Source organism: Spiroplasma poulsonii, from assembly GCF_009866525.1.
Lineage (GTDB): Bacteria > Bacillota_I > Bacilli_A > Mycoplasmatales > Mycoplasmataceae > Spiroplasma > Spiroplasma poulsonii.
In genome coordinates this window covers 941417-991352 of sequence record NZ_CM020866.1, presented here as the reverse complement: position 1 = coordinate 991352, position 49936 = coordinate 941417, and the positions used below count along the sequence as shown (strand labels likewise).

The following is a 49936-nucleotide window of genomic DNA, read 5'->3' as shown; positions in this document are numbered from 1 at the left end:
GGTTAATTCATAAATCAATATTGCCATCACTAGTTTCTAATAAACCAAAGATAGTTTTACCCATTAAACTGGCTGTTAATTCATTTTTATCTAATTTTTCTTTTATTTTATAAGTTTCATATCATCAATTTAATTTTTCTAAAATGTCTTTACGATGAGACTTAAATAAAATATCTTTACCATTTACTAGTCGCATTTGATGGCGAGCAATAATATTTGCTAAATTAATAGTTCAATCATAATTATAAAATTTTAAAACACTATTAATATCATTTAAGTTTGGTAAACTAGGGAAAGTATTATTCATTGTTATTTTGCTCCTTTAATTTTAAAATAAGTGCATAATTAATAATATTTACTGTTAATAAATTTGGTTCATTTGATAAAACTTGTACACATACTTTAATTTTTGATATTTCTTAATATATTCGTTATATAAATTTAATTTACATATTGCTATATTATCTTTTTTAATTCTTGACAAAGTCTTTTTTTAACTTGTCCACAAACAGACATATAAGGTCTTTTTGCATTTATTACACGTTCATCATGTATTACATAAATATCTTTTTTCATTAAGTTAATCACTCCCTTTGTTGTCATAATTTATAATCGGATGAACTATTATGTTTAACCATTGGTATTAATTCAAAGTGTAAAGCATAAAAATCACTATCAAATGTATCATCATATAAATCTAACATTCGTTCTTCTCTTACATCGGGTTTATCTTCTCATTGAATTAATTCATATTGGGTTTTACTTACAGGACATTTTTCTCATAATCATTTTAATTGATTAGTATTTATTAACATTGTAAATGCTTCTACACGATGTTTTATTTTAAACTTCTGCTTTTGTGCTGGTTTAAAATTCATGTATTGACCAAAAGTATAATTATATTTTTCTCTATTTAAACTTTCTAATGTTGCATAAGCACTATCATCAACATTAATTGATATTCCTTGTTGTATTAAATTAAAATATTGGTTTAATTGATTGTTGTAAAACTCTAAAATATCTTTTACTTGTTCTAATGGTCCTTTAAATTGTTGCGTAGCATTTGAGTGTGTATATTCAGCAACTTTATAGGCTTTTTTATCAAATGAATTATATATTCAAAAGCTCGATGCTGTTGTATGTCCTTTGGGACTAGTAGAGTTTGCTAAGTCAACACCACCTAATAATTTCGTTGGTTGAATAATATCTGTTGCTTGCATAATATCAATATATCTTGCAAAGATTGAACCACTAGTATTACCGGGCAATCCTCAACTTCATACTCTTGCTCTTTCAATATCTAATTGTTCTAATCTTAATTGTTCATTAACTTTATCTTGTGGTAATTCGTAATTAAGTCTTCAACTAGAATAATGAATAATAATCTTCATATTTCATTTTTCAATATATTTAATTTGTTCATATTTACTACGCATTATTTGTTCATCAAAAGGCATTAATTCATTACAATAACCAACAATATATCTTTTTAAACTCTCAGGATTACATGTATTAATTGTTATTTTATTTTGATAACCACGAATAGCAAACTCTAAATCACTTAAATCTTTTTGTTGAAATTGGTCACATTCTTCTCTTCAATCAATAACTAATTTATATTTATTCAAATCAGCAAAAGCTTTTAATTTTTCTTTCCGACTTGGTGAATGTAAACCTTTACAATATATTTTGCTCCCATTTGATAAAGTAAAAGTAAAATTAGATAAATTAATAGTATAAGGAATATTATTTTCATCTAACATATTTCATATATTTTGAAATACACTATCTTTTAAATCTTTACTCCAATACATACTAGCAATGATACAAATTGGTTCTTTAATCAATAAACTAATTTTTAATAATTCACCAAACATTTTAATATTTGAAATAGTCTTACCACTATATCGTGTCCCAATTTGATTAATTTCATTAACTAACTCATATTTCTTTGCAAAGGGATATTTATTACCAACATTACTATTTTGTAATAACCAATAAGGTGTTTCTAACAAATAAGTAAAATGATTAAGCATTATTATCACTTTCTTTTTTAATATCTCTAATATCCGTTTGTAAATTAACAATTATTGGCTGTTGATTATTTAAGTTTAATTCTTGTTCTAACTGTTTTTCTTGCAGTGAATATTTATAATTAAATGCTCGTTGTCAATATAATTTAGCACCATCAGGTGATTTCATCATAAAATTAATTATTTCACTTTCAATTCTATCAACTTGTTTTTCAAGCAAAGGAACTATCTTTTCGCTCGCATAAGTATCATATCTTCACTTGCGAGAAAGATTGAATTCATTGGTTAAATCATTCAAAGTATATGGTTTATTAGGTGATTTATTTTCTCAAAATTGCTCTATTTTACGATAAAAAGTCGCCAAACTTGCTGTTTTTGGATTAAATTCTTTCATTTTTACTCCTTTTATATGGTTAAATATAAGTAGAGAAAAACATGTACAGAAGAACTTAACAGGGTTCTTTTTTTTTATTATCTATATTTTACATCAAAATAAAAAAAGTAAATTACTTTACTTTTTTCAGTTAAATTAATTTGCTAATAATTAACACTTAAATTATAACATAATAAATAAAAAATAATATCTTTTTTTGCATTTTTATTATTTTTGTGTTAATGTGTAGAACTAAGGAAAGAGGGTAAAAAATGATGAATGTTGATAACAATTTTTTTAATAATTTTATTAATTTATTATATATACAGAGTATTGAAATTATTCAACAAAGTTCAGAAGATTATGATGAATGAATTTTTAAAAATTACAAAATTGATAAAACTTTAAAAGAATTTAAATATTATAAAGTAAAAGATAAAATTGAAAGAACATTAGTAATTTTAAATGGAAAAATAACTTTTAAAAGAAGAAGATATTATAAAATTAATCCAGAAACAGGTAAAGAAGAATATATTTTTCCTTTGGATAAACTTTTAGGAATTGAAAAATGACAAAGAATAGATAATTCTGTTAAAGAAAAAATATTATCATTTATTACTGAGAACAAAAGATATAAAGATATTTTAGATACTATGGAGCATGTAAAAATTAGTTTAATGACAGTATCTAATATTATGAAAAATGCAAAAACTGACGAAGAATATTACTTTAATAAAAGTAATAAAAAAATAGATATTCCACACACTTTATATATTCAAATGGATGGTACTTATTTGAAAATGTTAGATTCAACAAAGCAAGGAAGAAAAAAGATAAAAAAACATACGATAGCATGTACTGTACATACTGGGTATGATGAAGAAAAATATACTGTAAAAAGACCTGTAATCGCAAATAAATTAGGTGTTTTTGAAATGGATAATATTCCAGATTATCTTAAAAAAGAAGCAAATTTAAAACCAGTTCTTATAAAATTATTTACTTTAATTGAAACTCATTTCAAATTGACACCTAATATTGAAATTATGATTTTAGGTGATGGTGCATTATGGATTAAAAATACTAAAAATTTTATGCGTCAATATTTTCCTAAAAATAAAATTCACTATACAATAGATAAATTTCATCTTACAAGTAGATTTAAAAAACTATATCCATATCAAAGTAAAAACAAAGAAAATAGAGAAATATATCATAAAGCAGTTGATAATTTTTATAATGGTAAATATGAGGGATTATTACAGTGTTTAGAAGATAGTAAATCTTTTATAAGCGATGCTAAATTAATTTTTTTGAATAAAACTATTAGATTAATTAAAAATAATAAAGAAGGAATTGAAAACCAAACACTATGGAATAATATTGGTTGTGATATTGAAGGTGATATTTCTCATTATTGAAAAGGCACTATAATTAAAAAAGCTATTTATAGTGAAAAAACTATTAGAAATAAATTAAATGCTAGTATGATGGGATTAAAAAATAAAATTAATTTATTTAATACTAATGAACAATTGTTAGAAGAAAATAAATTTAATTATTCAGTTAATAATTTTGTAAATAATAATTTACAAAAAAACTTATATTTTTATTAGTTTTATCTAAGAAATTAAATAACTTTAATAAAAATGTATTTTTTTTGTGGAAAAATTTAAAAAAATAGAAAAATATATTGACAATAAAATTAAAAGTAATACAATCTAAATAAGTAAGTGGTATATTATTCCACAATTTCTAAGATATTAATTTAAGACCCCAAAATAATTTATACGACCTCTGGCCTTGTTGAAATTGAAGTTATTGCCTTTAAATAACATATGGAAAATCAAACTCAAGTAGAAAAAATTATTAAGAATGAGAATGATTTACTTCATCACACAGAAAAAATTTATCAATGAACTGATCGGCAAGGGGAATTAAAAGCTTTTTATAAACAACAACTTTCGTTTTTAAAACAAGCACTTAAAAAAAATAATCTTACCAAAGCTGATTTTGAATTAAAAGAAAAATATATTAAAGAAGCTTATCATGAATATTGCCAAAAGATTCAAGAATATTTAAATTTAAATTATTCATTGGCAATGTGAGAATATCAAGAAACAAATAAATTAAAAAGTGATTTAGACCATCAAGCATTACACCAAGAATTTAAAACAAAAATTGCTAGTGTTTTGCACGATGAAACTGAAACAAGTCAAGTTAAAAAACAACAATTAAAAAATATTAAAACAGAACATAATATGATGAAACGAAGTTTAAGTGGGCGCACAATTGCTATAATTGCCGTGACCTTAACATTATTGTTATTATTAGCTAGTTTATTAGTAAATTACTTATTTTATTTTAAAATTGCTAATGATGGCCAAAACTTCACTTTTACTAATAAAAACCATTTAACAGCCTTTATTTTTATGTGTGTTGGTATTATTTTAATTTTAGGATTTTTAGTTTTTATTATTTATAATACAACAAAACGAATTTTTTTAGATAAACAAGAAAACCTTTTCAAAATTTCAACAATTGGTTTTCTGGGTAGTTTTACTGATACGATTGGGGTTGGTAGCTTTGTGGTAAAGGTTGCTGCTTTGAATGCAACAAATAGTGTTCCAGATGTTAAAAAGTTACCAGGAACATTAAATGTTGGTTTAACAATTCCAAATTTATTAGCTGGAACCTTGTTTGTTAGTGCAACTCAAGTTGAACTAGTAACCTTAGTAACTTTAGTGATTGTCGCTATGATTGGGGCTTTTTGTGCCGCAAAGATTGTTAATAAAGTTAATAAAAAATTTGTCGCTTTATTCGTGGCAGTGTCCTTAGCGGCGGCTGGAATTTTAATGATTTTAGGCCAAGTTGGACTATTTAATACTGTTGGAACAAAAGGACTTAGTGGTTGAAAATTAGCTGTTGGGATTATTGCGTTCTTTATCATTGGAGGATTACAAAGTTTTGGCGTTGGATTGTATGCGCCAGCTTTAGCGATCGTGTCATTATTAGGAATGGAAACAATTATTGCTTTTCCAATTATGACGTGTGCTGCTGGTTTTGCCTTGCCAACAACCGCATGAACATTTCATCGTGATAATAATTATAGTCCTAAAGTGACCTATGGTCTTTTAATCGGTGGTGTTGTGGGAACTGTTACTGCTTTCTTTGTTGTTTTTGTTGGAATTCAAGGTGGACTAGGGGTTAAAATAGACTTCTTGCGATACCCTTTTTTATTAAAATATTATTATAAAATATAATTTATGAGGACATAAAAATATGAACAATAATAAATTTAATACTATTAATGATAGAGAATGGTTAAGATTAACAGGAATAAAAAAATCCACTTTTAATAAAATGTTAGATATTTTAAAAGTTGCTGAAATAGAAAAATTTAAAAAAGGTGGTAAAACTAATAAATTATCATTAGAAAATAGATTATTGATGACTTTATTATATTGACGAGAATATCAGACTTATTTTCATCTTGGTAAAATTTTTGATATTAGTGAGGCTAATTGTTATCGTAATATTAAGTGAATTGAAGATATTTTAATTAAAAACTCTGATTTTCAACAACTTGCTGGTAAAAAAGCACTAATAAATGATTATTTTAATGATAAAACTATTATTATTGATGTTACCGAAACTCCAATCCAACGCCCAAAAAAAGACAAAAACAATCTTATTCTGGTAAAAAGAAAAAACACACGATCAAAACACAAGTAATTATCGAACAAGAAACCAAAAAAATTATTGCAACAAGTTTTTCGCTCGGAAAAAAACATGATTATGCTTTATTTAAAGAATCAAAAATCCCAATTTTAAAAAATACCAAATTAATAGTTGATAGTGGTTATCAAGGAATACAAAAAAATCACAATAATGTTCTAATACCTACAAAGAAAACAAAGAAAAACCCTTTAAACAAAGAACAAAAGCAATATAATAGACTAGTTTCAAAAATGAGAATTATTATTGAAAATATTTTTGCTATTCTTAAAAAATTTAAAATTATTACAGAAAAATATCGTAATCGAAGAAAAAGATTTGGTTTAAGATTTAATTTAATTGCCTCAATTTATAATTTACAATTATTATATTTAACATAAAATATTTATTTAAAATTAAATAATTTAAATAATAAATTAATTTTTCGTTGTGGAAAAATATTAAATTTTTAAATAAAAAACATAATTAATTAAAATTATATTTTTCTATTAGTATCTTTTTTACAAATATTTGCAATTTTTTAACAAGTAATGCAAGAAGTCTAATGAATGATTTTACCTATTACTTAAAATGATTTGCCGTTGGGGTAATGTACTATGCGGCATTTATGTTATTTAAGAAATACTTAGCTTTACGGAAAGAAAATGTTAACGTAAGTAAGGCGCAAACCGAAAATTATTATCAGAAATATAAAGAGCAATTTAATGAAATGCTTCTCGAAAAAATGGTCAGTATTAGTTGAATGCATACTGATGATATCTTAAAAGAACAGTCAAAAATGAAGATATGTAATGTTAAATCATTAATATTAACTTAAAAACCAACTTTTAAGAATTATGGATTAGCTTTTTAATTATAAATTTAGTTTTAAAAGCCTTACTTGTAATAGCAAGGCTTTTTCTTTTTAAAAAAAAATTAGACAGTAAAGAAAATAATTAGGGAAGAAATTAATAAGATGGCGCCAATAATTAGTAAAATATTACGAATTTTTTTAATGTTTGCTTCTTCATCAGTTAACGTTGGTTGATAACGGCGACGGTAATCATTAAAATAAGCAGCAGCCGTTTTATTTTTATATCATCCCAAGATAAATCAAATTAATAGAATAACAACTAAAAAACTAACAACAATTCATTCGGTTTTTTTAATGTCTTTAAATGCAAAAATACCGAGCAAAAAACTAAAACCAATAATAATTGCAGTAATTAACACCGCAATCAAACAATGAAATCAAGTAATTTTTTTTAGTTTTTGATAAGTTTCTAATTTTAAAGTGTGATTTTGATATGTCTCATCAACAATTTCTGCCACCTCTTTTTGGTGGGTTTTTTTTTGCTCTTGTTTTAATTCATGTAATTGTTTAAAAACATTCTTCTTTTTTGCCATTGGATCCCTTTTATTAATATTTTTAAATTTATTATTAAATTATATTGTATTTTTTACAAAAGTAAAATATAATAACATAATATAAAATTATATTTTGTATCAAGCACATTATTTGAACGAATTATTTTAAGTACATTATTTTATTAAAAATTTAAAAAAGGGACATTTTATTTTTCCTTAATATAAGGAGGGGAAAAAATATATGAAAGGGATTAACAAGAGGAAAAATATTTCCGAAAACAATATTTTAGTTGCAAAAGAGTATGACCAAAAGTTTAATAATGTTGAGTTAGATTATCAAGGGGCAGCAGATAAACGAACATCATGACTGGCGGAGATGAAATATCGAACTAGTATCTTTAATCATCATCGTCGTGAATTTTTTGATCGTTTTCCATTATTAGGTTATTCGTTAAAACGAATCTTTTTTGCCATAATTACATTATTATTAGCAATTTGTGTTATTTTTATTTTATTACGATTAGTAACATCAGATGATATTTATATTTCTGATATTGATATTAATAAATTAAATATTCTTCCTGGAACACCAGAATATAATAATTTATTAGAACAAAGAATGAAAATCTTTGGTGTATATGGTTCAATTTGAACCCAATTAGGGACATATTTATATAATATTATACCGTTTTTTAAAAAGACAATTATTGTTAACAGTGCTTTTGATCCCGTAACGGGACAATTAGTTGGAGATAAAATTACAACATTCTTTTATTTAGGGGTTGTTTTTTCAACGGCTGTTGCCCAACCAGGGGAATTAGTATCAGAAATTTTTGCCAAAGCAATTCCGTATTCATTTGCTTTTGGTTCAGTTGCTGTGTTATTAGCTTATTTAATTGGTGTTCCCCTAGGAATTATTTCTGCTAAAAATAAAGAACGTAGTGTTGATAATACGATTAATGCCGCTTCAATTATCTTTTTAGCAATTCCTCCCGTTGTTTTAGTGGTGGGCGTTTATTTGATTTCAATTAATGCTTTTTATGCTCATGGGTTATTTAGTTCTGGAACCTTTTATACTAAGTTTTGGCCAGTTTTTGCGATTTTTCTAATGATTACCCCGCCAATTGTGATTAACACAAGACGGTATGTTATTGATGAAATGACCGCTGACTATAATAATTTTGCCTTATCAAAAGGGATGACTAATCGTTACATTTTTTATATTCATATTTTCCGTAATGCTGGAATTCAAATTTTTCGATTATTGCCAACTGCTTTTGTCACAACTATTTTTGGGGCCAGTATTTTTGCCGAACAAAACTGATCAATTCCGGGGATGAGTAAATTTATTGTTTCTGGAGTTGGAAATAAAGACTCTTTTGTTGTAATGGGATATATTCTCTTAACAGCAACTTCTGGAATTATTACTAGTTTATTAGCAGATATTATTATGGCGGTCTTAGACCCCCGTGTTAAATTAACAAAATAAAGGAGGAACAAGATGATGAAAAGAATTACAGATGAAGAGTTATTTGATTTTCAAAACTATGATGTTGATAATTTAGATCCAAGTTTATTTGAAATTGTCGGTCCTCAAATCGAAGAAAATGAACGAATTTCAACAAAATCATATAGTTATTGAAAAGTTGTCGGGAGAATTTTAATTGCTAAAAAAACATTTATTATTTGTTTACTATTATTAGTTGCAATTGTGTTATTAACCGCAATTGTTCCAATTGGAAAAGTTTCTAATCCATTACCAGCTAATTTACCAATTCCGAATTATCAACAACCGTTAGCACCAAATGCAACTTATTTATTTGGATTAGGAATGAATGGGGAAAATTATTGAGATAAAATTTGGATTGGAATGCGGACTACATTATTATTTACTTTAATTATTGCCGTAATTCAAATTTTATTAGGAGTTATTATTGGTTCAATTTGAGGATTTTATAAAAAATTTGATATTTTATTTATTGAAATTACTAGATTTTTAAATTTGGTACCAACTTTAATTTTATGATTAATTATTATCTTTTCTTTAGGGAAATCGATTATTGTAATTATCTTTGCTGTATCCTTGACGAGTTGGATTACTTTAGCGGAAGTTATTCGTGTTCAAATTATTCTAGTTCGTAATACAGAATACAATCTTGCGTCAAAAATGTTAGGAACATCAGGACCAAAAATTGTTACAAAAAATATTATGCCTCGTATTTTGCCATTAATTATTCAAACTGCATCATTTGCCGTACCAATGGCGATTGCAATTGATTCAACTTTAAATTACTTTAATTTTGGCTTTATTCAAGGACGAGAAAATACAACATTAGGATTTATTTTAAATGAAGTGTTAGGGTCAAGTAAATGACAAGATTTTCCACATTTATTAATTATTCCCGTTTGTTTCATTGCCGGAACATCTGTTTTATTTTTCCTATTTGGGAAAGTATTTGCTGATTCCCTAGATCCAAAAAACCATTATAAATAAAAAAGTATTAAAGGAGACATCGTGTTATGAGGAAAGAAATTGTAATTTCAATTAAAAAATTAGTTATAAAGTTTAAAACGAGGTCGAATGTTTTAACAGCAATTCGGAATATTTCATTTGATATTTATGATGGTGAAACATTAGCGATTGTTGGTGAATCAGGGAGCGGAAAGTCAGTAATGACAAAAACTTTTACAAATATGTTAGAAAATAATGGGTGAATTAGTAATGGCTCAATTGTTTATTCACCATCAACTAATATTTTAGCGGATGAGCTAGCGTACTTTAAAAAACCAGTGCACTTAGTTGATTTCCATAAAATTTTATTAGATAGTAGTTTACGAAAAAGTATTATGAAATATAATAAAAAATTAATTACAAAAACAGAACAAAAAATTAAGATAATTAATAGTTTACAATTAGAACCAGTTAAAGCAGAAATTACCCAATTAAAGGCAAAAGAACAAGAATTAAAAAAACAAATTAGTTTTACGCATTCAAATCGCCTAAATAATAAGTTAGTAAAAGTTAGTACTTTAATTAAAAAAATGGAAAAAAACGAAGCAATGTTATTAGATGATAATCTTAAAGCAAAAAACATTGAATTATTACAAAACCAAATTATTGATTATACTAATGAAATTAGTAAGATAAAAAATTTAACATGACCAGAAAAGCATTTATTAAATAAAAATATGTTGTTTTTAAAAAAATATTTTGATGAACAAATCGTTCCAACCGTTGAAGAATTTAAAAAGATTACAACTTATTTTAATAAAAAAACTTTTACTGATGGAGTTCGTTATCGGATTAATAAAATGAATCTTTTAATGTTGAAAAAAGAGACATTAAATGTTCGTGATTTTAATAATTTGTGAGAAGAATGAAATTTAATTAAAAATTTTGGTTTTATTAATAAACTAAAAGCAGCAAAACAAATTAGTAAACTACGTGGACAAACAATTGCAACGATTTTTCAAGATCCCATGACATCATTGAATCCATTATTATCCGTTGGATTTCAAATTTCAGAAGTATTACGAAAACATCGTAAGTTTTCTCGTTCAGCAGCAAAAAAAATGGCAATTGAATTATTAGAAAAAGTTGGAATTCCAAAGGCAAAAAAACGTTATCATGATATTCCTGGGATGTATTCTGGCGGAATGCGCCAACGGGTGGTTATTGCAATTGCGTTAGCTTGTCAACCAAAAGTATTAATTTGTGATGAACCAACAACCGCTTTGGATGTAACAATTCAAGCTCAAATTTTAGATTTAATTAAAGAATTGCAAAAAGAATACAAATTTACAATTATTTTTATTACTCACGACTTAGGAGTTGTTGCAAATATTGCGGATCGAGTAGCTGTAATGTATGCTGGTCAAATTATTGAATATGGAACAGTTAATGAAATCTTTTTTAACCCAAAACATCCATATACATGAGCATTATTATCTTCGTTACCACAATTTGGTGAAAAAGGTGAAGAACTTTATTCAATTCCTGGTTCACCACCATCATTATATGCTAAAGTTTATGGGGATCCGTTTGCTCCTCGAAATCAATATGCAATGAAAATTGATTATTTGTTAGAACCACCAATGTTTAAAGTAACAGAAACACATTATTCGAAAACATGATTATTAGATCCACGTGCAGCAAAAGTGGAAAAACCAAAACAATTACGACAGTTGGCAAAACTTGAAAATGATGCAAAGGTAGGTGAATAAGATGAACAAGAACGAACAAGAACAATTTATTATGGTTCGCGATTTGTTAATTCAATTTCGCCAAAAAAATAAAAAAGTAAATGCGGTTAAAAGAGCAAATTTTGATATTTATCGGGGAGAAATTTTTAGTATCGTGGGAGAATCTGGTAGTGGTAAAACAACAATTGGTCGTGCCATTGCGGGAGTGCAAGCAATTAAAGATGGAACTGTTTATATGGACCGTCGGGTACTACGTGGAAAACCACCACAATTATATAAAATTAATTTACATATTAATGAACAATTTCGCCTTTTAAAAAATAATAATATGTTACTAAATAAAAACTTAAGTAATTATATTAATAATTTAAAAATTAGTTATTATCGTTATTTTGAAAATAAAAACTATGTGATTAGTACAAAGGAATTACTTTCATATGGAACAGAGCGTTATTTAATTACTAGTGATGTTGCTTTAAACAAAGTTGATTTGTTAAACTTCAATCATAGTAAAAATAATTTTGCGTTAGTAAAAGAAATGTATGAAAATAATTTAATTTTATTAAAGGAAATTTTAAAAAATTACCAACGGATTTATCGTTTTGCTCATAATTTACACGAATGAATTCCAACTTTATCGTTAGAGTTAGAAGCAGAAATTACAATGCGGGTACAAGAAAATATTGCCATTATTGAAGGATGTATTTTATTGGGTCATCGAATTTATAAGACTTTATTAAAATTAGAACAAATTCGCAATGAATTAAAAGATAACTTTGTTCTAATGCAAGCAAAAAAATATTATGATCAATCTTTTTCAGAATTAGAAAAATTATTACCAGTTCATAATGAGTTATTAGATAAGGTTAAAAATATTACAAAAAACCAACGAAAAGCTTTTATTCTTTTTGTACCAATATCAAAACGAATGAAATATATTTCTGCTTATAACAAACGTTATAATGTCTTTAAAAAAGATTTTGAAAAAGAATATTTTAAACAGTTAAAGAAGTTACAATTAGAGCCAGTTGCAAATGCGCAAGCAATTAGTAATTTACAAGAAAAATATGCTAATTCTTTGCTAAAAACATCAATTTCACCAACTGCTAGTGGTAATTTATTAACAACAACTGATTTTACAGCAACATTAGCGGCGTTATCTGCTGATGAGTGTAGTAGTAATTCATTAAAAGATATTTTAGCGGCGATAAAAGATAAGGACCAGTTACAAGTAACATTAAGAGACTTATCTTACTTAGCAAGACATGGGGTTTTTCGCGACCAAGAAACAATTAAATTATATTATTCATGAATTCACAAGGAATACAAGTATTCAAGAGCTGAAATTAACGATTCAAATCGGTTGTTAGATTTATTAGATTTACCATTAATTGATGAAATTGTAAAGGAATCGGCACTTTTTAAATTACCAACGCATCGGGAAAATCGTGCCCAAAAGAAAAAGATTCAAATGATTTTTCAAGATCCATCTTCGTCACTAAATGACCGTATTTCTGTTGCAGAAATTGTTGGCGAAGGGTTAAATAATTTTCCCGAGTTATATAAAAATGATGAAGCCCGAAAATTATATTTAGATTATTATAATAATAATTTAGGTACAAATGAAAAACAACTAACATTGGAGGCTGTTAATGACAAGAATGTGAAGAATTTTTTAATTCTAAATATTTTAAAAGAAGTTGGTTTACTACCAGAACATTTATCACGTTATTCACATGAGTTTTCAGGTGGTCAACGCCAACGAATTGGGATTGCCCGCGCTTTAATTATGAAACCACAATTTATTATTGCCGATGAACCAATTTCAGCGTTAGATGTTTCAATTCGTGCGCAAGTTTTAAATTTATTAAAAAAATTTCAACAAAAATATAATTTAACTTATATTTTTGTTGCCCATGATTTGTCGGTTGTGCGCTTTATTGCGGATCGAATTGCTGTAATTTATCATGGTCAGGTTGTTGAATTAGCACCTGCCGAAGAATTATTTGCATATCCGTTGCATCCTTATACGCGGGCATTATTATCAGCAATTCCATTACCGAACCCAAATTATGAAAAGGAAAAAGTTCATTTTATTTATGAACCAGAGAAAGAACATTGAGATTATTTATTTGATTTACCAGAGTTTACTGAAATTAAAACTGGACATTATTTATTTGGTAATTCCCGCGAAATTGTGGCAGCACAAACTAAAATTGCTGGCCCAAAAGGTAAGGAGGCATAACGATGTTAAAGAAGAAATTAGCGCTTTTTGCAAGTTTAACGACCATTACAACGGTGACGCCCTTGGTAGTATCGTGCGGAATTAGTTTAGAGCGATTAGCTAACCGTTTAAATTATGATAATGTTTTTCGTTCAATGTTTAAATATCCGTTAACATCATGATCAAGCGGAACAACAATGCAAGTAGAGGATAATAAGATTTTAGCGGACTTAGTTGGAACATTAGTGGCAACCGATAAATATAATCGTAGTTTTGGTGATCTTGCGGTGCAAGCCGATAAAACATCAAAATATGTTGGGCAACCAAATTCTGATGCAAGTGAATGAAAATATAAAATTTCTTCAGCAGCAAAATGATTTAATTATCAAGGTACCTTTCAACGACAAATTAAAGCAAGTGATATGATTAACACGGCTAAGTTTGTGTTATTTCCAAAAAACTTATCAGCAACCGCTGGGATTTGACGAACTTTTATTGCTGGAGCACAAGAAATTTGAGAGTATTTTCAAGCTGGTAAATATCAATCGGATTATTATAATAACCCAATTTGAACAAAATTAGGAATGAGTGTTAACGCGGCAGATGATGAAATTACAATTAAATTAGCAAAGCCAGCAGAGTATTTTGATACCTTAATGACTTATTTAGCGTTTGCACCAATGCCAGAAAAAGCAGTATTACAAGGTTATAATTATGGGACAAATTATAAAAATATTTGGTATTCGGGGGCATATTTAGTTGAAAAATATAGTTCAACCTCGCAAGTTTTATTACGAAAAAATGCTGCCTATCGTCATGCTAAATTAACTTATATTGATAAATTGAATTATACCTATTTAGCAAACAATGATGTTTCGCGGGAACGAGTATTATTTGAATCGGGGGATGTTAATGACTTTGTTGTTCAACCAACTGATACCAATGGTTGGGGGAAATATGTTGGGCCTAATCCTGCCAATCCCGTTTTTAGTGGGGCCTCAAGTATTATTAATCCTGATCCAACCACTTATACGCTAATGCTTAATTATGCTAATGCAAATATTTTAAGTAGTAACAGTAGTTTGGCTCAAAAAAGTTTAAATGCGAGCAAGGCACTACAATATGATAAAATTCGAAAATACTTAGCAACTCATTTAGATCGTAGTAAGTTTGTAAAATATTATTCAGAAGCCTTAGATGATTCACAAACATCAAAATTTTTACGAAATGTTTATACTGCTCGTGATTTTATTAATAATGCGGAGGTTGATTATCCGTACTATGTTGAAGTAGAATATGCGGCGAAATTTCGAAACAATGATGTGCAAGCAAGCAGTCAGTTATTAAAAGATGGTAGTGATGCCTTGTATCTGAATGAAGATTTATTAAAAAACGATAAAGATATTTTGAATGATATTCGAACTTGGTTACAACAAAACACAGGTTCATCAAATGTTAAAATTATCTTTTTAATGAATGGGGCATCAACATTAATAAGTAATCGCTTCTTATTAAATATGATTGATTCGTTTAATGCGGAAAATAATGTTATTAAAATTATTCCAGACATTACTGTTGATGCAACAGAATATACTAGTCGTACGAAAAAAGCTGATTGAGATCTGTTGGTTAGTGGATGATCACCAGATTATGCTGACCCATATACTTATTTACATACCTTTTCCCTTGGTGGTGATTTACAATATTATTCAGGAACATCACGCATTTTTAGTGATTTAAAATTAGTAAATAATCGTGCTCCTGATTTTGCTGATATTGAAAATAAATTGAATAATCCATATTGAAATCGGTTAAAAGAAACTTCGGCAATTGAAAATTTCTATAATGTTTTTAAAAATTATACTAATCAAGTTACTGATGCTGATCATATTACTGATCCAAAATTATTAACTAATCGTTATAAAGGTTTTGCTAAAGCAGAATTTAATTCAATTTATACTGATTTTATTTTTATTCCAATTTATGTTCCCAATGGTTCATATCAAATTCGAATTTCATATTTTACCCCTCGAACACAAATTACCGTTGGTTATGGAAGTTCAAAATATAAACACTGAGGAATGGAATTAAATCCGTACTTATTAACTGCTAGTGAACGTCAAATTATTGAGGCTCGTTATCAACAACAATTAGGAATTATTCAAACTGATTATGCGGCTTTTAGGGAGGATTATTAAAATGAAAAGACTATTGACAATGTTTAGTGCTTTGACCGTATTTAGTGCTCCCGTAACAGCTGTTAGTTGTAATAATTTTGCAACACGTGATCGTAGTAAAATTTCCTTAGCGTTATTTAAAACCCAATTAGCATTAGTTCCTGTTTTTGATCACCAAAACACAATTGCCACTGTAACGGAATCAATTTTTCAAAATGCAATTTATGAGGCACTAGAAACCAATCAATATCGCGGTGAAGTTGCTAGTAATGAACTGGAGTTCACGTATTATCAGCAAGGAACAACTCCAACTAGTTGAACTGATTTAACTTGACAGCAAATCCCTAGTGGGAACGAAAAGACAACTTTTATTAATGTAAAAATTAAGGCAAATGCGACGAGTGTTCATTTTGCTGATACAACAGAAATTATTGCAATCGCATTGTACCGAACACAACAAGCTGATTTAGAAACAATTAAGTTTAATTATGAAACAAAGGTTTTAGCAACGTTACTAGTTAGTGAAATGATGGAATATTTTGCGGTTTTAAATCCAACCTTTTATTTTACACCGCGTCATTTTGAAATTCAAAAGACGGCAACTGAGGTTGAAATTATCGCAGCGAAAAATTCAGAACGTTATATTGGTAAAAATGTTATTACTTGGAGTTAACAGAACCGGGGTGTAGTTCAAAAGAAGAATTAGCGCATTTTTCTTTTTTAAAACATTAAGAGGCAAAAAAAGCGCAAAAAATTTAACAAGTTTTCTTTGTGTCTTTATTTATTATTAAAATTAGGTTATAATCATAAAAAAGATAAGATAGAAAAGGAAGAAGAAAATGATTAGTGTAAATGATTTCCGTCCGGGATTAACATTTCAATATGAAGGTAATATTTATGCTGTAGTTGAAGCACAACACTCAAAGTCGGGGCGGGGGCAAGCTCACGTTAAGACAAAAGTAAAAAATCTTCGTAGCAACGCGACAACATCAATTACTTTTACTGGCGGTGATAAAGTTGAAAAAGCAATGATTGATAAGGTTGAAATGCAATATTTATATGATGATGGGGCGAATGTTATTTTTATGGATACCCAAAGTTATGAACAATTAGAAGTTCCGTCAAGTAGATTAATATGAGAAAAAAACTTTTTGAAAGAAGGAGTAATGGCTTCGGTAACAAAATATGAAGGTGAAGTTTTGGGTATCATTTTACCAGATAAAGTTGATTTAACAATTACCACAGCGGAAGCGGCTGTTAAAGGTGATGCTAGTTCTGGCGCGATGAAAAAGGCAGTTTTAGAAACTGGGTTAGAATTACAAGTACCATTATTTATTAAAGAAGGGGAATTAATTACGGTCTCAACAAGTGATGGTAAATATTCTGGCCGTGCATAAAAAATAAAATAAATGTAAGGGGTGATCGAAAATGGCTAATAATTTTACTGAGTTAACAATTGATAGTAATCACCGTGGTAGTATTATTGTGAGTTTATTAACAATTAAAAAAATTATTTTATATGCAATTCGTGATATTACTCACCAATATTTTATTGATAAAATTGAATGCCGTATGATTGATAATTCAATTTTACATATTTATATTAGTGGAAAGATCTTACGTGAAGAAGAATTAACTGAGTTAACAGAAGAAATTAATGAAGCAATCATGAAGGAACTAAGTTACTCATTACAAATTAAACCAAAAAATATTAGTATTGCTTATCGTCATTAACATAAAGTAATTAATGATGGAATTCTGAATAAAAAAATAACAAATTAACAAAATAATAGCATTATTTATGAAAATCTTTGGATTTTCTTTTTTATTGGTAAAACAATCTTTTCACAGGAACCTAAAAGGTCTAGTTTTTTTCTTTTTCGTGCTTGCTTTTTCACTTCAGATTGTTATAATTATAAATAAATTATTTAGAAAAAATTTAAATAATTTGAATGTTATAATTTAATTTTTATGTAAATATCATCAATTAAATATTAACACTGTTTTTTAACTAGGAAGGAAAAAACTATTTTATGCTTAAAAAAGAACAGAACAAAAAATTTAGTTTGGCGGATTTTGTTTGATTAGGCTTTAATTATACTGTTGGAATTAGTTTTATCGGTAATTTTGCTATTTTAGCAAATATTTCAGAATCTAACTCAATTGGAATTCATACTGTGTGGTTATTTGCAGTGGAAGGACTAATTGCTGGAATATGTGCATGAGCATTTGCTAAAATGGCACGAGTTCACCATTCAAACAATAATGGAGCTTCATATATTTATGTGCGAACAACTTTCGGAAAGTTTTGAGGAATTTTTGTTGCTTTTATGCAATATGTCTCATTACCATTCTTAATTACGATTCAAGTAATGATGTTAATTCGTGGTTCATTTGGAGCTGATTGAATCTCACAAGTTAATCCTGATGGAAGCGTTACCGTTCCGTGGTATGCTGCTGATTGAGGCTCATTTGGGGATTTATGGTTAGATTTTATTGGAATTGCCATTTATATGTCAGCTGCAGCAATCATCTTTGGGGGGATTAAATTATATAAAAAATTAGCAAATGGAACAGGAATTATTAAATGAGTTACCGCTGGTTTTTTAATTCTTGCCGGGTTAGTTTTAGCGGTTCAATATGGTGGGGAAAATTTAAGTTATTGGGGGCACAATACTAAATTTTCATTACCAGGATTTATTAAAGCTTTTAACTCTTGCTTTTTCTTCTTTGCTGGTTTTGAAGTATTCTCAACCGCGGGGAGAAATATTAGTAATCCAGAAAAAAATATTGGCCGTGGAATTATTTTAATTATGTTAATTAGTACCATTTTCTATATTGTTATTTCAATTATTTTCTTTGCAGCTTTTAATCACTTTGTTCAAAATATGAACATGGGGACATGGAGTTAGGGTTTAACAATAACCTTATTTTATATGGTGGTCCGATTATTATGATTATTAGTGCGTTGTCCTTAAAGGTTAATGTTGCAATGCAAAATGCGCTGTATGGTGGAACTTCGTTACAACCATTATCAACTGAAGGATATTTACCTGATCGTTTACGAAAACTAAACAAAGATGGTTTACCAGCGCGTGCTTCGATTTTAAACTTGGTAATTACTAGTTTAATGATTTTTATTTGATTAGCAATTCCCGATATTATTAAAGGAGTTAGTTTAACAAAAGAATTTGGGTTTATGGCAACTCCAGCGCAAGCAATGACATATCAACAACCGTTTGATATTTGATCTTTAACAGAAGCGTCATCAGCAATTACAATTTTTATTTATGCGATGGTCATTGCCGTTACATTAAAACTAGGGTATCAACGTAAAATTAAAATGCTGTTATGAGAACATATTGCCTTTTCAATTGTATTTATTATTTTATGCTTTGTTTTTGTGTGACATTATTATAGTTTAATTGATAATATTGTTTCAACAACAGGAACTAAACATCAAAGTGCAATTATTGGAACAGCAATTGAATTAGCCTTTGTTGGATTCTCAGTTAGTTTTGCTACAATTTGATATTTTACTTATTATCGTCAAAAATATTTACGTCGGATGAAAGAATGTCCCGAATTACAAGCAAAATTAGATGCTGAATTTGAAATAACAGATGATTGAAAATACGTTTCATTAGAAATTCGTAACGAAATCAAGTATTATTTAAAACGGAATCAAGCGTTATATCGGGATCAAACGAATGCTAACTATCATGATGCTAAGCATATGCTTAGTGAATTAGACCTTGTTTTTGACAAATATAAGCAACTTGAAGTTGATGAGGACGCCGAAGAACATGATCAATAAAACAATTTAACAACAGTTAAGTTGTTTTTCTTTGTGATATACTAACATTAGAGCACCAGTGGAGGGTTTACATAATGAAGTTAAAAAAGGAAAATAACGTTCAGTTAGTAACAATTGCCGGAGGCACAGCAAGTGGGAAGACGACAGTTGCAACTAAAATTGCAAAAATCTTGCAAGGTAAAAAAATTGTTTACTTAAAAATGGATCATTACTATAAAAAGTTAGATCATTTAACATTAGCAGAACGCAAGCAAATTAACTTTGATCACCCTAATGCGCTTGATTTAGACTTATTAGTAGAACATTTGACATTATTAAAACAAGGCCAAGCAATTGAAACTCCAATTTATGATTTTACGGTTTATAATCGGTCAGAAACAACAAATCACGTTATGGCTGGTGATGTTATTATTTTAGATGGGATTTTAGGGTTGGCATTAGAAGAAATTCGCCAATTATCAGATATTAAGATTTTTATTAAAACCGAAGATGACATTCGTTTTATTCGCCGCTTAAACCGCGATTTAAATGAACGAGGGCGAACAATTGATAGTATTGTTAGTCAATACTTAACGACGGTTAAACCAATGTATGAATATTTTGTTGAACCAAGTATTAAGTATGCTGATATTATTGTCCCATATTATGAAGGCAACGAAATTGCAATTGATATGATTGCCACTAAAATTAAAACGCTATTAACAGAGCAAGGCAATAAAAACTAAAAAAAGTTAAAAAAATCTTAACTATCTTATTTTTTAAGGTATAATAATCATTGTTGTAATTAAAAATGGAGAGGAACGGGAATATTAAATGAATGAAGAAATTTTATTGACCAAAGAGGGAATTAAGGATTTACAAGAGGAATTAGATAATTTAATTAACGTCATTCGACCAGAAGTTATTGAAGAATTAAAAGAAGCCCGTGCACAAGGGGACTTATCAGAAAACGCGGATTATGATGCGGCACGAAATCGTCAAGCGGAAGTTGAAGGTCGCATTAAAGAAATTGAATCGTTGTTAACAAAAGCAAAAGAAATTAAAGAAGTAAAATCAAAAACGGGAATTATTAAATTAGGAAGTAAAGTTACTTTTACTAATTTATTAATTAACAAAAATTTTGAAATTAAAATTGTGGGGGCTGTTGAAGCAAATCCCTTTGAAAATACGATTTCAAATGAATCTCCAATTGCTAAAGCTATTATTGGTCAAAAAATGGGCGATTTAGTTGAAATTAAAGGAATTCAAGTTCCATATAAAGTTAAAATTGTAAGTGTTGAATAAATAATAGAAAGTAATTAAATAATTACTTTTTTTTCAAGGAATTTATAAAAGAAAAGGTTAAATAATTAACAAGGGGGGAAAAATAAAGTGACAAAATTAACAATAGAACAGACAAAGCAACTATCTGGGGGAAAAATGTCGGGGGTTTTTTTAACTGGGATTGTTGCTATTATTAATGCTTGTAGTAACTCATTAACAAATTTAATTTCAACTGGTTTTTCAACTTATTTCGCAGCGCAACAAATGAATCGCACCGAAGGTGGTTATAAAACAACAAATGGGGCACATTTAACTTGATCAGATAAATATAGTAATTTAAATTATGCTAATTATTCCCAAATTTTATTTGTTTAACTGAAAATGAAATTATTAACAATAAAAGAACAAAAGGAAATTACGGGTGGGGCGGCTTGATTTATTGGTGCATTTGCTTTAATTAATTTTTTTGATATTGTTAAAATTAGTTTAGATAGTTATCAAATTGCGCATCATTCAAGACAAACAAATCAAAACAAAATAACAAAGCCAAATGAGAAAACAACAGGGGAAAATTCATCACAAGAATATGCAATTTTCTATGTTTAATGTTAAACATTAAATAAAAATAATTGTGTTTTTAATAATAATTATAGAAAATAATTTTTATTTATTTTAAAAATAAAAAACAAAATAATTTTTATTATTTCAATAATTTTTAACATTTTAACATTATCCATTGATAATTTATTAAAAATACGATACAATAATTTTAGTTGTATTTTGCATATAATCAAATATTAGTTATAGTAAGATGCACTAAAAATAATCAATTTTGGAAATTAATTATTAAGAAAATAGAGGTGGAAAATAAATGATCGGTGTTATTTCAACGGCATATTTTACAATGAAAGATAAGCACAATATCAAAACAGTAAAAAAATATTGATGAAAAAACTGTGTTATCCAACATGTTAAGTACCATGGAAAAACTTTCATTATTGCAACAGTAGGTTATGGTAAAGCAAATGCAGCAATGGCTATTACTTACTTATTAGAAAAATATCCTGGTTTACAAACAATCTTGAACATAGATTTAGCCTTGTCAACAAATGACAAACATGACACAGGAGATACAACAATTTCAACAAAATTTATTTATCGTGATGCAGACTTAACAGTTTTCAAAGATATTAAATATGGACAAATTGTTAATGAACCTGAGTCATTCCAATTCGATGGTGAATTTGCGAAAGTTGTTAAAGACTTTAAATTAGGATTGACTGAAGGAGTTACTGGAACAGCAGATATGTTGATTTATAACTCAAAACAATTTAAAGAGATGGTTGACAAATATGGTCACACAATTGATGTTATTGATACTGAAGCTGGTGCAATTGCCCAAGTTGCTAAAAAATCAAGCATTAATTATATTGCTTTAAAAATTATTTACAATAATGCATTATCACCATGAGATAATGATCCAATTCATAAATTTAAAATGTATGAAACAGTAAATACTTTAAAATACTTATTAAGAAGATTATTTAACTTATTAAGTTCAAATTATATTATTGATTTATCACAATCATCACAAGATGATTTAGATTCAATCAATGAATTATTTGAAATCAAACATGACCAATGAGTTAAATTATTTAAACCAAATACTCATAAAGTATTATCAGGATTTGGACCTTCATTAATGCTAGTTGATAAACAAGAAAGAACGCCTGTTGCCTTAGATATCATTCAAGTAATGTGATCAAAAACAAAGGAAAACGAAGGACCAGGTAAAGTAATCTTAGGAGAAGATGAATGAAAAAATGCTCCTAAAAAATGATTACGTAAATTATTATTCTTAGAACAAGTTCGTGTTAATGATGATGAATTATTATGAAATAAATCAGCAAAATATGATTTAAATAATGAAAAATTATATAAAATTGAAACAGTTGCTAATGAAATTGCAGCAGCAATTGCTGAAAAATGTCAAGACAAATCATCATACACATATAATGGTGCAACAGTACCAGAAAAATACTTATTAGTAAATGTTGATGCTAGAATTTCATTTTACATCACACACAACCAATCACATGAATTTGTTGAAGATAAAAACTTTGGTGCACAATTAGTAAGCAATGAATTTATTAAGTATTTAAATGAATCATTAAAAGATGTTGACTCACCATATCAACAAATTGTTGTTTATATGACAATCCCAGCTTTAGACTATCGTAAAATCCCAGTGTTTATTCCTTCAAATAAAGGAGCAAACAGAGGGGTTAAATTTGGAAACTTAAACCAAAAATTACAAAAAGATTATACAGTTGTGGATATTACAAGAAACGATTATGACCCAATTAAAGTTGGTTCATTCAAAGTTACAATTCGTTTAAAAAGTGAATAATTATTAATTTTATTATAAAAACAACCCTTGGGTTGTTTTTATTTTGTAAGATAGTGTTATACTTATTTGTAATTAAGGTTTAAGAAAGGGCAAGGAAATCTAAAGTATGACATATGATGAAGAAACACACGTAGCACAAAATAATAATGCCTCGGGAGTTGGCGCAGAGGATGTTGAAAGTAAAACAATTGATGCTTATAAAGAAGGGCATCGGAAAACAAGAAGTCGTGAACGAATTTCTCGCAAAGAATTTAATTTACGATTTAAGAGTTATTTTAAATCACGATTATTTCGTGATTATGGGTATATTACTTTTGCGGCATTTCTAGCAATGGTTAGTTATGATTACTTTATTGCCGCAACAACAAGTTACGGAATTATGCCGAGTGGAATTGGAGCGATTGCAAGGGGAGTTGCGGCTGCAATTTGACCACACCAAGATCAACTGGCATTTCAAACAAGTATGTATTGAGTTTTTTTCTTTATTCTTAATTTACCACTATTTATTTTTGGTGTAATTAAAATTGGGATTCGGTTTTCAGTTCGGACAATTGTTTATATTACATTACAAAATGGTTTCCACTTTGCTTTTGCTTATATTCCACTTATTAATCCCCAAGAACTATTTTTTATTACTAACTATAATAGTTTAAATGTTTTTAGTAATTATGGTGGAATGTATCAAATTTGATTATTTGTCTTTGCGGCGGTAGCAGGAATTTTAAACGGAATCGCTTATGGATTAGTTTATAAGGGTGGTGCTTCGACGGCTGGAACTGACTTTGTTTTAGCTTATTATTCGGTTAAAAAGAAAACATCAATTGCTAATTATAATCGAATTGTTAATTATATTATTGTTATTATAATGTTAGCAATTCATACGGCATTATTAACACGTAGTGAAATTACTAGTGTCTATTTTGGAAGAGATTGAGCAAACCATCTTGACGCAATTAAAAAACTTGGTTTTAATATTGATGAAAACGGTTTAAATGGAATTGATTTTGCAAGTCATAAAGCGAAATACTTCTTTGGTCCCGTCTTATTTGCATCATATTTATTTGTGGTAGTTCAATCAATTACAATTGATATTATTTTCCCAAAATTTAAATATCGTAGTTTAATGATTATTACTTCAAAAGGCGATGCTGTTGTTTCAGGACTACAATATGTTCATTATCCAAATGATATTGTTCGTCTTCCTGCTCGTGATCATTATGAAGGAAATGATATTAATAACGAAGTAATTATTGTTTCAACATCCTTGTTAGAATATAAATGGATTAAAGCCGCAATTGTTGTTTCTGATCCAGATGCTAAAATCTTATCCCATAAATTAGATAAGATTATTGCAAATTATAAGGTTGATAAATATTAATTATGTTTTAAAATTAAATTTAATCAGACAAAACTCTTTTGAAGAGTTTGATAGTCATGCTTAATAGTTTCAATCATATTATCAAGCATGACGTTTTTATTTAAACTAATATTAAAGTTGAAAAGACTGTCGCAGTTATCAATTCAACTATTTGTTGAAATTGTTGCTAGTTGGAGGGATAATGCTTTAGGTGTAACTTTAATATTTGGGATTAAGGTAGTTGTAACCATATTATCTAGGATAAGAGTTTTGAGTGTTGGGGTAATATTTGGATTAGTTTGATCGTATCAAAAAAAATTATCAAAGGTTAAATTATTTTTAGGATACTTATTTTTTCGATTAATTTCAAAAGCATTATTTTGAAAATTTGATGTTGTAACTGTTAAAAATAAATAACGGTAGTATTGTGTGTTGTATGGTTTTGGCATTAAATTTGGTTCTAAATTATCAACAACAGTTGTTGTTGCTTGGCTAATCGAACCAATATTAAAAGCTATATTTTGATATTTTCCAACGATAATTTTATCATTAACTTTAAATTCGTTAATTGGGTAATGATTAGTTGGCGTAATGGTTCATTTGGTTGTAATGTCAGTAATCGTTACGTCAGGCATTATGTTAGCAAAAATAGTATTATATAAATCAATTAATGACGTAATGTCAAAATTATTTTTAATTTGTTGTGTTAAATCCTTTTGGTGCTTTTTAATAAAAATAATAAGAGTAGTAGTTGTTATAAAACAAAGGAATGCCACAATTCCTACTGGTAAAAAAATTGTTTTATTTAGTTGAAAATGAAGATCATATGTAACAACAAAACTAAAAATCGTTAGGAATAAACTAACCATAATGAAAAGATAAAAAAATAAGTTAATTCATTGTCAAGCAACAATTCTATCTTTCTTTTTTATAATTACTTTTTGATAAACATTATCAATCGCTATTTCAATTTGTTTACTATTTTCTTCGTTAATCATAATAATCCTTTCATTATTAATAAATTATTTTTTCTTGTCTTTATATATGATATTATAAAATTAATGAGAAAGAAAGGGAGAAATTAAAAAATGAAAGATTATAATTTAATTATTGGAAGTCATGTTAGTATGAACAAACAACAAAATTATTTGTTAGGAGCATTAACAGAAAGTTTAAATAATGATGCTAATGCAATGATGATTTATACTGGGCCACCACAAAATACAATTCGAGTTAGTACTGACCATTTTTTTATTTCAGAATTTTATCAACAGTTACCTGTCCAACATTTTTCAATTGACAATGTTATTATTCATGCCCCTTATATTATTAATTTAGCTAATACAACAAATCCTAGTACATTTGAAATTGCTGTTGAATTTCTAAGAAAAGAAATTATTCGTGCTGATGAGATTGGAATTAAAACAATTGTTTTACACCCAGGCAGTGCTGTTGGTGCTCCTGAGCAAGTTGGGTTAGATCGAATTGTTGAAGGTTTAAACTTAGTATTAACTTCAGAACAAAAGGCAAAAATTGCTTTGGAAACAATGGCTGGAAAGGGCAGCGAATTAGGAACTAACTTTGCACAATTAAAATATATTATTGATAATGTATTGTTGAAGGACAAAGTAGGGGTTTGTTGGGATACTTGTCATATGCATGATGCTGGTTATCAATTTAAAGAAAACTTAGAAGATATTATTAATGAATTTGATCAATTAATTGGTTTAGACCGTTTGTTATGTTTACATATTAATGATAGTAAAAATCCTTTGAATGCACATAAAGACCGTCATGAAAATATTGGTTATGGTTATTTAGGATTTGAGACCCTTTTGAAAATTATTTATCATCCAAAGTTAGATGGAATGATAAAAATTTTAGAAACACCATATGTTGGTGAAAAAGGAAAAGATTTTGCTCCATATAAAACTGAAATTGCAATGATAAAATTAAAACAATTTACAGACCCGTTTCAAGAGAATGGTAAAGTAAAAATAGATCTAGGAGAATAAAAAATGCCAGCAAAAAAAATTATCACTAATTTATATCTTGGTGACCATCATAGTATTCCAACCGATGCTAACTTAGTCATCAGTTGTGCGGCTGAAATTTATCGTGAACAAATTCAAAAGCACAACATTAAAAATGATAATCAAGAGTTTATTTGAACTGATGATCAACATATTTATTTTAATTTTAAAGATTATTCAACTTTACAAGAGTTAGATGTTAATGTTGTCATTCAAGCATTAAAAGTTATTGAAAATAATATTAAAACTAAAAAAATTTATGTTCATTGTATTTGAGGTGTTAATCGTAGTGCTTCAATTGTTTTTATGTATTTAGTTGCTAAAGGATATATTAATGATGATGATTTTGATAGTGCTTTAGAACAGTTTGAACGAATTTATCCGTATATTAATCCAAACCCAGGATGATTTGATTTTTTAATTAATGAATTTCCTTATACACATTTAATATCAAATTAATAAAATAAAAATCTAAGTAATGATTACTTAGATTTTTATTTTATTAACGTTTTCCTTTACGACATTCACACTTCTTGTTAATACAATCTGTGCAAGAAATACAAATTAAACAAGAACGACATCCTACTTTTGGTTTACTACAGGTACGACATGACATACAATTATGGTTTTTTGCGGGACAACATACATCCATTACTCTTCACCTCTATTTTCTTTACCACTTTTTAATTGTATCATAAATTATAATGTAGTTTTATTAGCGCGATTTTTTTCTTGTCAGTCACGATGATATTCATCAATCAGTAATTTTAGTTCAGGCACAAGTTCTTCTTGTTTACATGATTTATAAATTTTACCTTTTTTAAAAATAATGCCGCCATTTTTTCCCCCAGCAATTCCGAGGTCAGCTTGTTTTGCTTCACCAGGACCATTAACAACACAACCTAAGATGGCAATTTTTAATGGAAATTTCATGTCCTTGGTATATTCCTCAATTTCTTTGACTACTGGGAAGAGATTATATTCAAGCCGACCGCAAGTTGGACAAGCAATAACATCAACAACATTATCATAAAGCCCAAGGGCATTTAACATTCGTTTTGCAACTTCAACTTCGGCAATTGGATCAGTTGATAAACTAATCCGGATGGTATCACCAATCCCATTGAAAAGAAGGGGTGCTAAGCCACTACATGATTTGATTGTTCCGGTATGATGACTACCAGCTTCAGTGATTCCCAAATGAAGGGGATAGTTTCATTCTTGACTAGCTAAGGTATAAGCTTCAATGGCCATTAATGCTTCGGTTGCTTTTAACGATAAAATAATATCATAGAATCCTAGATTTTCTAATATTTCAATATGACGTCGAGCACTTTCAATCATTGCTTTTGGTGTTCAACCGTATTTATTGACTAGATCTAAAGGGAGACTTCCTGAATTAACCCCAATTCGAATTGGGATTTTTTTCTCTTGACATTTTGCGACAACTTTTTTGGTATTTTCAATACTACCAATATTGCCGGGATTAATTCGAATTTTACTAATTCCAACATCAGCGGCAATTAGAGCAAATTTATGGTTAAAGTGAATATCAGCCACTAAAGGACAGGGCGCATGTTCAACAATCGTTTTCAAAGCTGCTGCATCATCTTTGCCTAATACTGCTACTCGGACAATTTCACATCCTTCTTGATATAATTGATTAATTTGGGCTAAAGTAGCTTTAATATAGTGAGTTTTTGTATTAGTCATTGATTGAATAACAACTTTGTTTTGACCACCAATTTGGATGTCACCAACCATTATTTTTCTTGTGTTATTTCGTTTATTCATTGTTCAAACATTCCTTATCTTTGCAATAATTTTGTTTATGTAAAAGAAGAGCGGTAGGGGAGTTGGGGATACCGGTAGGGGAGTTGAAAAAACCCAGTAAAATCAAGGGTTTTTTAGTTTCACATAAATTATAATTATTGGATTATCCTTTAGATAATTTCACAATAATCATACGACTAAAAGCAGATAAATTCAACATTAAAGTTAATTTTTGTGTTTTCTTGGTTATTTATGATCACATGTTGAAGGAACTAATTGAAATATTAACGGAAATTAAGCTTTTATTAACTATTTTAAATATCACTAAAACGCAGTAAAATCAAGAGTTTTTATATTGTTCCAATTTAATTCCAATTACATTCCATTATTGTTCCAAATACGAAAAAAAATATAAAAAGTTAATTGAATATTGTTGAATTTTATTTTTTGAACTATATAATTATAAATGTCTAGGGAAGTATAAGAATTGTACATTTATTAATTATAATAAATAACACAAGTTTAGCCCTATCAATATGACCATACTTTGTATTATATTTATCTTATACTTCATGGATACCCTAAAAAAACAATCTCACCCGGATTGTTTTTTTCATTTTTATTTTTATTTTAATTTTTTAAATTGCTTTTTATAAAAAAAGAGTTATGATATAAACATAAAAATAAATAATATACCTGTATATGCTAGTAATATGGTCTAGCGTTTCTACGTCTTACCATGGGAAAAAGACTCTATAGGTTAATGATTTTGCTTTTCAGACATTAACCCTTCATATTTTAATTGAAAGTAACGGGCTAATGTTTTTTATTTTTAGAAATATTAAATTTAAAAAAGGAGCAAAGAAATGAAAAGTCTTTTACAAATTTTTACAACAATTACTGTTGTTGGCGCTTCTGCTGCTAGTGTTGTTGCTTGTGGAAAGAAATATCTTTTTGATAGTAGTATTTGAGTTATTACCGATGGTGGAACAACAAGTGATCTTGCTTTTAACCAATTAACATGAGAAGGGGCTAGTAAGTATGCTGTGGCAAGAGCAAACCCAACCTTACCATTATCACAATGAAAGCAATCAAACTTAAGAGCAAGTTATTTTGAACCAGTTAGTCAAACACCAGGTGATTTTAAAAGTGCTTATATTACCTCATCTATTTCTGGCGCAAAAACATTTGTACTACCTGGTTTTAACCATGGTAATACAATTGGGTGAGCAGCAGGTTTAGTTGATAATATTATTTATATTGATGGCAGTGGGCAAGGGATACATATCAATATGAATCCAAGTGGACCATTAGCAAAAAATATTATTGGTATTACTTATCAAGCAGAGGCATCAGGATTCTATGCAAGTTTAGCGGCAAGCATTTATTTAAATGCACATCAGCAAGAATATGATAATCAATTAAAAATTGGAAGTTATGGTGGAATGGATAATCCAATTGCTGTTTCAAATTATATGTGAGGGTTTTTAGTTGGGACTGATGTTTTTAATGCAATCATTAATTCATTACCTGGACAAAAAATGAATTATTTAAAAGATGAAATTCTAAAACAAGTTCAAGTTATTAATAGTAACATCAGTACTTTGCAACCAGTTGCTAAAGTGCAAAATGTTTTAAACAAAAATGAATCATGATTTTCACAATCGTTTCAAGCTGTTGATGGAAAAATTATTAGTGATGAATTATTATCTCGTGGTGCTAAAATTATTTTTCCTGTTGCTGGAGCACAAGTACAAGATACTGTTAATCAAATTAGAATTAATAAAGTTAATGCAAAGATTGTTGGTGTTGATACTGAACAATCAAAAATTTATGGTGAAGATATTGTTGTAACAAGTGCCTTAAAACAAATTTTAACATCAACTTTTGATGCTTTAAATAACATTTATTCATCAGAATGTGGTTATGATGCAAAAAATAATAGTTGAAATGAAAATAATAGCACAAAAAAATGTTGAATTAACACCAACCAAACCTCAATTGATCATCCATCATGAACGGGGATTGAAACAACAAAGTGAGTTAAAACAAACTTAGTTAATTTTTTACACAATGTATCTGATAATCAAAGTAAAAATACGCCGTTTGATAGGATGGTAAAAGTATTACAACATGCTTATAAAGATGGAATTGATAATCATTCGCCAATTGGAATGAATGCTTTCTTTAGTACCCTTCAAAATACTTATGAAAATCAAACAACATTAAAACAATATTTATTAGCAGCAATTGAGAACGCATTATAATTAAAGAAAATGAAGGTGAAACTTAGATGATAATTAAGTTTTTCTTATATCAAATTATTTGCATTAAAATTAAAATTATAATAACAATTTGTTAAAAGTATGAATATACTTTTTTTAAGGATAATATTAATGAAATGAATCTTGTTATTTTAAGGAGTTTATTTTATGCAAAAAATATTAAATAATTTTTTATGTCAAGTCAAAAATCATTATGTTTTATTAAATAATGATAATAAAAATTGATCACTTCAAAGTCTTAAAATAAAAAATTTAACAATGCTTTTGATATATGAATTAAATTAATAAACATTAATAAATATAATTATAGAAAAAAGGAAGTAGATATAAAATGAGCAAATCAAAGTTAATAATTTCATTTTGTACTAGATTGATATTAAATGGTAGTAATAAAAAAAGGAAAGTAGAAATTGTTGTATGAAAAAAAATAATAAGGGTATTTAAATTGTCTATAAGAAACAGATGAAACTAAAATCAATTATTTTAAGTTTAATTTTTTGTACAACAATAATTTTTCCTAATCTAATATAGTTATTACCAATAATGTTTTTCTTCAGTATAATAAAAACAAAACCGTAATTAATCGCAATGTTAATCAAAATAATATTAATAGTAATCATTATGGCAATGGATTATGGCAATGTGATTTATACCCAAGCTCGTAATCGTGGTCAAACAAATTTTGATTTAGCAAAAGCAACAACCGTAAGGACTCGTCATAACTTAAAATAAATTATTCATAAAGTCTATGATGTTAATGTTAATGATAAAACATTAAACCGTTTCTTAGGCGTAACACCAATGATTGGGGTTAATGATACCGTTGAAGGGGTTTTCAACTTAGAAGATGCAAAAGAACTTTATAATTGATCCCATGAAGAAAACTTAGCATTTATTAGTATGTGGTCAGTTAATGATGATAAAGGATTTATTGGCCAACAACCAAGTGCTAAAACATTCACTTCTCATGGTTTAAATTATCTGCGTGAATGAGACTTTATGCGTGCTTTTAATGGTGACTGACAAGAGTGAGTTAAAAGACCTGCTAGTGATCCATTTAGAAATAAAATCACAAGAATCTTATCTTAAAAATAAGATTTCTTTTTTAATTAAAAATTATAGTATAATTTAATCAACAAAAGAGTGGAGAAAGCGATGATTAATATTGTTCCCGTTGTATTATGACAAGTTATAATTTTTGTCTTATTAAACCTTGGTATAATAATTGGTCTTTTCGTTAAAACGCTTGGTAGCTTATATTTTATGGGGGCAAATGTTATTTTGTTAGGCATGCTCTTTTTTATCGCGCCATTAATTATTCCAAGTTTAGCAGCCAGTTTAAATAATGTTCTTAAGCCAGTTCTTAACAATATTCCCCAATTAAATAGGGCATCTATTATTGTGGCAAATTGGTTGGCAATTATCATTTTATATGGAGCATAAATTATTGGAACAAACACCATTTTGTTTTCTGTTTATGTCCCAGTTCTGCGGAAACAATTTAAAAAAGTAGAAATTAATCGTCCCATTAATTATCTTTTTGGGGCTGTGTTTGGTTTTTGTACAATGATGATATTTAGTTATTTTTTAACAAATTTACTTTCAACAAACGTTTTTTATAACAAAAATAATTTCTCCCAAGATTTACCAACAATGATTAATGCAACAAGAAAGGATGCTAGTAAATATCCAAATCAATTTCGCCATAGTCCAACGAATAAAATGTTTAATTGATTACCATCATGACAAGTTCAAAAATCTGGTGATGCTATTGCCTATTGATTCTGAATGGCAATTGGGTTAAAAAATGATTCATCATTATCCGATATTATTGATTCAATTTCTAATTCTAATGATTTTATTGACAATATTGATAACGCCTTAAATGGTCTTAGTGATAATGAAAAAAATGATGTTGTTAATGATATTGTTAGTCAAATTGTTGATAAAATTGATGATAATACTAATGGGTTACCAGCAACAAGTATTAATTGAAGTAACATTAATCAAGCTGTTATTAGTTGAAAAAATAACAACCCTGACCAACAATTTAAGGGAACTTCGATTGAAACAATGATGACTTCAACACCAAATGATGAAAGTAATCCATATTATTATTTTGTTAAGCTTCGTGAATATGGTGAAACAACGACAACAAATAGTGAATTTTCCGTAATTTTAACTAATGGCAATAAGTTTTATACAACCTTAAAAAACATTTATTTCCTAGGAAAAATCACCCCAAATGCAACTACCATTCAAAGTTTTAATACTATTATTAACAAATATGTTATTGGTATGACAATTATTAATCCTGGTGAAAATGATCCGTTATATCCAAATTATCAACAATTATCATCGTGGTTTATTTAAAAAGATAATCAATATCAAACCAAATCCTGAATTATGATAAAATAATACCAGAAAGGAAAGATAACGATGTCAAATAAAGTATTAGTAATTTATGGAACTGTTAGTCCTAATGATAAATCATATTCAAAAGCGTTAGCAGCTCGTTTTATTAAACATTATCAAGCATTAAATGCAAATGATGAAATTATTCATTTAGATTTAAATAATACCGCAATGGCTTTAAAAACATTAACGCGTGATAACTTTGATAGTTATTTTAATGTCGAAGATGCCGATGTTTATATTAACCAATTAAAAGAAGTACAAAAGGTTATTGTTGTTTGTCCAATGAATAACTTTAATGTTTCTGGGTTAATGAAAAATTATTTAGATCATGTCTTAGTTGCTAACAAAACATTTTCATATAAATATTTAAAAAAAGGGGATTCGATTGGATTACTATCACATTTAAAAGTTCAAATCTTAACAACCCAGGGAGCACCTTTTGGATGATATCCATGAGGAAACCATACTGAATATTTAAAAGGAACTTGAGAATTCGTGGGAGCAACAGTTAATAAACCAATTTTAGTGGCGGGAACAAAAGTACCTCCAACAAGTTCATTAGCACCAGATGAATTAATTGATCAATATGATGAAGAAATTCAAAAAGTTGTTAAAACATTTTAAATAAAATAACATAATAAAAAACTCAATTTTAAATTGAGTTTTTTATTATATCGCAAATGAATTAAATATTTTATCTCAAAGGCTACGTTTTTCATTTTTAATTTTATCTAAATCAGCCTTCAGTTTATTAAGTTCTTTTGTTTTATTTTGTAAATCATATTCCAACTTATTTTTTTCTTCAATCGTTTTATTTAATTCGTTTTGCGTTGCTTCTTTTTCTTGTGTCATCTTTGTTAACGCTGTTGTAAGCGCTGTTACTTTTTTCTCTAACTCGATTTGCTTGATCTAATTTAGCTTTTAAATCATTTATTATTGTATTTAAATCATTTAATGCTTTCTCATGATTCTTTATTAACTCTTCATTTTTACCTTGTAACTGTTTTAGTTCTTCTTTGAATTTATCAACTTCCACCGTTTTATCCGTTAGATTTTTTTCTAAATTGGTTTTTTCTTGGTCTAAATTAGATAATTGTGCTTTAACAGCTGTTAATTCTTTAAGACAATCACCACAATCTAACTGGTCTTCTTTAATTCGATAAGTTAACTGATTTTCTTGTTTTGTGACCATTTTTGTTTCATAAACTTTTGTTCGTTGTGGTTCATAAAACTAGTAGTAATACAAATAATAAATATGGAGTTAATTGTTATTTTAATAAAAACTAATTATTGTGCTCATACTGATGTGATAGTATTTGGAACAATCCCAATTAAATTAATTCCAACACCATTTCCGTTATCATATGATGGAATATTTCAAATATATCATTGGGCAATTAGAATTGCAGCAACAATGCCAGCAACAGCAGCAATTTCGGGGATGGCACCTAATAAGGAAGCAATAACACCACCAACTGAACCTAAATCATTTTGAATGGTTGTTGTTAAACTATGATTTAAATACAAATGTGAATAAACGAAGTAATAATCTCATTCATCAATACCATCTTTTAAATTTTTAATAATTCCTGATGTATTATTTAATTTATTATTTTGATAGAATGTTTGATTTTTCAATACTTGTTTTTTAAGTTGACCAATATTTTTTTCAATGTTATTATATTTACTATGAATATTTGATGACTTTGACAATACTAAATATATCATCTCCTGGTAAAAATATTTATACATATTTCCACAAATATTATTTACAGTTTCATTATATTCTTTTCTATTCTGGTAACAATGTCTTTAATTATAATTTTCTAAATATCAACTTTGTTTCAAACTTTTAAAAAAATAACGTAAATAATTTGCAAAAAAGAAGAGGGGTAAGAACAAAGAGTTCTTTGTTCTTACTTTGAAATTTGGTATAATTATGTTAACTAAAAGGTGATAAAATGCAAAATAACAAATTTAATTATTACAATTGAGCAAACAATAAGTGAGCAAAGAAATGACGAATGTCGAATGAGGTTAAACAACGATTATTGACCCTGAAGGGAAAAATTCATTTTGTCCCATTGTGAAAACCAGCAGAAATAACAGTTGATCTTGATAATCATCAGTTAATTGTTCCAAAAAATTTAGCATTTTTAATGCAAAAATATCAATTACCACAAACATCGTATTATCTTTTTAAATATCATAATATTAATAATCTAATGCTAGAATGTAATTATATTATTAGTAATTATTCAACTATTATTGAAGCTAAAATTGATCAAAAGGTTATTTCCTTACAATGATCATTATCATATGGTGCTTATTTCTTTAAGAAAATTACCAATTATATTTTAGATCAAGATACCATTTTAGAAACATATCGTGCAACAAAAACCCGAAAACAACGATTGCTATTTCGTCATAAAAACCAACATGCTTTTAACAAAACAAAATGAAAGGAAGAATAAACTTTAATGAAAATGCGCTTAGACCAATTATTAGTTAATCATAAGTTAGCACCTTCACGTGAAAAGGCAAAAGCAATGATTTTAGCTAATAATGTTTTAGTTAATAATGTTCCAGCTTTAAAAGCTGGTGAATTAGTCGATGTTGATAGTCTTATTACCTTACGAGGAGAACCATTAAAGTATGTTTCTCGTGCTGGTGAAAAATTAGCAAAGGGATTAGAAGCCTTTCAAATCAACGTTGATAATATGATTTGTCTTGATATTGGTTCATCAACTGGTGGTTTTACTGATTGTTTATTACAAAATAATGCAAAAAAAGTTTATGCTGTTGATGTTGGTACTAATCAATTAGCATGAAAATTACGAAATAATCCCCAAGTAGTCTCGTTGGAAAAAACTAACTTTCGTTATGTTACAAAACAATTATTTGAACCCGATCAAATTGAATTTGCTTGTTGTGATGTTTCTTTTATTTCGTTAGATAAAATTATTCCACCGTTAAAAGATATTTTATTATTAGATCATTATGCCTTTTTCTTAATTAAACCCCAATTTGAAAGTACAAGAGAAACAGTTCATAAGGGAAAAATAAATAGTAAGGAAGCTCATCAAAGGGTCATTGAAAAAGTAATTAATTTAGTTCTCACAAACGGTTTTAGTATTATTAACCTAGATTATTCACCAATCTTAGGTAATAAGAAAAAAAATATTGAATTTATTTGTTTATTACAACGAACAACAACTCCGGTTAATCATTTGTCTGATTGCAAAATTATGGAAATTGTTGAAAATGCTTGAAATTCTTTACTATCTTAATTAACTTTTAGGATATAATATTATCGGAACAAGAATGGAGGGTCAGAATTTATGGCTAAAGGAACAATGAGTGGCGATGTCGCAACATTAATTGCATCAAATCATCTTAAAGTTGGTGATACATTAACATTCAAAGCAGACACTGTTAAATGAGAGGACTTTGAATTAACAAATCTTAAGAAAGAATATAAAGTTATTTCCTCAATTCCTAGCATTGATACTAGTGTTTGTTTATTACAAACAAAACAATTTAATGAAACAATTCTTAATAAATATCCCGCTGTCCAATTAATAACAATTTCCCGTGATTTACCATTTGCCTTACAACGGGCATGTGAATCATTTGTTAATCCCGAACATATTTTATTATCAGATACAAACTATCGTGAGTTTGGTCACAAAACAAAGTTATACTTTGAATTTAATAATTTACTAGCCCGTAGTGTGATGGTACTTGATCAAAATAACCAAGTTATTTATCTCCAAATAGTATCACCAGTTAGTTCTGAACCAAATTATCAAGACACTTATCATTTCTTAGATACTTTGATAAAATAATAGGTACCCCTTAAAAAGGGGCACCTATTATTTTAAATTAAAACTTTCCAAATTATTTCATTAAGAAAATAATTATCATTATTATTAAAAAAATAACATTGTTAATTTTTTCTAAAAAATATATACTATTTGTTGTATTAACCCTAATTATAATTTTTATCATCCATCATATATGGCAAATTTATCCATTAACAGATATTTTTTTTGATAAGAGAGGTGTTTATTACAAGTATTTTATGAAAGGAGAACACAAAAACCATGGCTTTCGAAAATAACAATACAAACGAAACTAAAAAGAGATTAGCAATGCCAGACAGTGTCTTCATTGGTTGTGAACAACATGCTAATGACTGCCCAAAATGTGCGGCAATGCAAGAATCACAAAAGTCAATTTTAACATGTCAAATGTGTGAACAACCGGTGTTTTTCTGTCGCTCAAAACCTTGTGAGTATAAATTGCATTGTACCAATCCAGAATGTATTAAATCAAAACATAACTTTGTTTTTATTGGTAAAAACAGTACTAAAACAAAAAGGTATCAAGATCAACAGTTTTAAAAATAAAAAAATATTATTAAAACAGATAGTTAAAATAGAAAGCATAACAAGATGGATATTAAATTATTGTTACAGCATTATATTTTATTAAGTAATACTAGCAACCTTGAAAAATTAGATAACCATACTCAAACCTTAATTTGAGGGGGAGTAATTGCAGTTAGTATTATTTTTATTGTTGTTTTTTTATCAATTCATTTTTTTTACTGACGAAATAAGAATAATCAACGCCACACACAACGATTAGGGGTAACGCGTGAGCGTGGTGTTTTATTTGAAATTAGACGAAGTATTTTCTTAATTCTAACTTCATTATTTGCAATTTCCTTAGCTGTTGGTATTTTCACTATTATTAAGATAAATGTGTAATTTTTAACTATTAACAAAACTAATAAAACACAAAATTACTTTTTAACAGAAAGAGAGGAAACGTAATGCAATATTTGCAAAAATTAGGAAAAGCGCTTCAATTTCCAATTGTTGTGTTGCCCGTTGCCGCCTTGTTACTAAGGTTAGGAGGGGTAATGAACGATGTATCAATCAACCCTGACCTATCCCAAACCGGATTATTATCAGCAATTTGATACATTGGCTCGATTTTTCAGGCAGTTGGAAACGCAGCAATTAGTAACTTAGCGCCATTATTTGCAATTGGATTAGGATTTGGAATGGCCAAAGACTTTCGTGGGGAAAGCTGCTTTGGTGGCATTTTTTGGATGAGCTGTAATTGAAGGATTAATGGGAATTGTTCCCCAATTATATTACAATAACGCATTATTAGGACACACCCCAATTGGTAATTTCCAAGATAATCAATTTTGAGCAGTTCCACATTCACAAATTTTATATGTCTTTGATTTTAGTGTCGGAGACACAATCAAAGGTTATGGTGCCAAATATAACATTAGTATGAGGGGTCTTTGGTGGAATTTTAGCAGGATGTCTTGTTGCTTTAATTTACAATAAATATTCAAATGTAAAATTACCAGCAGCATTAGGATTTTTCTCAGGACGTCGTTTTGTCCCAATGGTGACTGCTGCTTTCTTCTTGGTTGAAGCATTTGCTTTAGCAGCAATTTGACCTTGATTTCAATTGGGATTACAGTATCTAATCTAGGTTATGGTTTAGGAGCAATCCCACCATTAGGAGCATTTTTCTATGGGATTTTTAACCGGTTATTGTTACCATTTGGTTTACACCAAGTATTGAACACTTATTTATGGTTCCAACAACCAATTATTGGGCATTTAATGAACTACCAAGGAACGAACTTATGACAAGTTGTTAATGGGGTTTTACAATGAGCTGATTATTCAATCAGTAAAGATGGTGTTTTAACAATTAACGGTTGAACTTCAACTGGTGTTATTACAACAATGAACGGAGATATTACTGCCTTTTTAGGTAAATTATATGCTGATGCTAAATTTGGTTTAGCTGGGGGGAGTGGAATGTTCCAAGCAGGATTCTTCCCAATGATGATGTTTGGATTACCAGCTGCCTGTGCCGCAATGATTTTATCAATTAAAGATAAAACTCGTCGTGCTGAATATGCTGGAATTCTAGGATCAGCTGCTGGAGTATCATTCTTAACAGGAATTACAGAACCAATTGAATTCTCATTTGTTTTCTTAGCACCAATCTTATTAGGATTATATGCTTTACTAACTGGGGTCTTTGCCACATTAACAGTTGGATTTGGAATTAGGGTTGGATTTGGCTTTTCAGCTGGATTCATCGATTGAGCTGTTTCAATGAAAACATTATGAGATATGGCCGCAATTTCATCAAACTTACAATCAGGAGTTTATAAAGTATTAGGAAATCCATTAATGATTATTCCAATCGGAGTCCTTGAAGGAGAGGCATACTTCTTTAGTTTTAAATACATTAGACTTCTTGCGATACCCTTTTTTATTAAAATATTATTATAAAATATAATTTATGAGGACATAAAAATATGAACAATAATAAATTTAATACTCTTAATGATAGAGAATGGTTAAGATTAACAGGAATAAAAAAATCCACTTTTAATAAAATGTTAGATATTTTAAAAGTTGCTGAAATAGAAAAATTTAAAAAAGGTGGTAAAACTAATAAATTATCATTAGAAAATAGATTATTGATGAATTTATTATATTGACGAGAATATCAGACTTATTTTCATCTTGGTAAAAGTTTTGATATTAGTGAGGCTAATTGTTATCGTAATATTAAGTGAATTGAAGATATTTTAATTAAAAACTCTGATTTTCAACAACTTGCTGGTAAAAAAGCACTAATAAATGATTATTTTAATGATAAAACTATTATTATTGATGCTACCGAAACTCCAATCCAACGCCCAAAAAAAGACAAAAACAATCTTATTCTGGTAAAAAGAAAAAACACACGATCAAAACACAAGTAATTATCGAACAAGAAACCAAAAAAATTATTGCAACAAGTTTTTCGCTCGGAAAAAAACATGATTATGCTTTATTTAAAGAATCAAAAATCCCAATTTTAAAAAATACCAAATTAATAGTTGATAGTGGTTATCAAGGAATACAAAAAAATCACAATAATGTTCTAATACCTACAAAGAAAACAAAGAAAAACCCTTTAAACAAAGAACAAAAGCAATATAATAGACTAGTTTCAAAAATGAGAATTATTATTGAAAATATTTTTGCTATTCTTAAAAAATTTAAAATTATTACAGAAAAATATCGTAATCGAAGAAAAAGATTTGGTTTAAGATTTAATTTAATTGCCTCAATTTATAATTTACAATTATTATATTTAACATAAAATATTTATTTAAAATTAAATAATTTAAATAATAAATTAATTTTTCGTTGTGGAAAAATATTAAATTTTTAAATAAAAAACATAATTAATTAAAATTATATTTTTCTATTAGTATCTTTTTTACAAATATTTGCAATTTTTTAACAAGTAATGCAAGAAGTCTAATGGATCAGTTAATTAAATTCCCTTTAGACTACATTCACATTTCATTATCATATTTATGACGAAAAAGTATGCGTAATAAAGAAAATCCCACTCCAACAATCACTAGCATTTTACAGCGTTATCAAGGTAAAATTCCTTTGATTGGAGTTGGAGGTGTTTGTACCCCAGAAGATGCTTTAAAAGGGCTAGAAAGCGGGTTATCATTAGTTGCAATTGGCCGTCAATTAATTATTGAACCCCAATGGCTAACAAAAGTAGCAACAAGTGCCGAACAAACGATTAATACTGTGCTTGACTTAGCAAGCATTAAGAAATTGACAATTCCCCAACCTTTAATTGGCCTTTTTGTTGAAGATGGTCAAAATTGAAAAATTAATATGATTAATATACCAAAATAATTCATAAAAAATTAAGAATTATTATTTTTTAAAAAAGTTTAATATTTTTTTATTATTTTTTACATAAAATTATTTGTTAAATTAAAAAATACTTGCAAAAATTTTGCAAATAAAATATAATATTTGCGTAGTTAAACAAGTTACATAAAGACTAATTAGTTATTAATATGGTCAAATCTTAATAATTAATTATGTTTTTAATTATATGTTTCCCTTGTAAAAGACTACAAAACTATGCGGTAATTTCAATTAATGCACTTTATAATTGTATAATCATTTAACGGTCCAAAATGTTGCTTTTATTCGTAAAAGTAGTTTGTTTATAAAATTATCAAAATAATAAAATATAATTGAAATTATTGCAGAAAAATCTATATGTTGCCTTTGAGCGCTTTACTTTAGTTAAAGCGCTTTTTTTATAGTAAAATTAAAGAGATAAGTTTATAATTATTTTAAAGAACATTAACTAAGAAGGGGATTCATAAATGCAAGATGGATTAGAAAAACAATTAGATCATAATTTAAAAGGGTCAGAACAAGCAATGTTTGATGCATTACTAAAAAGTTATTATTTGGATGATGATCAATTAGATTACTTGCATAAATATTACCGCCCAATTTTTACTTTTGCTAATGATGAAGATTGTATTTGTTTAAGTAAACAAAAATATGAAACTTGTTGTAAACCAAAAGTATTAAATTCACAAAAGAAACGGGAAGAATATATTTCAATTTTACAAGCAGTAGGGGATCCAACATTAAAAGAAGCGTATCTTCAACAAGAAACAACCCATTATCAACGTGTTTTGCAAGAATGTGCAAACCAAACTTGTATTTTACAAGACTGCAACAATAAAGTCGCTGAACACCACCTTTATCCACTTAATACAAGTAAAAATTGCTATTTTTTAGATCGTTATTATTCAAAACACTTTTTTAAAAACATTAAAACACCGTTTTTAGACATAACAGGCGAAGGCCAAGTGCCTTATGCATTTAATGTTTTTTGTCAAAACCATCTTAATGAATATCTAGTACAAGAAAAAGAGCTTTCACCTCAATTAGCAGCTCTCTTAATAAATATTAATGATAACTTAATTGATCACCAAGAAGTATATCAAACTTATTTAGCCTTTTATCACCATTTAAGTGTTGCGGAACAAGTTATTTTAACTCTTAAATTACGACGAATTATGAAATTACATTTAATTTATGAGTTAGAATTATATCGTTTAATTAATGATCTTGATAATAAAAATCGTAATTATGTAGTTAAAAAAATCATCTTACCAAAAGAAATTCATACTCTTACTTGAAATGATATTTTATTAGCACAACTAACCCCAATTACCTTCCAAGCGATTAACTCACCTAATAATCCATTTTTACCAAATAAAATCTTATATAGTCGGTTAGTTAACCATGACAAAAATGGCGAGGTTCATTTTATTTATCATAAAAATAATCGCATTTTTAATACTTATTTTACTGAATGAGAAGAAAAAATTAAAAATGAAAAACAATGACAAAATTTTATCTCTAGTCTTATTATTAATCAAGGAACCCATTTTTTAATTGATAAAAAATACTATTATAAATTAAACCAAAAAACAAAAGAATTAATTAATATTTATTATTATAATCGGTTTGAACAACCACGAAATTCAGCGGAAGAATTAATGTTACAAACCTTTATTAATAATTTTAATAATGGAATTAATATTTTAAAATAGAAAGTGAATGACAATGACAACATTAGGATGAATTATAATTAGTATTTTTCTTGTTTTATTAATTATTTTTATTAGTTTTTTTATATGGTTTTATCGTAAAAAACAACATTTGTTCTATGAAATTTATAAACAGTTAGAAGTAGATAATCAAGAATACATTAACAATAACCTTGCAATGTTACAATTACAAGAAATTGACGTTAAATTTAAATTACAACCTGGTGAAAAAGGATTTAGTAATACCCCAGTTACAATTTATCTTCATCGGCAATCACCAAAAGTTTCTTATCAACCACAATCAAAATATCAAATTCCTTTTGATAATGGAATCACTGTTGGTTATGGTGATGGCAAAAAAATCAAGCTAATTGAACAAGTTCCCTTTCAAACAGGTCATCTTTTCCTTACTAACCAACGAATATTAATTATTAATAATGAAATTATAACAATATGAGATTTAAACAAGATTGATAATATCGAATTAAGCATTTTTCGCATCAATAATACTTTATTACAAAGGTTTTATCTATATATCGAACAAAAACGTTTTATGATTATTGTAAAGGGTTTTGAAATCCCATATTCAATCTATAAGGTGTGAAAAAATAATGAATAGTTATTGAATTGGAATCATTTTATTTGGAAGTATTTTAGGATTGGCAATTATTATTGTTTTAATTCTAGCATTATTTCAACAACAAAAAATCAAACAATTTAAGCAAAAAAACCAAGTATTACAAAATGATATTGATCATAATCTTTCATTTTTAAATAATTCATTAACTGAAATTACAATTAGCTATGAATTACCTAAAAATGAAAGATGTTATTATTATGCAAAAGTTACGAGCTATGAAATTATAAAGAAAAAAGAACTTAATCAAAACGCATATTATTTAAGACCAGCAGTTGACCTGCAATATCATATTGAAAATCTTCCAGGCTATCTGAATCTTACTTCCGCCACCGGAAGTGAAACAATTAGTGGTGATATTTATATTACTAACTATCGATTAGTAATTACGGCAAAACAACAAAAGTTAATAATTTGATTAAAAGATATTAATTTTGCTTTACCTAGTGTTTTTAATCTTAATTGCTTATATCAAATTGGTTTTTTTATTAGTACAAATGAAAAAATTTATCGTTTTATTACAAATGATGTTAAAATATCAATGACAATTTTTAAAGTATGACAACAGAAGGGGATATAACAAATGACAATACATATTATTTTAATTTTTAGTTTAATTCTAATGCTTGCATTATACAGCTTTCATATTTTATTTTTTTTACATTATCAAAAACAAAAGGAAAACAACCAGTTTAACAAAGAATACCGCTGAAAACAAATGTTAATTTTTATTTTTGTGACAATTTATTTTGTTTTAACACCAATTAATGTGTTTATTATTATTAATTATATTTTGTTAATGACCTTAACAAACATTCCAAATATTTTAGTTTATTTATATGTTATTATTGCAATTTGTAATTACGTTTTAATTCTTAGCTATTTAATTATTCAAACGTTAGTTAATAATAGTTTATGAATTAAAGTTAATGATCACACAATCTTATTTTTAGATGAAGCAATTGCCTTAACACAAATTATTGGGATTGATATTAATGGTTTTTTTAATAAAGTGCTTTATACGCTTGATGGTGAAACGGAAAAAAAGGTAATTATTGGTAAAAAAACATTTCAATTTTTTGAACAAATTAATATTACAAATTAAAAGAGATTACCTGTCGGGAAAACAAGTAATCTCTTTTTTTCTTTTTGGAAAACAAGAATAATTATATTGGCGAAAATAAGGGTTTATATTTTAAATTATTTTATGGTAACTTATATAAAAAGAAAAGATAAGAGATAACCTAAAGGGGAGAGATAGTAGTGTAATAATAAACCCTTAAAAATATAATTATTCTGTTTACTTTAGAGATTTAGGAAAAATATTTTTCCTTACTCATAGTATACTATTAATCTAAAAATAATACAATATTTTTTTATTTTTTAATAAAATAAAATATTTTTCCAAAATAAATTTTTATTATTTTTTGGTGTAAAAAGTAAATTTAAGTCAAAAGGGGGGTATTTTACCAAAATTATTTTTATTCCATTAAAAAATAACTACCATTTGTATCTGTAACAATTTTTCAACCACCGACAGAATTTACAACAAATTTATTATTTATTTCATTAAAATTATTAAATAATGCTTTAATTAAAATATCAATATCATTTTCGTTAATACTTCCACCCCAACCACTATGATCTTCTCTATAAAAAAATCAATAATTTCTTTTTTAACCATATGTGAAAATTTTTGATAATTATTATAATATTGATAATAAATTTGACTTATTTTCTTTCATTTAGATAAATTAATTCCTATTTTTAATTGATCGTGGAAAACTTTATAATATTTCTCAATTTCATTATATTGACTATGTGGTTATTTCTAATTAATTGTGAACTAGAATCATTTAATCATCAAATTAATGAGGTAGTACCAACAATGATTAATCCTATTAAAACTGATAATCCTAATGTTTCGGGAGCTAATGTTGCACTAACTGTTGTTTCAGCGCCAATGATTGCTTCTTCTCCAGCAGTGGTTAGCATTGCTGTTTCACCTGATGACAATAACGGTGCTAGTTCCGCTGTTTGGGCGGTTTCTGCTGTTGTTTCAAGCGGCGGCGAAACTAAATTATATCTAAAATAATTAGCAATTGTTTTTAAACCATTGATTGGTGATAAACCTGTTGTTTTGGAAACAGCAGCCAACCCAGCAGTAGAAATTAAACTTGAAGTAATAATTTCCTTTGCTCCAAGTTCATGGTTAGCATTTACAGGTGGCATTACATTAGCCGTTATTTTTGCTTTATCAAGAATGATGCCAGCCCTAATTGCTGCTGTACCAATCCGTTGTAATGTTTCTTTAAAACTTCTTTTTTCATTTTCAGATAAGGGTTCAAAATTTATTTTATTTAATTTTTTCTGTTTTTCTACATTAATATTTATTTCTGGAATTTGTATATGATTTATCATTAAGGTAGGATTAATTCTAAAGTAAACTTGAATCACTGATGTATAAATAGAATTTTCAGAGGGGGCAATTATTCAAATAAAAGTTTCATTATCATCAATTCTTATGAAATGAGCAACTACTTGTGTTATATCTAGGTTGGGATTTAAGTTTGCCAACCGTGATAAAATAGTTGTTTGATCCTCATTCGGTAATACTCCTAAATCAGTATTTTTAATAACCGTACATAAAGGAATTAACAAAATATTAGTCAAATCTTGCTGTGATAAAAAATCACATAAATTAGAGCTAATAGAAAAACGGACATTTTGTTCTACAAAATACATTTGACTATTTTCTCTAACGCTAATTGTTCATAATTGCGTACCATCTTCATTAAATCTAGTAAAATTAATTTGAATTTGTGTTGTATCTAGGTTAGGTTTTTGTTCTGAAATTCGTTCTAAAATAGTTGCTTGATCATTATTTGATAATATTCCTAAATTAACACTAGCAATTACATTTGAAATATTAATTCGAGAAGGGCCTGGATTTGAATGTCAATATAATGGTAGTGGGGTTATTTGTCTTTTTATTCGATTTGGTTTTTCTAATTTATTTTTTTCAAAATTGATTTTACTATTTTTTAAATTTTTAATATTTTCATTAATACAGGTTATTAATCTTTGATATAATTAATATTTTTTAAAATTTATTAACATATCATAAAAATAACCTAAATCTAGTTTGATTTAGTGAATACATTTTACCATAAGATTGATATTTTAAAACTAATTTTTAATTTCTTATTTTATATAACATATTATTTTTTTTCAAAACTAGTGCAATCAAATCATTTTCCTAATCTTAATCCTTGGTCTGTCAAATAAAACGTACCTGCTGGTGCCATTTCTTGACCTGGTGGTTGTAAAACTAAAATTTTAATCATCCCAGTTCCCGTTTGAACATAAATGCCTTCTTCATCACTATTAATAACTTCTCCCGGAAAAAAGATTTTCATAACCATCACAAATGTTTCATCTGGAAATAGTACTCGAGCCTTGCTAATATATCACTTTTTGTCATCTAAAAGGGTATATGCTTTTGGTGTTGTGTTAATAAATGTTACGACTTCTTGATCAGGTTTAGTTCAATCGATTTTGTTATTTTTCATTTTAAAAGTTCTCCCATTTTTAAGTTATTATACACGTTTACGCAATATTAACAAAATCCTTTCCTATGTAAATTGCAAATGCCAACCGATAAAAAGTTAACTATTAATTTAGTTAACTTTTTTAAGTTAATTATAGGAGGTTGGAATTATGCAAACAAAGCAATATTTGATTTTGCCTACTATTTCAGATGGAATGGGTTCTATTTGAAGTGGTTTAGGGCAAGCAATGATGAAAGTTAAAGAAGCAATTTATGCTGTATTACCACAATTAATGACCTTTTTAGGTGATGCTTGAATTATTTTAATTCCATTTGGAATTTTTGTTATTATTAAGATTTTGAATTTCTTTAGAATTATGATTAAAGGATTTTAATATTTATTATAATTGATCATATATCTTAGCTGTGGCACACTAGTTTTTATATGTGATTTTATTAAATAATTTTATTGTTTATTTTTACACTATACACTATTTTAAATGGTACTGTTTTAAGTTATAATAATAACAATAAAGAGAATAGGGGAGTTTACAATGGGAGTACCAACATTTTGTCCAATTCACATGAAAATTCATGAATGTCCAGAAAACAGTAATAAAGCTATTTCAAGTGCAAATGAAACAAAAATTAAAGCAAAGATGGCTCGAATGCTAAATCCAACAACTACCACTGAGTCAGAAAAAACACAACAGGCGGAAAAAGGCACAATTCAATATATTTTAGAAAATGCGAAAAAAAATAATAGTACTATTAAAAATAAACTGGGCATTGAAAGTGAAGAGGGGAGAAGTGTTGGTATTGATGAAAACGACATTAAAGCTAAAATGGCACGTTTACGTGTTTCTGTTAATGGGACACAAAGTACAACAAATTCTGAATCCACTTCCCCTACTCCCAATCAACAAGGATCTGGTTTACAAGAAATAATTGACCATGCTTATCGTGTTAATCGTGGAATTGAACGGATTAAAAGTCCAGAAAAAGAAAAATTAACAGCAGCTAATTTTGATGATATTGATTTAAAACAATTGAATGAAGTAATGCAAGAAGAACAAGAAAAAAAAGTCGTCTCAGGCACATCGAAAACAAAAACAGCAACCAATAGGACAAAAACAACTAAAAATGGTTCTAAGAAAACTATTTCTAATACCAAAAAACCGAAACCAAAAACTACTAATGCTAATTCCACCAATAAAACAAATAATAAAACTGTTGTCTTAACAACTGATGAAATTGAAGATTTAATTGAAAAAGCAGTTATTAAGGCAATGGCAAAAGAAAAAGATAATAAAAAGAAAAGGGGTTCTTAACAGATTAAATTACTGTACTCCCCTTTTCTTTTTATTATCTTTTTCTTTTTTATAACTTTTATTTTTCTGATTTCATTATTTCTGTTAAGATTTGTTCTGTAAAGCAATATTTAATTACCTTGGCTGGCCCCAATTACAGCACCAGTGCCAATGTTAACACCAGGTAAAATAATGGCATTATAACCAATTCAAACATCATGACCAATAACTGTATTTCCTTTTTGTGGGGTATTTTCCCGAAGCGTTGTAATTAAATTTTGTCAGTTAAAAATGCTAATGGATAACTTAAAAAATTCTGGTAATTATGATTAGCACCATTCATTAGAAATTTAACATTTTTAGCAATTGAACAAAACTTCCCAATAATAATTTGATCATTTAAATATGGAAAATGATATAAAATGCTTTTATTTTGAAATTCAATTGCTTCTTGTTCTTGATCACAATGATAATAAGTATAATCACCAATTTCAATATTTGGATTAGTAATATAATTTTTAATTAAATAGAAACCACTAATTTTAGGGTTTTTCTTACTGGTTGGTGGAATTATCATAGCTTTCTTACTCATTATCCTTGTTCCTTACCTTTGTTTCATCTAAAATTCGTTGATCTGCTTGAATATATTTTGTTTGTGCCTGTAAAACATACTTTAATTCCTCTAATTTTTGACCAGTTAATAAAATATCTTTGCGATATTTTTTATTAATTTCTTTAATTAACTTAACTGTTGAACTTTCAACTTGCAAGTTGGGTAATGCATCAAGAGAAATTTGCTCTTTAATATCATATTTACTAATAATTCCTCGTAACCCAACCCCAATTAATCGAATTGGTTCACCTGTTCAAAATTGGTCAAACAATCTAATAGGCAGTTGAATAAATCTCATCTAGCAGATTAGTATAGTTTTGGATTCTTTGCTGCTTGGTAAAACGTTTTCGATTACTATTTTTTAAAGTAACATAAACAACATTACCAACCATTGTTCTTTTTTGTGCACGTTGACTTACATGCTTTGCTAATAAATAAATTTTATTTTTAATTTCTTCAAAGTTAACCAAATCATATTATACCGTTGTTTCATTGCCAATTTGTTTTAACTGATTATGCTCCAATAATAATTCATCACTTCCCCCACCCTTTGCTCGTTCTACAAACCTACTTGCCGGTTTACCCAAGATTGTCTCTAATAAGGCAAAATCAGGAAACTCTGCTAAATCTTTAATTGTCATAATTCCAAGCGCATTTAACCGTTTTGTTGTTTGTTGACCAATTCCAAATAGTTTATTAACCGGTAACGGATGAACAAGATTTGAAACATCTTCTGGACGAATTAACGTAATTCCCATTGGTTTTTTTAAATCACTAGCAATTTTTGCTAAAGATTTATTATATGAGATACCAATACTATTTGGTAACCCTAACTGTTGAAAAACATTTTGTTGCATGTCAACTGCTAATTGCATTGCT

59 protein-coding genes, 1 pseudogene and 1 riboswitch (1 of these 61 only partly in view) are annotated in these 49936 nt (G+C 27.6%); of the genes and pseudogenes, 44 read left to right on the top strand and 16 right to left on the bottom strand.

The features are described from left to right. From MSROBK_RS05535 to MSROBK_RS05525, 3 genes are all read right to left on the bottom strand, one after another. Positions 1–307 (bottom strand): hypothetical protein (locus MSROBK_RS05535; RefSeq protein ID WP_159373223.1); only part of this gene is annotated, 307 nt, incomplete at its 3' end. Between the two features lie 268 nt (positions 308–575). After that, a complete protein-coding gene (locus MSROBK_RS05530; RefSeq protein WP_040093565.1) occupies positions 576–2036 on the bottom strand; it encodes a PBSX family phage terminase large subunit in 1461 nt (486 codons plus the stop codon). Then, positions 2029–2427 (bottom strand): hypothetical protein, encoded by a 399-nt coding sequence (locus MSROBK_RS05525; RefSeq protein ID WP_040092461.1) that lies wholly within the window; start codon positions 2425–2427, stop codon positions 2029–2031. The genes MSROBK_RS05530 and MSROBK_RS05525 overlap by 8 nt, the downstream gene beginning before the upstream one ends. Positions 2428–2678: 251 nt before the next feature. Here MSROBK_RS05525 and MSROBK_RS05520 point away from each other — a divergent pair, with 251 nt between their 5' ends. The 4 genes from MSROBK_RS05520 (at position 2679) to MSROBK_RS13515 (ending at position 6524) form a co-directional block, all read left to right on the top strand. After that, positions 2679–4022: an Mbov_0401 family ICE element transposase-like protein gene (locus tag MSROBK_RS05520; protein WP_084217997.1), complete on the top strand. Its 1344-nt coding sequence runs from the start codon at positions 2679–2681 to the stop codon at positions 4020–4022. Positions 4023–4244: 222 nt separating this feature from the next. Continuing rightward, positions 4245–5669 carry a sulfite exporter TauE/SafE family protein gene (locus tag MSROBK_RS05515; protein WP_040093564.1) on the top strand — a complete coding sequence of 475 codons (1425 nt, stop codon included), beginning with the start codon at positions 4245–4247 and terminating at the stop codon, positions 5667–5669. A gap of 19 nt (positions 5670–5688) precedes the next feature. After that, entirely contained in the window at positions 5689–6141 is a 453-nt protein-coding gene (locus tag MSROBK_RS13520) for a transposase family protein (protein WP_040093563.1), read from the top strand. Beyond that, a complete protein-coding gene (locus MSROBK_RS13515; RefSeq protein WP_242441474.1) occupies positions 6126–6524 on the top strand; it encodes a transposase family protein in 399 nt (132 codons plus the stop codon). Before MSROBK_RS13520 ends, MSROBK_RS13515 begins: the two co-directional genes overlap by 16 nt. A 535-nt stretch (positions 6525–7059) precedes the next feature. Here MSROBK_RS13515 and MSROBK_RS05505 read toward each other — a convergent pair. Then, positions 7060–7530, bottom strand: coding sequence for a hypothetical protein (locus tag MSROBK_RS05505; protein ID WP_040093561.1), 471 nt, complete (start codon positions 7528–7530; stop codon positions 7060–7062). 202 nt (positions 7531–7732) lie between these two features. On the opposite strand from MSROBK_RS05505, the gene oppB reads away from it, so the two are divergent. The 16 genes from oppB (at position 7733) to MSROBK_RS05430 (ending at position 24963) form a co-directional block, all read left to right on the top strand. Further along, positions 7733–8980, top strand: coding sequence for an oligopeptide ABC transporter permease OppB (gene oppB / locus MSROBK_RS05500; RefSeq protein WP_040093560.1), 1248 nt, complete (start codon positions 7733–7735; stop codon positions 8978–8980). A 12-nt stretch (positions 8981–8992) separates the two neighbouring features. Next, a complete protein-coding gene (gene oppC, locus MSROBK_RS05495) occupies positions 8993–9985 on the top strand; it encodes an oligopeptide ABC transporter permease OppC (protein ID WP_227991109.1) in 993 nt (330 codons plus the stop codon). A 26-nt stretch (positions 9986–10011) separates the two neighbouring features. Beyond that, a complete protein-coding gene (gene oppD / locus MSROBK_RS12240; protein ID WP_040093559.1) occupies positions 10012–11715 on the top strand; it encodes an oligopeptide ABC transporter ATP-binding protein OppD in 1704 nt (567 codons plus the stop codon). A gap of 1 nt (position 11716) precedes the next feature. Further along, the gene (gene oppF / locus MSROBK_RS12235; protein ID WP_040093558.1) at positions 11717–13939 is read left to right on the top strand and encodes an oligopeptide ABC transporter ATP-binding protein OppF; all 2223 of its coding nucleotides are present in this window, start codon (positions 11717–11719) and stop codon (positions 13937–13939) included. Between the two features lie 2 nt (positions 13940–13941). Then, positions 13942–16116, top strand: a complete 2175-nt coding sequence (locus MSROBK_RS05480; protein ID WP_040093557.1) for an ABC transporter substrate-binding protein — start codon at positions 13942–13944, stop codon at positions 16114–16116. 1 nt (position 16117) lies between these two features. Next, positions 16118–16768, top strand: a complete 651-nt coding sequence (locus MSROBK_RS05475; protein ID WP_040093556.1) for a hypothetical protein — start codon at positions 16118–16120, stop codon at positions 16766–16768. Between the two features lie 166 nt (positions 16769–16934). Continuing rightward, entirely contained in the window at positions 16935–17492 is a 558-nt protein-coding gene (gene efp, locus MSROBK_RS05470; RefSeq protein WP_040093555.1) for an elongation factor P, read from the top strand. Between the two features lie 31 nt (positions 17493–17523). After that, positions 17524–17829 carry an MMB_0454 family protein gene (locus MSROBK_RS05465; RefSeq protein ID WP_040093554.1) on the top strand — a complete coding sequence of 102 codons (306 nt, stop codon included), beginning with the start codon at positions 17524–17526 and terminating at the stop codon, positions 17827–17829. A gap of 299 nt (positions 17830–18128) precedes the next feature. Continuing rightward, entirely contained in the window at positions 18129–19007 is an 879-nt protein-coding gene (locus MSROBK_RS11610; protein ID WP_227991107.1) for an amino acid permease, read from the top strand. After that, positions 18998–19912 (top strand): amino acid permease, encoded by a 915-nt coding sequence (locus MSROBK_RS11605; RefSeq protein WP_227991105.1) that lies wholly within the window; start codon positions 18998–19000, stop codon positions 19910–19912. Before MSROBK_RS11610 ends, MSROBK_RS11605 begins: the two co-directional genes overlap by 10 nt. Positions 19913–19986: 74 nt before the next feature. Further along, a complete protein-coding gene (gene udk, locus MSROBK_RS05455) occupies positions 19987–20637 on the top strand; it encodes a uridine kinase (protein ID WP_040093553.1) in 651 nt (216 codons plus the stop codon). Positions 20638–20725: 88 nt separating this feature from the next. Then, positions 20726–21196 (top strand): transcription elongation factor GreA, encoded by a 471-nt coding sequence (gene greA / locus MSROBK_RS05450; RefSeq protein ID WP_040093552.1) that lies wholly within the window; start codon positions 20726–20728, stop codon positions 21194–21196. Positions 21197–21283: 87 nt separating this feature from the next. Then, entirely contained in the window at positions 21284–21550 is a 267-nt protein-coding gene (locus tag MSROBK_RS05445) for a hypothetical protein (RefSeq protein ID WP_040093551.1), read from the top strand. 6 nt (positions 21551–21556) lie between these two features. After that, entirely contained in the window at positions 21557–21781 is a 225-nt protein-coding gene (locus MSROBK_RS05440) for a hypothetical protein (protein WP_052443497.1), read from the top strand. 265 nt (positions 21782–22046) lie between these two features. Beyond that, on the top strand, positions 22047–23585 hold the full coding sequence (fib, locus tag MSROBK_RS05435) for a cytoskeletal motor fibril protein Fib (protein ID WP_040093550.1): 1539 nt from the start codon (positions 22047–22049) through the stop codon (positions 23583–23585). Positions 23586–23691: 106 nt separating this feature from the next. Beyond that, positions 23692–24963, top strand: coding sequence for a YitT family protein (locus MSROBK_RS05430; RefSeq protein ID WP_040093548.1), 1272 nt, complete (start codon positions 23692–23694; stop codon positions 24961–24963). Here the strand turns inward: MSROBK_RS05430 and MSROBK_RS05425 are convergent. Then, on the bottom strand, positions 24960–25940 hold the full coding sequence (locus tag MSROBK_RS05425; protein WP_040093547.1) for a hypothetical protein: 981 nt from the start codon (positions 25938–25940) through the stop codon (positions 24960–24962). The two genes, MSROBK_RS05430 and MSROBK_RS05425, sit on opposite strands and share 4 nt — an antisense overlap. A gap of 90 nt (positions 25941–26030) precedes the next feature. On the opposite strand from MSROBK_RS05425, the gene MSROBK_RS05420 reads away from it, so the two are divergent. Together MSROBK_RS05420 and MSROBK_RS05415 are read left to right on the top strand one after the other, a co-directional pair. Continuing rightward, on the top strand, positions 26031–26957 hold the full coding sequence (locus MSROBK_RS05420; RefSeq protein ID WP_040093546.1) for a deoxyribonuclease IV: 927 nt from the start codon (positions 26031–26033) through the stop codon (positions 26955–26957). A gap of 3 nt (positions 26958–26960) precedes the next feature. Further along, complete coding sequence (locus tag MSROBK_RS05415; RefSeq protein ID WP_040093545.1) at positions 26961–27434, top strand: protein-tyrosine phosphatase family protein; 474 nt, start codon at positions 26961–26963, stop codon at positions 27432–27434. Between the two features lie 240 nt (positions 27435–27674). Here the strand turns inward: MSROBK_RS05415 and ispG are convergent, their stop codons facing one another. Further along, positions 27675–28769: a flavodoxin-dependent (E)-4-hydroxy-3-methylbut-2-enyl-diphosphate synthase gene (gene ispG / locus MSROBK_RS05410; protein WP_040093543.1), complete on the bottom strand. Its 1095-nt coding sequence runs from the start codon at positions 28767–28769 to the stop codon at positions 27675–27677. A 655-nt stretch (positions 28770–29424) separates the two neighbouring features. Further along, a riboswitch (purine riboswitch) is annotated at positions 29425–29524 on the top strand. 90 nt (positions 29525–29614) lie between these two features. On the opposite strand from ispG, the gene MSROBK_RS05405 reads away from it, so the two are divergent. The 5 genes from MSROBK_RS05405 (at position 29615) to MSROBK_RS05385 (ending at position 34075) form a co-directional block, all read left to right on the top strand. After that, positions 29615–31015 (top strand): ABC transporter substrate-binding protein, encoded by a 1401-nt coding sequence (locus tag MSROBK_RS05405; protein WP_040093542.1) that lies wholly within the window; start codon positions 29615–29617, stop codon positions 31013–31015. An 819-nt stretch (positions 31016–31834) separates the two neighbouring features. Next, a complete protein-coding gene (locus MSROBK_RS05400) occupies positions 31835–32122 on the top strand; it encodes a glycoside hydrolase family 18 protein (RefSeq protein WP_040093541.1) in 288 nt (95 codons plus the stop codon). A gap of 66 nt (positions 32123–32188) precedes the next feature. Beyond that, the gene (locus MSROBK_RS05395; protein ID WP_040093540.1) at positions 32189–32476 is read left to right on the top strand and encodes a hypothetical protein; all 288 of its coding nucleotides are present in this window, start codon (positions 32189–32191) and stop codon (positions 32474–32476) included. Positions 32477–32497: 21 nt separating this feature from the next. Then, positions 32498–33406, top strand: coding sequence for a hypothetical protein (locus MSROBK_RS05390; protein ID WP_040093539.1), 909 nt, complete (start codon positions 32498–32500; stop codon positions 33404–33406). A 66-nt stretch (positions 33407–33472) separates the two neighbouring features. After that, positions 33473–34075 (top strand): FMN-dependent NADH-azoreductase, encoded by a 603-nt coding sequence (locus MSROBK_RS05385; RefSeq protein ID WP_040093537.1) that lies wholly within the window; start codon positions 33473–33475, stop codon positions 34073–34075. Positions 34076–34120: 45 nt separating this feature from the next. Here the strand turns inward: MSROBK_RS05385 and MSROBK_RS05380 are convergent, their stop codons facing one another. The 3 genes from MSROBK_RS05380 to MSROBK_RS11215 all read right to left on the bottom strand — a co-directional run bounded on the left by MSROBK_RS05380 (position 34121) and on the right by MSROBK_RS11215 (position 35164). Then, positions 34121–34303 carry a hypothetical protein gene (locus tag MSROBK_RS05380; protein ID WP_040093536.1) on the bottom strand — a complete coding sequence of 61 codons (183 nt, stop codon included), beginning with the start codon at positions 34301–34303 and terminating at the stop codon, positions 34121–34123. Continuing rightward, a complete protein-coding gene (locus tag MSROBK_RS05375) occupies positions 34263–34643 on the bottom strand; it encodes a hypothetical protein (protein ID WP_040093534.1) in 381 nt (126 codons plus the stop codon). The genes MSROBK_RS05380 and MSROBK_RS05375 overlap by 41 nt, the downstream gene beginning before the upstream one ends. Positions 34644–34738: 95 nt before the next feature. Then, positions 34739–35164, bottom strand: coding sequence for a hypothetical protein (locus MSROBK_RS11215; RefSeq protein WP_052443496.1), 426 nt, complete (start codon positions 35162–35164; stop codon positions 34739–34741). Between the two features lie 248 nt (positions 35165–35412). Here MSROBK_RS11215 and MSROBK_RS05365 point away from each other — a divergent pair, with 248 nt between their 5' ends. The 15 genes from MSROBK_RS05365 (at position 35413) to MSROBK_RS05310 (ending at position 44689) form a co-directional block, all read left to right on the top strand. Continuing rightward, a complete protein-coding gene (locus MSROBK_RS05365) occupies positions 35413–35925 on the top strand; it encodes a hypothetical protein (RefSeq protein WP_040093532.1) in 513 nt (170 codons plus the stop codon). Between the two features lie 6 nt (positions 35926–35931). Continuing rightward, positions 35932–36741, top strand: coding sequence for a TlyA family RNA methyltransferase (locus tag MSROBK_RS05360; protein WP_040093531.1), 810 nt, complete (start codon positions 35932–35934; stop codon positions 36739–36741). Between the two features lie 51 nt (positions 36742–36792). Then, a complete protein-coding gene (locus MSROBK_RS05355; RefSeq protein ID WP_040093530.1) occupies positions 36793–37299 on the top strand; it encodes a redoxin family protein in 507 nt (168 codons plus the stop codon). Positions 37300–37557: 258 nt separating this feature from the next. Next, positions 37558–37857 carry a hypothetical protein gene (locus MSROBK_RS05350; protein WP_040093529.1) on the top strand — a complete coding sequence of 100 codons (300 nt, stop codon included), beginning with the start codon at positions 37558–37560 and terminating at the stop codon, positions 37855–37857. Between the two features lie 51 nt (positions 37858–37908). After that, complete coding sequence (locus MSROBK_RS05345) at positions 37909–38226, top strand: hypothetical protein (RefSeq protein ID WP_040093528.1); 318 nt, start codon at positions 37909–37911, stop codon at positions 38224–38226. A gap of 155 nt (positions 38227–38381) precedes the next feature. Beyond that, a complete protein-coding gene (locus tag MSROBK_RS11600) occupies positions 38382–38627 on the top strand; it encodes a hypothetical protein (RefSeq protein ID WP_227991491.1) in 246 nt (81 codons plus the stop codon). Between the two features lie 77 nt (positions 38628–38704). Continuing rightward, on the top strand, positions 38705–38974 hold the full coding sequence (locus tag MSROBK_RS12135) for a PTS transporter subunit EIIC (protein WP_323754981.1): 270 nt from the start codon (positions 38705–38707) through the stop codon (positions 38972–38974). Then, positions 38941–39792 (top strand): PTS transporter subunit EIIC, encoded by an 852-nt coding sequence (locus MSROBK_RS05340; RefSeq protein WP_242441444.1) that lies wholly within the window; start codon positions 38941–38943, stop codon positions 39790–39792. Before MSROBK_RS12135 ends, MSROBK_RS05340 begins: the two co-directional genes overlap by 34 nt. 26 nt (positions 39793–39818) lie before the next feature. Then, positions 39819–40271 (top strand): IS5 family transposase, encoded by a 453-nt coding sequence (locus MSROBK_RS13510; RefSeq protein ID WP_040093525.1) that lies wholly within the window; start codon positions 39819–39821, stop codon positions 40269–40271. Continuing rightward, positions 40256–40654 (top strand): transposase family protein, encoded by a 399-nt coding sequence (locus MSROBK_RS13505; protein WP_242441474.1) that lies wholly within the window; start codon positions 40256–40258, stop codon positions 40652–40654. Before MSROBK_RS13510 ends, MSROBK_RS13505 begins: the two co-directional genes overlap by 16 nt. 164 nt (positions 40655–40818) lie before the next feature. Further along, on the top strand, positions 40819–41217 hold the full coding sequence (locus MSROBK_RS05330; protein WP_040093523.1) for a beta/alpha barrel domain-containing protein: 399 nt from the start codon (positions 40819–40821) through the stop codon (positions 41215–41217). Positions 41218–41702: 485 nt separating this feature from the next. After that, positions 41703–42950: a hypothetical protein gene (locus MSROBK_RS05325; RefSeq protein WP_040093522.1), complete on the top strand. Its 1248-nt coding sequence runs from the start codon at positions 41703–41705 to the stop codon at positions 42948–42950. A 13-nt stretch (positions 42951–42963) separates the two neighbouring features. Next, the gene (locus tag MSROBK_RS05320) at positions 42964–43566 is read left to right on the top strand and encodes a hypothetical protein (protein WP_040093520.1); all 603 of its coding nucleotides are present in this window, start codon (positions 42964–42966) and stop codon (positions 43564–43566) included. Continuing rightward, on the top strand, positions 43559–44164 hold the full coding sequence (locus MSROBK_RS05315) for a hypothetical protein (protein ID WP_227991477.1): 606 nt from the start codon (positions 43559–43561) through the stop codon (positions 44162–44164). Before MSROBK_RS05320 ends, MSROBK_RS05315 begins: the two co-directional genes overlap by 8 nt. A gap of 3 nt (positions 44165–44167) precedes the next feature. After that, a complete protein-coding gene (locus tag MSROBK_RS05310) occupies positions 44168–44689 on the top strand; it encodes a hypothetical protein (protein ID WP_040093519.1) in 522 nt (173 codons plus the stop codon). 662 nt (positions 44690–45351) lie between these two features. On the opposite strand, the gene MSROBK_RS05305 is transcribed toward MSROBK_RS05310, so the two are convergent. Next, positions 45352–46329: a hypothetical protein gene (locus MSROBK_RS05305; protein ID WP_040093517.1), complete on the bottom strand. Its 978-nt coding sequence runs from the start codon at positions 46327–46329 to the stop codon at positions 45352–45354. 476 nt (positions 46330–46805) lie between these two features. Beyond that, a complete protein-coding gene (locus tag MSROBK_RS05300; protein ID WP_052443494.1) occupies positions 46806–47156 on the bottom strand; it encodes a DNA-3-methyladenine glycosylase in 351 nt (116 codons plus the stop codon). 148 nt (positions 47157–47304) lie between these two features. On the opposite strand from MSROBK_RS05300, the gene MSROBK_RS05295 reads away from it, so the two are divergent. Both MSROBK_RS05295 and MSROBK_RS05290 read left to right on the top strand, forming a co-directional pair. After that, positions 47305–47529 (top strand): hypothetical protein, encoded by a 225-nt coding sequence (locus tag MSROBK_RS05295; protein ID WP_040093513.1) that lies wholly within the window; start codon positions 47305–47307, stop codon positions 47527–47529. A 159-nt stretch (positions 47530–47688) separates the two neighbouring features. Further along, positions 47689–48465: a hypothetical protein gene (locus tag MSROBK_RS05290; protein ID WP_040093512.1), complete on the top strand. Its 777-nt coding sequence runs from the start codon at positions 47689–47691 to the stop codon at positions 48463–48465. A gap of 125 nt (positions 48466–48590) precedes the next feature. Here MSROBK_RS05290 and MSROBK_RS13500 read toward each other — a convergent pair. The 5 genes and pseudogenes from MSROBK_RS13500 to MSROBK_RS11585 all read right to left on the bottom strand — a co-directional run. Next, positions 48591–48683, bottom strand: a pseudogene (locus MSROBK_RS13500) (DapH/DapD/GlmU-related protein); the annotation flags it as partial. Positions 48684–48715: 32 nt separating this feature from the next. Beyond that, complete coding sequence (locus MSROBK_RS05285; protein ID WP_052443493.1) at positions 48716–49036, bottom strand: LbetaH domain-containing protein; 321 nt, start codon at positions 49034–49036, stop codon at positions 48716–48718. After that, positions 49029–49355: a hypothetical protein gene (locus MSROBK_RS11595; protein ID WP_227991476.1), complete on the bottom strand. Its 327-nt coding sequence runs from the start codon at positions 49353–49355 to the stop codon at positions 49029–49031. The genes MSROBK_RS05285 and MSROBK_RS11595 overlap by 8 nt, the downstream gene beginning before the upstream one ends. After that, positions 49330–49527 (bottom strand): DinB/UmuC family translesion DNA polymerase, encoded by a 198-nt coding sequence (locus tag MSROBK_RS11590; protein WP_227991474.1) that lies wholly within the window; start codon positions 49525–49527, stop codon positions 49330–49332. Before MSROBK_RS11590 ends, MSROBK_RS11595 begins: the two co-directional genes overlap by 26 nt. Before the next feature lie 6 nt (positions 49528–49533). Further along, positions 49534–49936 carry the 3' portion of a Y-family DNA polymerase gene (locus MSROBK_RS11585; protein WP_227991472.1) on the bottom strand. The gene runs 353 nt beyond the window's last position, so only the last 403 of its 756 coding nucleotides appear in the window; the start codon falls outside the window, past its right edge — the gene reads right to left on this strand; it ends in the stop codon at positions 49534–49536.